We start from the raw sequence: 57,671 nt of genomic DNA on the forward strand, positions 1-57,671 counted from the left end.
CTTCACGAATACCCACGTACACCGGGTGGAAAAGCGGATCGTCGGCGTAAATAAGCAGCCGATCGACCAGTTTCTGTAGTCGTCGGTGTTACGGTATTTCTCCCTTACCGCTCCGTCCTTGCGCGGGGGCTTAACGTAAGTGGTTGCTTTCCAGTATGTTATAGAGTCGTCGCTATCCTATCCTATTTGCGCTACTCCCGGTCGACGCCCGGGCGGGGGCCAGTATCTTACATAAACCGACTGAATCATTGACGAGAACGGGTTATTTTTGCGGGACTTGAATTGATCCTTCGGGAATTGAAAGCTCGGCCTGCGTCATGCAGTAGCGGTCGAAGCGCCACTTGAATTGATCCTTCGGGAATTGAAAGTCCGCGTCATCGTTTGGTTGATGAAGGCGACACCTTCACTTGAATTGATCCTTCGGGAATTGAAAGGGTGCACAATAGAGGCGCGGCATACTCAGCGTGATACTTGAATTGATCCTTCGGGAATTGAAAGTAAGACAATTTACTACTTGTCCCCACCCCTTCACCTGCACTTGAATTGATCCTTCGGGAATTGAAAGGCATCCTGAACGGTTACACGGGCGGTGCGGACGGCTACTTGAATTGATCCTTCGGGAATTGAAAGCTTGCACGGCGTGGGCGATAAAGTCCTGACGCGCGACTTGAATTGATCCTTCGGGAATTGAAAGCCATGGTTACCATGTTGCGTCGCAGCCTCGGCAACACTTGAATTGATCCTTCGGGAATTGAAAGTTCGTGTAGCTTAATGGGGGGTAGTTCGAGCGTGTCAACTTGAATTGATCCTTCGGGAATTGAAAGTTGATTCGCCAATGCGGGCTAGCCCTTCGTTGGCAACTTGAATTGATCCTTCGGGAATTGAAAGCCACCAATTGTAGGTTCGTGGCGGACAGGTTCAAAAGACTTGAATTGATCCTTCGGGAATTGAAAGCTAGGCCCCCCGGGAGGGGACAAAGAAACGATTGTTACTTGAATTGATCCTTCGGGAATTGAAAGATGGAGGCCATTAACACCCTTGCGCACCGCAAAATTACTTGAATTGATCCTTCGGGAATTGAAAGTGCCTACATGGACGAATTGCACTCTATGCTTTGGGCGACTTGAATTGATCCTTCGGGAATTGAAAGCAGGTTGTTGACCTCCCCTTTTGAATAGAAGCCAACACTTGAATTGATCCTTCGGGAATTGAAAGTATTGGCTCCGTTATTCCACGAACCCTTGATATGATAACTTGAATTGATCCTTCGGGAATTGAAAGCTGACGCCGACGAGCCAAAGCAAACCATCACTACGGACTTGAATTGATCCTTCGGGAATTGAAAGCTTTCCGGATCGTCGTTTTCGCCAGCCATGTAGGCCGACTTGAATTGATCCTTCGGGAATTGAAAGTGAATTGTTCGAGGTCGAATTCTTCCCCATCGAAGACTTGAATTGATCCTTCGGGAATTGAAAGGTGGTTGTTGGTAATATTCATGAATGAGGCAAGATCACTTGAATTGATCCTTCGGGAATTGAAAGTTATTCACGTACGGGGTGGTTGCTTTATCCCAGCCTACTTGAATTGATCCTTCGGGAATTGAAAGTCATTAACTCGGTATTCCACCACGTCGCTCAGCACGACTTGAATTGATCCTTCGGGAATTGAAAGTCTATTTCGTTCAGGACAACCAGCAACGCGTCCTGTACTTGAATTGATCCTTCGGGAATTGAAAGATAAGATTATCGGACCACTCAAACAGTTCTCGGTGACTTGAATTGATCCTTCGGGAATTGAAAGTCGTGAAGCGTGGCGTGGTCAAGGGCGGTAAGTAAACTTGAATTGATCCTTCGGGAATTGAAAGCCGGCCAACATATACTCTTTGAGCGCCACGATGGCGACTTGAATTGATCCTTCGGGAATTGAAAGTTTATCGACCGCCAGGAGATCGAGGACGCGCGCGAGACTTGAATTGATCCTTCGGGAATTGAAAGAAAGGTCTATTTCATCCTCTAGCATAATCTTGTCAAACTTGAATTGATCCTTCGGGAATTGAAAGAAAGGGCCTTTGCAGATATGCCCCACACGCCCGTCAACTTGAATTGATCCTTCGGGAATTGAAAGAACGGTTAGCGCAGCCTTTTCTTTCTTAGCGGGTTTACTTGAATTGATCCTTCGGGAATTGAAAGGACGTTTTAATGCGCCCCAGCGCCAAGCCCACGAGCACTTGAATTGATCCTTCGGGAATTGAAAGTCGATGGCCGCTACCAGCCCTACTTGAGTAAGACCGACTTGAATTGATCCTTCGGGAATTGAAAGTCAAATCCAACTGGTTCCTTTTCGCCCTGGCCGCCGTACTTGAATTGATCCTTCGGGAATTGAAAGAAGATCGATTCGAGGAGCGCATGAGCTATTATCGCCAACTTGAATTGATCCTTCGGGAATTGAAAGGCGAGATTGATAAGAGCCTCGACAAAATCGACAAGCGACTTGAATTGATCCTTCGGGAATTGAAAGCGGATTCGGGGAGGTCGTAAGATGGTAGGTACTCTAAACTTGAATTGATCCTTCGGGAATTGAAAGTGACGGAGGCGTATTAGAACTCTTATTAAAGTGCGTACTTGAATTGATCCTTCGGGAATTGAAAGTCTTCGGTAAGTTTTCGTAGCCAATCGGTAAAGGCGGACTTGAATTGATCCTTCGGGAATTGAAAGCCGATATAGTTATAGTAGTAGTAGCTCGTATGCCAGACTTGAATTGATCCTTCGGGAATTGAAAGAGGCTATGGTATCAAGACGAACGCACGACTTTATTAGACTTGAATTGATCCTTCGGGAATTGAAAGCAGGGGCCGCTCCTCTTTTTGCTGCTGACGCGCTGGACTTGAATTGATCCTTCGGGAATTGAAAGTTGGCGAGCCTACCGAGTGCGTCACCGGTGTAAAAAACTTGAATTGATCCTTCGGGAATTGAAAGGTCCGCTTCTATCGACGAAGTCGACTACGCTAAGGAGACTTGAATTGATCCTTCGGGAATTGAAAGTAAGTATTAGACTGGGTATAGGCGTTCGTCCGGACGACTTGAATTGATCCTTCGGGAATTGAAAGTATTAAGGAGCTAACGGGTCAGATCGACAGTCTCGGACTTGAATTGATCCTTCGGGAATTGAAAGGCGGTAAACGTCGCGGAGATACGAAAGCCTCTCCCTACTTGAATTGATCCTTCGGGAATTGAAAGGTTCCATAATACTTACCCCACAAATCGCGCAGCCTAACTTGAATTGATCCTTCGGGAATTGAAAGCCTTCTACCAATCAGTAGAGCACCTAATCCCTGCCGCACTTGAATTGATCCTTCGGGAATTGAAAGGAAAACAGCGGGGCAGGCGTCCCTTATGTGCTTCCGACTTGAATTGATCCTTCGGGAATTGAAAGTACGCAGCACTGCTCAAAAACAGGAAAGCGATAAGGACTTGAATTGATCCTTCGGGAATTGAAAGATGATGACGGCACCGAGGACGACGAATAGCCAGTGGACTTGAATTGATCCTTCGGGAATTGAAAGTGCTGATGTTGATGTCGTCGGCGGTATCCTCGGCGGACTTGAATTGATCCTTCGGGAATTGAAAGCCTCTATCCTTTCAGTCTGGGCAGAGATCGCGAAGGACTTGAATTGATCCTTCGGGAATTGAAAGACGATACATAACGCTATGCCGACGGAGGTAAATAAGACTTGAATTGATCCTTCGGGAATTGAAAGTTCTGACCGATCTTAAGACCCAGGCCGGATCGGGAGACTTGAATTGATCCTTCGGGAATTGAAAGTAATGGTTAAGACTAAGGAGCGGTCGGAGGCTCTTAACTTGAATTGATCCTTCGGGAATTGAAAGTAAAATTGCCAACGATAATGGTTGCGTTTTTAGCGGACTTGAATTGATCCTTCGGGAATTGAAAGACGGGGTAGCCCTCGTAGAACTAACGACCTCTACCTACTTGAATTGATCCTTCGGGAATTGAAAGTTGGGTGGTATTCCCGGATTCCGTACGGCCGACAAGACTTGAATTGATCCTTCGGGAATTGAAAGTTTTGTAGCTCTGCGCTGGTCGTGTTGGGATCGTAACTTGAATTGATCCTTCGGGAATTGAAAGACCTCGATGCCATGGCTGCCTATGACACTTCGAACAACTTGAATTGATCCTTCGGGAATTGAAAGCCGCTATCCCCTGGCTCGATCATTCCTACGGTCGGACTTGAATTGATCCTTCGGGAATTGAAAGATGTACATCATCGAGATGGTCGAGCGATACAGAATGACTTGAATTGATCCTTCGGGAATTGAAAGTGCCCGACTTCGGGTACGGCGTTCTATATTTGACGCACTTGAATTGATCCTTCGGGAATTGAAAGGCTCCTTTATCGAGATTGACCCACCGAGCCCCGAGAAACTTGAATTGATCCTTCGGGAATTGAAAGGAGACTAAGAACTACTACGCCCAGCTAAAGGAGCGTACTTGAATTGATCCTTCGGGAATTGAAAGTCGATTGTTTCGGCGGTAAAGCCTACGAGGGATCCTACTTGAATTGATCCTTCGGGAATTGAAAGCTTATTAGCGAAGAGCCGGGTAGTCTCTACTGCGGACTTGAATTGATCCTTCGGGAATTGAAAGAGGTGACTAGTGAGGCAGTAACCGAGATAAGGCACAACTTGAATTGATCCTTCGGGAATTGAAAGGAAGAAAACGCGCAGGAACGGAGCCGCAAAGACCTAACTTGAATTGATCCTTCGGGAATTGAAAGTATCGAAAGGCTGGCGGCACCCCAGCTTCATCATTGACTTGAATTGATCCTTCGGGAATTGAAAGTGATCTTGACCCTGGCCCCGACGTCGTACTTGACGACTTGAATTGATCCTTCGGGAATTGAAAGACGGCTAAAAATGCGTTCATCCGGGTGGCTTATCGCCACTTGAATTGATCCTTCGGGAATTGAAAGCCGGCGTCGAGTTGTCTGACGGGAAGGCGTTGGGCAGACTTGAATTGATCCTTCGGGAATTGAAAGCGACCTGGGGCAGCTGCAATCCGTGGCCAGCCGGCAAACTTGAATTGATCCTTCGGGAATTGAAAGAAATGTTGAATAGTGTATCGCCCTTGACTCCACCTTACTTGAATTGATCCTTCGGGAATTGAAAGCTCACCGGCCCCGGCCACGACCAGGGCGGTATCCCCAACTTGAATTGATCCTTCGGGAATTGAAAGGGGCATTTCACCGGTGAAGCCGGTAATTTCTACCAGACTTGAATTGATCCTTCGGGAATTGAAAGAAAAAAAAGAAGTTGGAACTTTAAAAATCACTCCGAACTTGAATTGATCCTTCGGGAATTGAAAGAAGGCCCCGGGCCGGCTACTCGCCAAACTATCGAAACTTGAATTGATCCTTCGGGAATTGAAAGCTGACCATACCGATCACATCGTAAGCATAGCCATGGGACTTGAATTGATCCTTCGGGAATTGAAAGGCCTTTCCGGCGCTTACCTCGACTGGAGCCTCTCCACACTTGAATTGATCCTTCGGGAATTGAAAGGCTAAGCAAATCTATCGTTTCACAAGACCAAGGCAAACTTGAATTGATCCTTCGGGAATTGAAAGGGGGCTTTCGTGGACGGCGACGAGGAAGAGCTTAATACTTGAATTGATCCTTCGGGAATTGAAAGTCCACGCAATAGAGACAAGAGGGTGCTCCGTAATACAACTTGAATTGATCCTTCGGGAATTGAAAGTGTACACCTCAGTGCTTAACCACGTAAAAAACAGCGACTTGAATTGATCCTTCGGGAATTGAAAGTCGTTTCGTTGTAGGAGACACCGACCAGCCAACGCTACTTGAATTGATCCTTCGGGAATTGAAAGGGGGCGGCGGCAAGGCTTCCCATGTTGGCAAGACCGGACTTGAATTGACCCTTCGGGAATTGAAAGTAGGCGCTAATACTGGGCTCGTGCGTCATGTAAAGGACTTGAATTGATCCTTCGGGAATTGAAAGAAGCCTAAACCCACCCCATGACTACGTTCACGTTCGACTTGAATTGATCCTTCGGGAATTGAAAGTTCAAGAGGAGCAAGAAGCAGAGTACGAAATCATCACTTGAATTGATCCTTCGGGAATTGAAAGCCCTAAAAAGAGGCGCGGGGCTGTTGCGTGATATGGACTTGAATTGATCCTTCGGGAATTGAAAGGTGGTGGCATTAGCTACGCTTCCCTTATTCGTCCGGACTTGAATTGATCCTTCGGGAATTGAAAGCCTTCGATGGTCAGCGAATCGGTAATGAGGTAGTCACTTGAATTGATCCTTCGGGAATTGAAAGGCCTCCTTGCACAAGTCGAGCGTGTAAGTCTCCTTTACTTGAATTGATCCTTCGGGAATTGAAAGCTTTATGCTGATTGTAAGAAAGAAGAGACTCCGGCACTTGAATTGATCCTTCGGGAATTGAAAGATGTTTGGGCTCAGCAGCTGCGGGGCGGCGTACGACACTTGAATTGATCCTTCGGGAATTGAAAGTCGTCCTCCCTGACGTCAATGCGCAAACTCTTAAAGACTTGAATTGATCCTTCGGGAATTGAAAGGAACAGATTAACTACTTCGCCATCAAGGTCATTGTAAACTTGAATTGATCCTTCGGGAATTGAAAGACTGCAGAAAGCGATCGCCACCGGCGGCGAGGGCAGACTTGAATTGATCCTTCGGGAATTGAAAGCCCTTTCTCCCAGGCATTGGTGGCCAGCCAGCCGGACTTGAATTGATCCTTCGGGAATTGAAAGGGCGCGTAGTCGTTGCCGTTCCTCTTCCGCCTGGAACTTGAATTGATCCTTCGGGAATTGAAAGAACATTCCAATTCGCGCAATTGTAGCAGACAAAGCAGACTTGAATTGATCCTTCGGGAATTGAAAGTTGCTGACAGCAATGAAGCGTAAGTATATCTAGGCTAACTTGAATTGATCCTTCGGGAATTGAAAGTTTTCCCTTCTTTATGTGCCACAACTTGGCGCATTGACTTGAATTGATCCTTCGGGAATTGAAAGCTGGCACTGACACACTTCGCAACTCATTTTGCAACCGACTTGAATTGATCCTTCGGGAATTGAAAGCTACTGCGCTATGGGTGATGTTCCTGTGTCCATGCTACTTGAATTGATCCTTCGGGAATTGAAAGATGGCTACAGGGATGACTAATTTTCACGTTGGCCGTACTTGAATTGATCCTTCGGGAATTGAAAGTTCATCTTGTAGGTGGTTTCTTTCTGACTGGCGTTGACTTGAATTGATCCTTCTGGAATTGAAAGGAAAACCTGGATAAGAAACTGACGTGGGCAACGACTACTTGAATTGATCCTTCGGGAATTGAAAGAATGGTGGCTATTGCGGCAAATCGGTCTCAAATTCAACTTGAATTGATCCTTCGGGAATTGAAAGAAGATCAGAAAGAAGATTATGGAATCGGTAGTCATGACTTGAATTGATCCTTCGGGAATTGAAAGTCGCCTCGTCCTTCATCATCTCATCGATCATTGCGGACTTGAATTGATCCTTCGGGAATTGAAAGGCAATGAAGTTAGAAGGCTGGTAAATCTGTTTTTAGACTTGAATTGATCCTTCGGGAATTGAAAGAAAATCTCGCTCTGTTCGGTGTTATCATCGAAACTGACTTGAATTGATCCTTCGGGAATTGAAAGGGAAAAACTCAACAGTAGTTTCACCGGGAACAATGAACTTGAATTGATCCTTCGGGAATTGAAAGTAATTTGGTAGGTAGCAATATGTCTCAGGCCATTAAACTTGAATTGATCCTTCGGGAATTGAAAGAAGATATCATCAGCCGGGTTGAAATTGAGCACTTTAACTTGAATTGATCCTTCGGGAATTGAAAGCGGGCGAGGCCGGGGTGCTCGGTAGCAAGCGTGTTCACTTGAATTGATCCTTCGGGAATTGAAAGGTGGTGGCATTAGCTACGCTTCCCTTATTCGTCCGGACTTGAATTGATCCTTCGGGAATTGAAAGTCGTTGGGTACCTTTTTGTAGCGTAGGTCGCCACTAGACTTGAATTGATCCTTCGGGAATTGAAAGTCAAAGCGACCGACGCCATGGCCGGCGACATCACCAAACTTGAATTGATCCTTCGGGAATTGAAAGACGGACTTATCCGGGCGGGCGGCGGAGTTCTCGCGACTTGAATTGATCCTTCGGGAATTGAAAGTGGTGCGGATGCTTCGGAGTGCCATTTGCGCTTCGTACTTGAATTGATCCTTCGGGAATTGAAAGGGGGGTCTGGCACTCCGGGCCGGGATGGTATTGATGACTTGAATTGATCCTTCGGGAATTGAAAGTGGTGTCCAATCCTCCGGCTAACCTTACGATTTCCGACTTGAATTGATCCTTCGGGAATTGAAAGACGGGACGGTGACCTACTCGCCTAACGCCCCGCCTCACTTGAATTGATCCTTCGGGAATGAAAAGTAGCATTTACGCCCCGACGAGCATAATACTTTCAGTACCTAAACAGTATACTTGCCCCGCCCAAGAACACGGTGCCTAACCAATTCCCGGCACCTGCGTCCGCGCCAAATTATCAATAAAAAAAAGGGCCCGCCAACCGGCGAGCCCCAACTAGTCCTAATAATGAACGGATCACTAAACCTGCCCAGCATTAACCGTATCCCCCGGCGTAAGCGTCAAATCGTGCTGCCGACCACTAGCGCCACCGAAGTAGGCAGCCAAGGCACCGAGCAACAACCCGACAAAACCAAGCAGCGCGGCCGTGCTGAGTCCGTCGGCAACGTCGCCACCGACCACTTTAGCCGTTTCACCGGCTTGCTCCATGCCCTGCTCGACGGAGCTGGAAATCTTATTAGCCTGCGTCTCGATGCGACTACTCCAGCCATTGACGGCATCGCGGGCTTCGGCTTCGCTCATGTCGGAGCGGTTAACGAGCACGTTGATGAACGCGTCCTTGTCGGCGGCGTCGACGACTTTGCCGCCCTTGGCCTGAATACGGTCCAGCACACCGTTAATTTCTTTGCCGGCGGCGTAAGGGCTGTTGGCTACGTCGTCCGCGTTGCGTTGGGCGGCGTTACCGACCTGGTTGGCGTCCTGACGGAGATTGTCGGGGTCCAGCGAAGCTTTGTCCGTGTCTTCGAGGAGTTGGTAGGCTTCGTTGCGGATGTCGCTGAACGTGATGTTGGTGTTGGTATTCTGGTCGATCAGGTCACCGATCTTGGCGTCCAAATTATTCGGAACGGCGGCACCCACGGCGTTCGTCACGCCAGAGGTGACACTACTGATGGCTGACCCTACGCCGCTGACGACGCGGCCCACGGCGGTCGTAAAGAGGTAGAGCGATACGAGCGTGAATAACGCCCAGGATAGCAAACCGTGTAGCCCGGCGTTGCTCGCTTTTGGGAATCCGCTCATCTTACCGGCCACGAAGCCACCGGCGTACAACGCGATCAGACTGGCCACGACGTACCAAATGATGGCACCGATGCCGATGCCGGAGAAGGGATTCGCCTCCGTCGTTGGGTTGATGCTGGCAAAACCGATACCGAGGCCAAGTAGATTAAGGGCTACGGTAACGACGAGCGCAACCAGGGCGCCGGCAAGAATAGCTCCCCAGCGGACGCGGCTGAAGGCAGCGTATTCGGCGGGGGTGGACGTGGTGGTGCGGGGTGAGACTGGAATCATAAGGATTGATTTTTTTAAGTGGTTCCCCGGCATATGCCGGACGAGTTTGTCTTAAGAAATCGTTAATTCGGCACGTTGTGTTCGAGGTATTTTGAATCGGGACCGCATTTGCCAAGTGATTTCACGGCTCCTCTCCGGCACCACTCGGCACCCGCGAAGCCATAGCGAGTCCCGCACTTAGTCGGGGCGCCCGCGCATCATCACCTTTTGGCGCGGACGCGGGTGCCGGGTAAATTACATAAGCAAAGCGTTGGGGGCTGGTGATGAGCAAATGATCATCTCAACTAGTCGAGCGCTAGTTAGGGTGAAACTGGCCATAAAAAAACCGAGGACCGGGGGAACAACTGTTCCTCCCGATCCCCGGTCATTGGTTCGCCACGGATGGCGAGGGTAATCTGTTAACTAAGCTTACATGCCGCTTAACTTATCAGCACCAGCCTGCAGTGCACTAGCCAGCGTACCCAAACCGGCAGCCTTTGACTCCATGCTGCGCGTTGAGGTGGCGAGGGAGGATAACAGTCCGGAAACTCTGTCACCGTCGATGGCGCCAGCGGAAAGTTCCGTCTTGAGTGATTGCAGGTCGCGTACGATACCGTCGGTACCGTTCATGGCACCGAGCGTGCTAATCCAACCGTCGATGTTAGAAACGGCGGCGGCGGCGGGCAGGGCGGTGATGTCACCACCGGTGGATTGTACGGCATCGATGGTTGCCTTCACGTCGCCGGTGGGCTCGGCGTCAGTCATGTCGGTGCCTGGGTTATTGGCTGCGGTGCGCGTGGTGTCGCCGCAGGAAAAGGCCAAAAAGGCCAGAAGGAGGAGGGGAGCTAAAAATTTCATAAGTTGGTTGTTGTTGGTTTAGTTGTAGAACTACGGCGCGTACGTAAGGTTCGTAATAAATCGCCCTAAATTACTGAAAACCAATAAATTAACAGTCATTTGGCTGCGGCTTGTTAGGGGGCGGACTAGTGTTTGTTGTGCTAAGTATGAGTTGACTACCCATTGCACATCTTTATATTTAAGCGGGCCCTTGCCCGTCGGTCAGGTGTTTTTGGGTGCCTAAGCATCCAACGGAAAGACGTGCACTTATTTCGGCTTACCAGTTCTCATACTGCATCGAGTGTCGTGCTGGGATGATCAGATAACCCTTTGCCTTAAACCAGGTACCCACAACAAAAAAGACCGACGAAACCGGAGTTCCGTCGATCTTTTCAAGTCTGTTCGGGTAAAATCCGGAGCTGCGATTGATCGCCAACTCACGGGTCTTACATGCCACCGAGCTTATCCGCACCGGCCTGCAGGGCGCTGGCGATGGTACCGAGGCCGGGGGCCTTGGACTCCATGCTCCGCGTGCTGGTCGCGAGGGAAGACAGGATACCGGATACTTTCATACCGTCGATGTTGCCGGAGGTAAGTTCGGTCTTGAGGGACTGTAGTTCGTTAACGATGCCGTCGGTACCGTCCATCGAGCTCAGCTTGCTGATCCAGCCGTCGATGTTGGATACGGCCGCGCCGGCGGGGAGGGCAGTGATGTCGCCACCGGTAGACTGTACGGCGTCAATGGTGCCGCCGATCATGGGGTCGGGCTGGTTGTCCTCGACGATGGTGGTGGTCTCGACGTCCGCCATGGTGTCGTCAACCGTAGTGTCGGCGTTGTCTCCACAGGAGAACGCGAGGAAAGCCAGGAGCAGGAGGGGAGTGAATAGTTTCATAGTGTAGTTGGTTTAGGCAGTACAACTAGCGTTTAAGATAATTGTTGGGCCTCGTTACGAAAATCGTTTCAACCGGGGTTGGGGGGCGTTGTTCGCCCCCTCTTTACTAGAGTCGAACGTCTACCGACCTCCTTTTCTTACGGGAACGTCAAAATTCCGGACGCCGGGCACGATCCGGACGTGCACCAAGGCCCCGTCTGCTGGCCACCGCGCGATCAACAGCTTTTGCCGCCGCTCGTCCCAAACGTAATCCGCCGCGCTGACGGTGGCGGGGCTGCGGTGTACCTCCAGCCCCCCGCTACCGATGGGGTCGTGGTAGAGGACCAAATCGTCGCCGATCAGCACGGAAAACCCGTCCGGGTAGTGTCGGTTAGCGCCGATGAATAACGTAGAACCACCCTTGGCGTTATCGGAGATCAATTTCAGGTCGAGCGTCCGCGTCGCGTGGTTAAACATAAACGACTGGATGTCTCCGGCGATGGCCTGCGGGAAGGGCCGGGCAATCACGTCCGTGATGTACTTCCGCTCCGCCGTGCCTGCGTCCGACTCGTCGGTGAAAATCGCCCAGGTAGAAGGGCCGCCCGCCAGGAAATTCTGCATGTTGCGGCTGCCCAGGAACCAGGCCTTGATGGCACCGATGCCCATCCGGTCGAAGACCTCGGCGGTGCGGACGTAGAGCTCGCGGTAACTGAGTTGGCCGAGCCGCCCCTCGACGGTCGTGTCCGTCGACGCAAAGGTCGGGAAGCCCCACTCGCCAATGAAGATGGGGGCTTCGAGTAGGTCGGATTCTTCGTCGAAACGGTCCATCACCGGTGCGATGAAGTCGATGTCGTTCTGGTAGATGTGCGGGGCGAACAGGATATTTTTTCGGTTGATCGGGGCGGTGATCTCGGCGTACTGGTTGTTGTCGATTCCCTCCCCCTTGTTCATGAAAATCGACTGGAACAGTATCTTCTTGTCCGGATTGATCCGCTGGCTCTCGTCGATAATCCGTTGGTAAAGCGGGATTAAATACTGGCGCGTGAGTTCGTCGTAACTAATGTCCATCGTGAGCTTCCGGGGTTCGTTGACGATGTCGTAGCCAAGCACCGAAGGCTCGTCCGCGTACCGGTTCCAAATGATTTTCCAGGCCTCGATGTAGGTGGCGTATTCGTCCTTTTCGTTGAGCCAAAAGGTTTCCCACTCGAATTCCTCCACGCCGTAGACCGTCAGCTTAAACACGGTTTGCATCCCGGCGTGGCGGCCCAGGTCGACGAGCGAATCCAGTTTTGCGAGGTACGCCGGTTCCACGCTGCCGCCGGGGAAGGTGCTGATCCGGCCGAGCTCCAGCCGGATCGTCTGGGCGTTCGCACCGAGGCGCACCATGCGCAGGTAATCGTCCGAATTAAAAGAAATTTGCCGCTGCCCCTGGTTGGTGTTGACGACGAAACCGCGGGGGATCACGTGGCGCCCGGCGTCGTCGCGCAGGCCGTGCTTAATCTGGGCGGTGGCGGTGAGGGAGGTCAGGAGGAGGAGCCAAAAAATTAATCGTGGTTTCATTAAATTGATTTATGCTGGAAGGTTAACCGGAGGGGGCTGATGAATTTATGCACGCACCGGGGACTGGTGCGTGACGAGTTCTGGTATTAGTAATTGGGCGCGGTCGCGGGTGCCGGGTTTTTGGGAATTACCTGACTAGAGAGTTAATACCTCTTAGTTGAACTCATGGCGAAGCGAAGAAAAAGCTTCCGTGCTACCGCCGGAGTTGGCGTGGCGTAATGAGGCCCCAGGTTATTAACCGACCTTACGCAACCGGATTATGCCACATAAACTTGAGAGTTAGTAAACGGTGCTTCGGCATAGCCGTACACCGATTTTGTGCTTTTGTGTTTTGCTTCGCAGTACTTCGTGCTATGTGGCGAAATAATCTGCGTAGTATCAGTAATTAATACCCCGGGTTCTGCACCAGCTGCGAACTGATGTCCAGTTCCTGCTGGCCGATCGGGAACAACAGGTAGCGATCGTCCCACGGCTTTCCGGCCGCGATCAGGGAAGCTTTGAGCTGACCGGTACGTTTCAGGTCAAACCAGCGGTGTTGCTCCAGCGCAAGCTCCAAATGTCGTTCGTAAAGAACGGCGTCCTGAAACTGCTCCTTGCTCCCGCCCGCTTCCAGACCCGCCAAACCGGCCCGCGTCCTTACCTGGTTAATGGCGGCGTAAGCCTGGGGCGTCGGGCCGTTCACCTCGTTCAGCGCTTCGGCGTGGATGAGCAGAACGTCCGCAAAGCGGTAGACGATGAAGTTGTTCTCGTGGCCGTCGATGGAAACGCCCTGCGGGTCCCGCCATTTCCCGTAATAGTAAAACCCGTTGGTCGGGTGGGGGAGGAGGGAAGAAAAGGTCGTGGCCCGCCGGTCGTCCACTTCGAGGTATTTCTCGAACAACTGGGTCTCGGCAATTTGCAAGCCCCAGCCTCCCCGCCCGAAGGCGGTAAACGCGGTATTGTTTCCCGTGGACAACTGCGCCATGCGCGAGCCTTCCAGATTGACGCGCGCGTACTGGATGTCGAAAATTACCTCGGCGTTGTTTTCGTTGGTCACGTCGAAAACCGCGGCGAACGGGGTCACCAATTCGTAGGGCCCGTTGTCGATCACGTCCTGAGCGAAGGAGACCGCCGCGGGGAAGTCCCCCAGCGTCAGGTGAACCTTGGCCAGGTAAGCTTTCGCCGACCAACTACTCGGGCGGCCCGTCTCGGTCGGTGCTTCGGGTAGATTTGCCGCCGCAAACGTGAAGTCCGCCAGCACTTGCGCGTACACTTCCGCCTCGGTTGACCGGGGGATATCAAGCTCGGCGGTTGTTTTGGCCACGCTCGTACGCAGTGGCACCGCGCCCCACATCCTTACGTTATCAAAATGACCCACCGCCCGTAGAAAAGCGGCTTCCCCCAGGGCGGAATTGGCGAAGGTGCCGGCGGGGCCGTCCAGCGCCCGGATCTTGTCTTCGTTTTCCAGCACGAAATTAGCCGCGTTGATGCTCAGGTAGTTGCTGGCCCAGATGTTGTTGGGCTCCCCATTGCTGGTCGCCGTATAAATCAGCTTTTCGTAGTTGCCCCAGTTGCCCGCCAGCATGGTCCCCTCGTCAATGACCGTATTGAGCAAAAAGGAGCGCCCCTGCGAATAGCTGCCGCAACACTGCTGGATTGGATCGTACATGCCGTTCAGGGCCGTGCGTACGTCGCCCCGTGAATTAAAATAAGCGGTGGGGGAAGCCTGGGAGAATACTTCTTCCTCCAGGTCGGCACTACAGCTTACGGTAAGTCCCAAAAATAACAGCGCACCGAAAAAAGCTTTGATTGAATAGTTCATTACGGTATTGTTTAAAGGTTTACGTTAAGGCCGAAAGTGACGGTCTTAAAGGTAGGCAGCGTCGCTACGTCGATGCTGCGGTAAAGATTACTCTGGCCGAAGGAGTTGACCTCTGGGTCGAAGCCGGTGTAGTTCGTCCAGGTAAACATGTTAACCATGTTCACGTAGATGCGCAGGCCCTGAATGACCTTGAGGTCCCGGAAGTTATACCCGAGCGAAACGTTGCGCAACCGCACGAAACTGCCGTCCTCCACCCAGGAATCCTGGAAATTGTAGGCCCCGGAGATCTGCCCCGGCGCGGCGTACTGCCCGCCCGGGTTCGCAACCGGGTCGAAGTAGTCCAGCGTCGTGGCCAGCACGTTGTTGATCAGGTCCGGGTTTTCGGAGATCCCACGCTGGATGTCAAAAATATCACCACCAAACACACCCTGGAGCTGGATGGCCAAATCGAAGCCCCTGTAGCTGAAGTTGTTGCTCCAACCCAGCGTGAAGTCCGGGTTCGGGTCCCCGATGATGGTTTCGTCGGCCGCGGTAATCTGACCGTCCCCGTTCAAATCTCGGAAGCGTTGGGAACCAACCGTCGCGGTCGACAGGCTAGCGTTAGCGTCGATCTCTTCCTGCGACGTCCAGACGCCCTGCCGCCGGTAACCGTAGAAAACCCCGGGCGTTTCTCCTTCCACCAGCGCGACCCCACTGCCGTCGTACGCCGCCGTGATCCCCGGTGGCCGTAGCCGCAAGATATTTGCCTCCCCCTGGCCGAGGCTGATGAGCCGCGTCTCGTTCGTGGCGAAATTGCCGGACATGTCCCACTTCAGTGCCTTGTTGACGACAATGGCGGAAAATTCTACTTCGAATCCCTCGTTGGAAATTTCGCCCAGGTTGTCGAATTTCAAACCGAAGCCGGAATTGATCGGCACCGGTACTTGCTGCAGTAAGTCGTTGGTGCGCTTGTTGTAGTAGTCCAGGCTAAGCGTGTACCGCCCGGCCGCAAAACCCGCGTCGATACCCAGATTAAACTGATTTGTCGTCTCCCAGCGCAGGTCGGGGTTGCCGATGGAGCCGGGCCGCGCGCCGACCGCCACGCCACCGCCAATGGGGTAGTTGACCGTCGTTAGCAGCGGAATGGTTTGGAGCGAGCTGATGCTCTGGTTACCCGTCACGCCGTAGCTGGCCCGTAACTTCAGTTTGTCGAACACAGCGAGCTGTTGCACGAAATCCTCCTGGTCCAACTTCCAGGCAAATGCGGCGGAGGGGAAGTAGGCCCACCGATTGTTCCGGCCAAACTTCGACGAGCCGTCCGCCCGCCCCGAAAAGGTGAACAGGTACTTGTCGAGCAGCGTGTAGTTGATCCGCCCGAAGTACGAAGAGAGCAGGTCCCGCACCTTAAAGGTCTCGCTGGGAATGGAGGTGCCGGACTGAAAACTCTCGTTCGACAAATCGTCGTTCGGAAAGCCGAAAGCTCCCAGGCTGATCCGCTCCGAAGTCGTCGTCTGGTAAGAATACCCCACCACCGCGCTCACGCCGTGGATCCCGATTTTTTTGTTGTAGCTCGCAAATGTTTCGGTCAGGTAAGACTGTACCTGCGTACTGTTCTTGGCCGCCAAGCCTCCCGTCGAGAAGCCGGTGGAGGTAATCTGAGAATTGTAGTAGGCGTCCCGCAGCAATCGCTTGGAGAACACGGAGGCGCGCGTCTCCACCGACAGGCCTTCGAGTACGGTGGCCTTCAAGGAGATGTTATCCAGAAAGGTATTCGTCCTGAACTTGTTTTTAATACCCTGGGCGGTGGCGACCGGATTGTTGAGTTGAAATTCCAGCGGGCCGGAGTAGTCCACGTTGAGCTCGCCGTTTTCGTTGAAGACGGGTTCCACGGGGATGGTCATCAGCGCCCGTGCCCAGGGGCCGTTCTTGCCGGTGTTGCGGGAGTCTACCACGTTGTCGGAGTCCTCCAGGCTGAAGGTGAAGTTGTTGGTCAGCGTGAGCCAGCTCTTAAGTTTTCCGGTGACGTTGAGGCGCGTGTTAATTCGCTGCAGCCCGGAGTTAATGATGGCACCTTCCTGGTCGAGGTAGCCCACGCTGCCCGCGTAGGTCACGTCGTCCGAGCCGCCCGTGAAGCCGAGGGAGTGGTTCTGGGTGATGCCGGTTTGCAGGACGGCGTCGATCCAGTCCGTGCCTTCCCCCAGGTTCTCCGGTAAGGTGTGGCGGATGATGCGACCGTTAGGGCCTAGCTCGTCGGGCCGGCCGTTGAAGAGGGGTTCCTCGCCGTTGGCCTCGTCGCGTAGGTTCCGCAGCGTGGCGTACTGCGAGGCGTTCAGGTAATCCACGTTTCTGTTCGTCAGCGTGCTAAAGCCCGCGCTGGTACTAAAGGTTAGTTGGCCCTTGCGCTTTTTACCGGTTTTGGTGGTGATGATGATGACGCCGTTGGCCCCGCGCGATCCGTAGATGGCCGTTGCCGAGGCGTCCTTTAATACTTCGATGGAGGCGATGTCGGCGGGGTTAAGCCAGTTGAGCGCCCCGGGCGGGTTATCCTGCGACGAACCGAGCACCGTGTTGGGTTGGCCGAGTACGTCGGCCGCCCCGAACGCCCCGTCGTCGTTGATGATGGGGTAACCATCCACCACGTAAAGCGGTTCGTTGTTGCCGTTTAAGGAATTACCGCCCCGGATCCTGATCGATACGCCCGACCCGACCTGCCCCGACGACTGGGAGATGTTGACCCCCGCCACCCGGCCCGTCAGAATCTGGCCGACCGATACCTGGGGGATTTCGTCGATGCCTTCCGTTTTGACCGAAGCTACGCTGCCCGTCAGGTCGGATTTTCGCATCGTGCCGTAACCGACCACGACGACTTCCTCCAGATCGTTACCCGTGGTCAGGTTGACGTCTATTCTATCCTGATTAAGGACGGGTACTTCCAGGTTGTTGTAACCAATGTAGGAGAACTGTAGCGTGTCGGTGGGGAGGACGTCGATTAAGTAGTTGCCGTCAAAATCCGTCGTCGTGCCCCGGGTGGTGCCCACGACGAGTACGAAAGCCCCCGGTAGCGCACCGTCGTCGCTGTTTACGTTGCCGGCAACGGTGCGTTGCGACCAGAGTGGGGTGGTGGTGCAAAGTAAGGTCAGGGCGCAAACCCAGGCTAGTATGTTGGCGAGTCTCATCTAAGATGAATTTGTTGGGCGGTTTATTAAATGTATTGAAAGATGGTATTTTGACAGTATAATCATCTTTTAATCAATGACAAGTTAGTACAAAGTTGGGGTTACGCGGAAATTTTAGTAATAATGATTAATATTTTTGGGACAGTAGAAGTTCAGTGGTTCCGCACGACCGTTTTGCGCGGTCCCCCGATAGCTATCGGGGGGGCAGGGGCGAGTGGGGCAGAGAAAGATTATTGGCCCAAGCTATGCGCTGTGCAAACAATAATTCGACTAGGTTAATCTACCCCTCCTTTACGAAAGAAGTAAACCACCAGAATCTTGTCTCTCGGGGGGGGGGGGGACGTGCTGGCGATTTCCGGTGCTTATAGATACGGAGAATAATTGCGGAAAACAAGTTGAAACAATATTATCTCGAATACCAATCGATTGTAATGGAAATAAATAATTCAGCTAGCTCCGGTTAAGCGCGTCACCCGCTATATTACGGGCTGGAACTATGTTGCAGTTCCCTACTGATGTTACGCAGATTATTTCGCCACACAGCACGAAGTACTGCGCAGCAAAACACAAAAGCATAAAACCGGTGTACGGCTACGCCGAAGCACCGTTTACTTATTCTTGTGTGTTTTTGTGTTTATGTGGCATGATCCGGTTGCGTAGCGTCAGCTCCTTATTTCGTTCCGTCAATTTTAAAGAAAATCATCATGCGTTTATCGAATTTCGTTTTACTACTTATCCAGCTCACCTGGCTCCTACTCGGCGCTCCGCTTCCGCACCAACCCGGCACCCGCGTCAGCGCCCAGAACCCCCTCATCAGCCAGCGCTACACCGCCGACCCCAGCCCCATCGAGTTTGAGGGCCGGACGTACATCTACGCCTCCCACGATCTCGACGGCCAGCAAGGCTACAAAATGAACGACATCACGTGCATCTCCTCGGCCGACATGGTCAACTGGACGGACCACGGCGAAGTATTTAAAGTGCCGGAAGACCTCGACGGCGACTACGGAAAATTCGCGTGGGCACCGAGCGTGATCTACAGCGATAGTCTCAAGCAGTTCTTTATGTACTACGGCAACGGTAATGCCTGGACGGGTGTCGCAACCAGCGACAACCCCACCGGCCCCTTCACCGACCCGCGGGGCGAACCGATGATTACCAAACCCACGCTGGAGTATTCCACGCCGTGGGTATTCGACCCGACGGCCTTCATCGACGATGACGGCAAAGCATACATCTACCTCGGTGGTGGCCGCCTCAAAGAAGACGGCACCGACGCCGAAAAATTCCTCGGCCGCGCAATGCCCCTGAACGACGACCTGATCTCGGTGGAACCCAAGTCCGACCTGATCGTCGAAGCAAAAGGCCTGTTTGAAGGCGCGTGGATGCACACGCACGTCAACGCCGCCGGCGTGAAGAAATACTATTTTTCCTATTTCCACAACGCCCGCCTCGTTTCTCCGCGGATCGATTATTTGGTTAGTGACAACCCGCTCACCGGTTTCGAATTCAAGGGCACGGTGCTGCGCGATGGCGTCGAATTTAATTCCCGCTCCAACCAACACGCCGGCATCTTCACTTTTCAGGGGCAGGACTACATCGCCTACCACAACCGGGAAGTCGCCCAGCGGCGCGGCGTGGAAGAATGGGGCCGGCAACGGACCGTGAACCTGGCCGAACTTAATTACGCGGATAACGGCGACATCATCCAGGTCGTCCCCACCGGTGGCCCCGTGACGCAGCGGGCGGATCTGGGCCCCTTCGTGCGCGTCGAAGCCGAAACGATGTGGCGCCAGAACTATTTAGCTCCCGACGGCGGCATCGAAACCCTCGTTTCCACCGACGATTCCTCGGGCCGGATGGTCACTTCCGTCAGCGACAGCAATTGGATCGAACTGAGCGGCGTCAACTTCGGTGACTCCGCCAAGGAATTTACCGCCCGCGTGGAGGGCCTAGCCGGCGGCGGCATCGAAATTTATTTAGATAGCCTGAACACCACCGCCGTGGGTAGCGTGGACGTTGCCGCCAACGGCGGCTGGAGCGACGTGGTTGGCGAAGTCGCGAATGTTTCCGGCAAGCACAACGTAATCTTATTGTTCCGTGGCGGCGAAGGAGACTTATTTAATTTCGATTGGTGGCGTTTCACTAAGAATAGTACTTCTACGAATTCTCCTAATCGGACGGGACTAAAAGTGAGCCCTAATCCTTCCAGCAGCGGTGTGTTCTATCTGAGCGAGACCGTAGATTTCTCAGTATTCGACGCTGGTGGCCGCCTGGTGACGGAGGGCCGGGGCGACCGAGTCGATTTGTCTGCTTCCGTAAAGGGCACTTACGTGCTGAAGGCGGCGGATGCAACGTTTAAGTTGGTGCGGTAGTGAGTGATTAATCCTGTTGACCAGGTTGGCCTTTTTCTACCACAAAGTACACAAAGAGCACAGAGCAGTAACGCGCTTTGTGCTCTTCGTGTACTTTGTGGTAAAAAAGGTGCCGCGGGAGGTCAGTCAAGCAACAGGTTAGTAAAGCGTGTAAACCCTAGCGCCGCCACACCGTTCCTACCGGGCGTGGAAAAACCAATCATCAACATCGTCTGGCTCAAGCGGGATTTGCGGACGCGCGATCACGCGCCCCTGGCGGCGGCCGTCGCGGCGGGTTTGCCCTTCGTCATGCTGTATTGTTTCGAGCCGTCGATCATGGCCTCGCCGAAGCAATCGCCGCGGCACTGGCGCTTCGTGGCGCAGTCGCTGGAGGATTTGCGCGGTCGCGGCTGGCCGGTCGTTTCCTGGTGGGGGGAAGTCACGGAGGCACTGGAGGCAATTAATTTAAATAATAAAATAAATACTATTTATTGCCACCAGGAGACGGGGCACAAGCTGACGTTCGACCGCGATAAAATAGTATTTAATTATTGCCGGGACCGAAGTATTGATGTGATTGAATCCGTGCAGGACGCCGCCATTCGGGGCCGCAAACATCGTAATGGATTTGGCGAACACGTAGACGATTTTTTGGCGCGGCCGCCGGTGCCGGGCGTGGACGATAAGAGCCAGGTTTTTGGGAATGAAACCCTCATGTTACCGACCGCCGTGGTTAGTGATGGATTCACGACCGACTTTACTCAGGCACAAACGGAAATAGCCGTATCCCCAACCAAACCGGGCTACTACGAACCGATCTACGTTACGGACACCAACTTTCAACCCGGCGGGGAAACGAACGCCTGGCGCTACCTCCGATCCTTTACCGCCGAGCGGGGGAAATGGTACGCGTACAAACTGGGCAGCCCGACCCTGAGCCGGACGAGCTGTAGTCGGATGAGTACGTACCTGGCTTACGGGTGCGTGTCCGTCCGGCAAGTGTTCCAGTGGGCGAAGCGGGTCGCTACGGAGCACCCAGCGTGGGCCTACGACCTCAAGATGTTTCGCGAGCGGCTCTGGTGGCGGGCGCACTATTTCCAGAAACTCGAGGCGGAGTGGCAGATCGAGGGCCGGCCCATCAACCTTGCTTTCTTGGAGTTACACCGCACCAGCGACCACGCCCTCCTGGACGCCTTCAAGAACGCCCGCACCGGCTTCCCGATCATCGACGCGAACATTCGTTGCCTGAAGGCGACGGGCTGGATCAACTTCCGTTCGCGCGCCATGCTCGTTACCTTTGCGACCTTTGTTTGTTGGCTCGATTGGCGGCCGATCGCCACCTTCCTCGGTAGCCTTTTTCTGGATTACGAACCGGGCATCCATTATGGGCAATTTCAAATGCAGGCCGGCCTGACGGGTTACCACCCGCCGCGTAATTATAATCCTTATACGCAAGGCGATAAATACGATGCGGACGGCGCGTTCGTCCACCAATGGATACCGGAGCTGAGAACCATCCCCGCGCCTTTTTGTCATTACCCCTACCGCATGACGGCGATGGAGCAGTCGATGTACGGATTGAATGATTTAAATTATCCCGCTCCAGTAGTAGATTACTCGGCGAATTCGAAAGTCAATATGGATCGGTACTGGGAGATAAGGCACTCCGAGGCAGCGCAGGGGAATTTGGTGGGCATCTGGTTGAAGCACGTGCTGCCGGAAAGCCGGGCGGAATACATGCGCGGCGTGGACCCTAGCCCGCGGCGAGATGTTTGAGCGTGTATCTCACACTTTTGTGCTTTGCTTCGCTGAAGATCAATCGGTGCGGATGCTAAGGCACCGTTCGTTAACTTGACCGACAAAAAGAAATGATCGTCAAGAAAACACTGCTGTCGCTAGCGTCGATTTTCCTGATCTACCAGTCGTACCAAATGGCTACGGGGATCGACGGCAGCCTCGACGTGCCGTGGTGGTTGCACGTTTTGTTAGCGGTGATGATTAATCTGTTCGTCACCGGGGTGTTTGCTTTCGCGGGGTTTGCTTTCTCCACACAAAAGTTACTTCCGGAGGCCTATTACCGGGTGCGCAAGCCGAGGACGCTTAAGAAAGTTTATCGAGCCCTGTCCGTCGACAAATTCAGGAAAGCGCTGCTCGCCACGTTTTGGCGTAGTCCGCAACAGCGTGGCAAATATTTTGATGGGACTAAGGCAGGGGTGGAGAATTTAGACCGGCAATCGAGAAAGTCTGAATTTGGCCACTTGCTACCGCTGGCGTTTATTACCCTGATTAGTATTCGCCTAATTATCGTCGGCGCGTTTGCGGTTGGGATTTTTGCTTTATTAATTAATGTGGTGTTTAATCTGTACCCCATCATCCTACAGCGGCACCACCGGATGCGGATTCAGGTTTATCGGAGGCGGTATTTGGATGGGAAAACTTTTGATCTTTAAATAGCGAAGTCACCACGTGCTCTAGGTACTGGTGTTACGTATAATTTTTAGCCACAAAAGCACAAAAACACAGAAAGGCCTTTTTCGGCATACTACTGGACACTTTCCCCAGACGCTTGGAGGACCTCAATAATTACGCCTTCGGCTTCACGGCAGAGGACGCTCCAAGGTCCTCAAATAGGTTTTTGGAACCTTGGAGCGTCTCGAAACTAAAGCGTAGCGAAGGGTTTCGAGTCCTCCAAGCGTCCGATTTGAAAATGTCCAGTAGTGTGCTTTTTCGGATAAACTGAAACACTTTCTACTTACGCTATTGTCTTCCTGTAGCAAAAATATAGTTGCACAAGTCCGATTATTAAATCAATGCGTTAGTTATTTGGAATAATGACCGTCATGACCTATATTCCCTTATTGTAATTGTAGCGTAATTCGCTGCACCCAAATCTTTAAAACTAATTTTCATGAGTACCGCCACCACCAGCGCGCCAACCCTAACCAAACCTAAATTCAAAGCCCAGTACGAAAATTACATTGGCGGCGAATGGACCCCACCCGCTGACGGCGAATACTTCGACAACGTTTCCCCCGTCGACGGGAATTCTTTCACCCGCATCCCCCGCTCTAAGAAAGCGGACGTGGACAAAGCCGTTGCCGCCGCCTGGAAGGCCGCCGACCACTGGAACAACACCTCGGCCACCGAACGCAGCAATATGCTCCTCAAGATCGCGCAAGTGATGGAGGGCAACCTCGAAACCCTCGCCCGCGCCGAAACCTGGGATAACGGTAAGTCCATCCGCGAGAGCATGGCCGCCGATCTGCCACTGGCCGTAGACCACTTTCGCTACTTCGCCGGTTGCATCCGCGCAGAAGAAGGGGGCGTGAGCGAGCTCAACAGTAGCACCGTTTCGATGAACGTCTGGGAACCGCTCGGCGTCGTCGGGCAGATCATCCCCTGGAACTTCCCCATCCTGATGGCTACCTGGAAAATCGCCCCGGCCCTGGCCGCCGGTAACTGCATCGTGCTGAAGCCCGCCGAGCAAACCCCCGTCGGCATCTTGATCCTGATGGAAATGATCAGCGACATCCTGCCCGCCGGCGTACTCAACATCGTCAATGGCTTCGGCGTCGAGACCGGTAAACCGCTGGCCAGCCACCCGGACATCTGCAAAGTAGCTTTCACGGGCGAGACGACCACCGGTCAGCTCATCATGCAGTACGCGAGCAAAAACATCATCCCCGTCACGATGGAGCTCGGTGGCAAGAGCCCGAACATCTTCATGAAGTCCGTCATGGACGCCGACGATGATTTCTTCGACAAGTGCCTCGAAGGTGCCACTATGTTTGCCCTCAACCAGGGGGAGGTTTGCACGTGCCCGAGCCGCATTCTCGTTGACGAATCCATCTACGACAAGTTCGTCGAACGGTTTATCGAACGCGTCGAAGCCATCAAAATGGGTCACCCCCTCGATCCCGCAACCATGATGGGCGCGCAAGCCAGTAACGATCAGTACGAGAAGATTCTTAGGTACATCGAGATCGGTAAGGAAGAAGGTTGCGAAGTTCTCACCGGCGGCGAACCCGCTTACGTCGAAGAACTCAAAGGAGGCTACTACATCAAACCAACCGTGCTGAAGGGTAACAACAAAATGCGGGTGTTCCAGGAAGAGATCTTCGGCCCCGTCGTCTGCATCACCACCTTCAAGGACGAAGCCGAAGCGATTGAAATCGCCAACGACACCTTATACGGCCTCGGTGCCGGATTGTGGACGCGTGATATGCACGAAGCTTACGGCATCGCCCGCAAGGTGCAGGCCGGTCGCGTCTGGGTCAATTGCTACCACGACTACCCCGCCCACGCGCCCTTCGGCGGCTACAAGAAATCCGGATTCGGCCGCGAGAACCATAAGATGATGTTGGATCATTACCGGCAGACTAAGAATATGTTGATTTCTTATTCTAAGGAGAAGCTGGGATTCTTTTAGGGGAGGAAAGAAGATAGAGTGAAGACTATAGACCCCAGACCCCAGACCGCAGACCAATAATGTCCAAAGTAACCATTACCGATTCCGCCAGAAAAGTCATCGACACCCTCCGCACCGAGCACGGTCCACTAATGTTTCACCAGAGCGGCGGTTGCTGCGACGGCTCCGCGCCCATGTGTTTTCCGGACGGTGAGTTCTTCATCGACGATAATGATGAATTACTCGGTGAGGTGCATGGATGTAAATACTACATGTCGAAATTCCAGTACGAATATTGGAAGCACACGCACCTGACGCTGGACGTAACGACGGGGCGGGGGGCTGGGTTTTCGGCCGAAGCACCGCTGGGCGTCCGGTTCATCGTGGCCTCGCGCTTGCTGGTGGCGTCGGATTAATCTGCATAATCTTAATCGATATAAGGACTCGTTGCTCTGCGGCGGGTCCTTTCTTTTTTAGCTTCGCTGGTGCCTGCGGCGGTGGGCGCGGACGCGGGTGCCAGCATGTACGGAAAAAGCAGGGGAGCTCGGTCTTCAGTCGTGCGGATTACCCAATCGACTTTGCTCCTTTAGAATAATCCGGGCACCCGCGACCGCGCCCTCTCGCCCCCAATTATTACGCTTGGCCCGCAGAAAGGACTGGATCAGTTATTCAGCGAAAGGCAACTTACCTTTAGCTCGGTCCAAACCCTTCCGGCTCCGCCTGCGTAAGTGAGTTTTTCGGCCTCCCCCAACGTTTACCCATGAAAAAATTCATCTTCGGCCTCGTAGCCCTGGTCGCCCTTTCCAGCCACGACATGTTCCTCCGGCTGGACACCTATTTTCTGGCCCCGGACACCGCCGCCACCATTCTCCTCTACAACGGAACTTTCGACCGCAGCGACAACACCATCGATCGCAACCGGATGCAGGACGTGAGCCTCGTCGGCAACGGACAACGGATGCCCGTCGACACCGCCGCCTGGACCGAGCGCGACAGCACGACCGTGCTGCACATCACCACCGGCGTGGCGGGTACTTACGTGGCCGGCGTCTCTACCCGCCCGCGCAACATTGCCATGGCCGCTGAAGCATTCAACAATTACCTGGAGCACGACGGCGTCGTCGATATGCTCGCCACCCGCCGGCAAAACGGTGACCTGGGCAAGGATGCGGTGGAGCAATACAGCAAGCACGTAAAGACCATCTTTCAGGTCGGCGAGCGCCGCACCGACGACTGGGTGACGCCGCTCGATTACCCCATTGAATTCATCCCGCGCTCTAACCCTTACGACCTGCAATCGGGGGATTCCCTCGTGGTTCTGCTCCGATACCGGGGCGAACCCCTGGCCGACCAGCTCGTGCTCGTCGGTAGCGACCACGCGCACGCCCACGGTAACGATCATGATCACTCCCATAGCGAGGAAGGCGAAGACCACCAACACACCGGCACCGGAATGCGCACGGCCGACGACGGCACCCTCACCGTCCCGATCACCAGTGACGGCACCTGGCACCTGCGGACTATTTATATGACCGAAGCGGCTGAGGAGGACCTCACCCACGAATCTAACTGGGCAACGCTGACCTTCGCTGTCGACCACGGCCAATCCCACGACCACGCCGTCGGGGCCAATCACGATCACGATCACAGCCACGAAGAAGCGCACGATTCCGGGCTACCTACTTTCGTGTACGTGCTGGGGAGTCTGCTACTCGTCGGGACACTATTTTTCTTCTTCAACCGCAAGTCGTAAATCCGGATGGGTCGCTTTTTTACATTACTTGCTTTGCTGCTGCCCCTGAACTTGTTCGCCCACGGTGTTAGCGCCGGTGACCAGGCAACGCTGTCCGAAGGCGGGCTATTTGCCTACCTCTTCGTCGGGGCAAAACACATGGTGACCGGCTACGACCACCTGCTTTTCCTGGTGGGCGTAATCTTTTACCTGAGCGGGCTGCGGGACATCGTCCGTTTCGTCACGGTTTTCACCATCGGGCACAGCATCACGCTGATCGGGGCGACTTACCTGGGCGTGCGGGCGGACGAGCACCTGATTGATGCGGTCATTGCGCTGAGCGTGCTCTACAAGGGGTTCGAAAATTTGGGGGGCTTCAAAAAGCTATTCGGGGTGACGTCGCCGGACTTGCTCCTGATGGTTTTCTTGTTCGGTCTAATTCACGGTTTCGGCCTGTCGACGCGCTTGCAGTCGTTCGACCTCGGCGGTGGTGGCTTCCTGGCTAAGATCGTCAGCTTCAACGTCGGGGTGGAGTTGGGGCAGGTGGCGGCGTTGATCCCGATCGTGTTTTTGATCACTTATTTACGGGAGGATGAGCGGTACGCTGCTTTCTACAAGGCGGTGAATGTTTACTTGATTTTGGCGGGGGTGGGCTTGTTCGTTTACCAGTTAAATGGGTATTTCGGGGGCTAGTCGCCGGCCCCCCGCTAGATATTCCGTGCGGGCTCTGACTAATTCTGAGGGTGCCATTTCACTCAGCGTGTCGTTCCATTCTTTTCGTTTGGGGTGAGCGGTGATTGGCGCCCCGATGGCTATTGGGGCGGGTGCCAGATAGCTACGGGGAGTGAATCGTAAAGTGGACGTGCGCCGACCTGCCACCAAGCCGGTGGTCTGACGATTTACCTGGAACAGTTGACCGCGCTCCAGTATTCAAAATCCGGAAGTTTTAGCGATCTTTGTTCTAAGTTAGTCGTTTCTAACTTCGTCAATAAAGAACGCTAATGAAAGTCAGTACTCGAATCTTTGTTTCCCCGCTCCGGCTGCTGAGCGGCGTACTCCTGGCCTGCGGTCTCGTGCTGACGGTAGCCTGCGAAAACGGTGCGGCCGGCGCGGCGGACGGCAGACTAAAGATCGTCACCACCACCACCATGATCACCGATTTGGTCAAAAACATCGGTGGCGACTCGGTTAGCGTGCAGGGGCTCATGGGTAGCGGCGTCGACCCGCACCTCTACAAAGCAAGCGAGGGCGACGTAACGAAGCTCACGAGCGCGGACGTCGTCTTCTACAGCGGGCTTCACCTGGAAGGAAAGCTGGTCGATGTCTTCGAGAAAATGGGCCGTACTACGAACACTATTGCCCTGGCCGAAGCGCTGAATAAGGATGGCCTCATCGGCTCGGAGTACTTCGCCAGTAATTACGACCCCCACATCTGGTTCAACATCGAATACTGGAAGCAACTCACGGCTTACCTGACCGAGCAACTGAGTGAGCTCGATCCGCAGCACGCCGACTTTTTCCGCGCCAATGAAGTAGCCTACCTACGGAAGCTGGACGCGCTGGAAACGGACGTGCGCGCAACAATTACTACCCTGCCCGCGGAGAAGCGGGTTTTGGTCACCGCCCACGATGCCTTCAACTACTTCGGCCAGGAATACGGGTTCGAGGTCGTGGGCCTCCAGGGCCTCAGCACGGCCACCGAAGCCGGCGTGCAGGACGTGCAAAAACTGGCCCGGCTCATCATCGATAAGCAAGTAAAGGCCATTTTTGTGGAAACCAGCGTGCCCCGCCGAACCATTGAAGCGCTCCAGCAGGCGGTGAAAGCCGACGGGTTCGACGTAGCGATCGGCGGTACGCTCTACTCCGACGCGCTCGGCAGCGCCGGCACCGACGAGGGGACTTACCTCGGGATGTTCACCCACAACGTCAACACCATCGTCAACGCGCTCAAGTGAACAACCCCGCACCCAGTACCCGGCCCCCGGCCATCCAGATCGACGACCTCACCGTAGCCTACAACTACAAACCGGTACTGTGGGACATCGACCTTACCATCCCCGAAGGCGTCCTGATGGCCATCGTCGGCCCCAATGGCGCCGGTAAGTCGACGCTGATTAAGTCCATCCTCGGTATCATTAAGCCCATCGCGGGCAGCGTCCAGGTATTCGGTAAGCCGTACAAAAAGCAGGTCGATAAAGTCGCCTACGTGCCCCAGAAGGGTAGCGTGGACTGGGATTTTCCCACCGTAGCCCTCGACGTCGTGATGATGGGGACTTACGGCGGCCTCGGCTGGATCAAGCGACCCGGGCAGAAGGAAAAAAAGCGTGCCCTCGAGGCGCTCGAAAAGGTGGGGATGCTTTCGTTCCGCGACCGCCAGATCAGCCAACTCAGCGGGGGGCAGCAGCAACGCATTTTCCTGGCCCGTGCTCTCGTGCAGGACGCCGCTATCTACCTGATGGATGAACCCTTTCAGGGCGTCGACGCTACCACCGAGCGCGCCATCGTCAACATTCTGAAGGAGCTCCGCCAGTCCGGCAAGACGCTCGTCGTCGTGCACCACGATCTCCAGACCGTTCCGGAGTACTTCGACTGGGTCACCTTCCTCAACGTCAAAAGCATTGCTTCCGGGCCCATCAGGGATATTTTTAACGACGATAATCTCACCAAAACGTACGGCATCAACTACAAAGTAGCGACCAAGGGGTAGGTACCGAACACTAGGTGGTGATCAGATACCGATCATCGGTACTGAATACCCGCAGAACACCCCTCACTAAAAACCAGATTCTCAGTTCGCATGGAGCTCTCCGACTTTTTCACCAACTACACCCTCCGCACCATCACCCTGGGCACGGCCATCCTCGGGGCGATCTGTGGGATGTTGGGCAGCTTTGCGGTGCTGCGCAAGCAGAGTTTGCTGGGCGACGCGATCTCTCACGCGGCACTGCCGGGCATCGCTCTGGCCTTCCTCTTCACGGGAGTGAAGAAACAGGAAATACTGCTCCTGGGGGCACTCGTGAGCGGACTGGTGGGCGCGTTCTGGATACGGAGCATCGTGAAACATACCCGGCTGAAGAGTGATACGGCCCTCGGGCTAATTCTTTCGCTCTTCTTCGGGTTCGGGATGTTGCTGCTTACCTACATCCAAAAATTACCCAACGCTAACCAAGCGGGGCTGGATAAGTACCTGTTCGGCCAGGCCGCCACGCTGGTAGAATCCGACGTGTGGCTGATGGCCGGGGCGACGGGGGTGAGCCTGTTGGTGTTACTATTGTTTTGGAAAGAACTGAAGTTGCTGCTTTTCGACGCGGATTACACCCAGACGCTGGGGTTTAACACCCGCTTCCTCGATATCCTGATCACTAGTTTTATCGTGATCGCGATCGTGCTGGGGCTACAGACCGTCGGGGTCGTACTGATGAGCGCCATGCTGCTGGCCCCCGCCGCGGCCGCCCGTCAGTGGACCAACAAACTGAGCACGATGATTTTTCTCGCCTCCGTCTTCGGCGCGCTGGCCGGGGTGTTCGGGACGGCCATCAGTGCGAGCTACGATAACCTTTCCACCGGGCCGGTAATCGTGCTGGTAGCGGCGGTGATCGTGCTGGTGTCCTTCGTCTTCTCACCGGAGCGCGGGCTGCTCTTTCGGGAAATTCGCTTTCGCCGCAACCGCAAGGACCTGAACCGCAAGAAGACCCTCACTTTCATGTACCACATCGCGAGCGACCATGCGGACATTTCCCACCCCCACGCTATTCGCATCCTGAACAACTTCCAGGGGTACACGCGCAAGACCCTTAACCAGTTGGCGGAGCGGGAGCTGATCCGCATCGAAGGCGATCAGTGGGCCATGACGCCGAAGGGATATGAGGAGGCAGCTACTTTGTACGATCAAACCCCCGACCCGGTATGAGCGGTACCCAAATTGAAATTCAGCTAATCGCCGCCCTGGTGGCCGTGGCCTGTGCCATCCCCGGTACCTTCCTCGTGCTGCGTAAAATGGCCATGATCAGTGATGCCATTAGTCACTCGATCCTGCCGGGCATCGTGCTGGGATTCTTCCTTACCCAGGATCTTAATTCGCCGTTGCTCATCCTGCTGGCCGCACTGACCGGGGTGATCACCGTCATTCTGGTCGAGGCCATCCAGCGGACCGGCTTGGTGAAGGAAGATACCGCCATTGGCCTCGTTTTTCCGGCCCTGTTCAGCATCGGTGTGATCCTGATTGCCCGAAACGCCAACGACGTCCACCTCGACATCGACGCGGTGCTGCTGGGGGAACTGGCCTTTGCGCCCTTCGACCGACTGTTGGTGGGCGGTAGCGACTGGGGCCCGAAATCCTTGTGGGTAATCGGTACCATCCTGACGGTGACGCTGACGTTGCTGCTGCTGTTCTTTAAGGAGCTTAAACTGAGCACCTTCGACGCAGGGCTGGCGGCTACGCTGGGGTTCAGCCCACTCATCCTGCACTACGGCCTGATGACCGTCTCGTCGGTGACGGTGGTGGGTGCCTTCGACGCGGTGGGGGCCGTGCTAGTCGTTGCCCTCATCATTGCACCCGCGGCCACGGCTTACTTGCTGACCGACGACCTGCGGAAGATGCTCCTGCTGAGCTGCGGCTTCGGCGTGTTTGCGGCCATCGCGGGCTACTGGCTGGCCAATTTGCTGGATGCGTCCATCGCCGGTTCGATGTCTACGGTGCTGGGGCTGCTCTTTTTTGTAGTCTATTTATTCGCACCGGGGCAGGGAGTACTTTCTTCCTTGTTCCGGGAGCGGCGGCAGCGGCTGGAGGTAAGTCTGTTGGTGTTTTTGCTCCACTTACAGAACCACCAGGAAAAACGCGAACGCCACGTCAACCACCTGCGGGAGCACATCAACTGGCAGGAAGTGCGCTCGCGCCGGGTGCTGGACCTGGCCCGGAAGAACAACCTTATTACCATTGTCGACGACGTCGTCGACCTCACCCCCAAGGGGCAGCAGTTCACGGATGAGGCCCTGAGTTACATCACTACCAATAAGGAGACGGCGATTGAGGAGTTGAAGGAGCGGTTCTTTTTGTTTCGGGGTTGAGGAGGAATTAGTGCTGCTTCTCCTATCTAATTACGGGCGACGCGTTTTAAAAGCTGACGTTACGCAGATTTTTTTGGCCACAAAAACACAAAAGCACAGAAAAGCTGTGTTCGGCTACTCTAATACACCTCTTACTTTTTTTTGTGCTTTTGTGGAAAAATCCGATAGCGAGAGGTCAACTAAATATTAGGTGAGCTGCTAAATTCTGCCACTCCTTGACGCACGGGTTGGTGAATTTCAAAAAGCTCTAAATTACGTGAAGATTAGCTCTCTTTACGAAGCGACTACTTCGCTACCGATTAGGTTTTTGCCACTTCAAGGACGTAATGGCTCAAACAGAAATTTCAAAGCGATGAATTCAATTGTCGATTCACCTCGAAACAAACAGAAAAAATGGATAAGCTAACTGGTAAAGATTTGCAGCATTTACAACGCTGCGTAGAACTAGCAAAAGAAGCACTCTCCGCGGGTAATCAGCCTTTTGGCTCAGTGCTTGTTTCAGCTGACGGGCAGGTCTTGTTCGAAGGCCGGAATGAAGTGGTGACGGCCGACGACCAAACCCGACACCCCGAGTTTGAGATCACCCGCTGGGCGGCAGCGAACATGATACCCGAAGAACGTGAAGTAGCGACGGTCTATACCTCCGGCGAACACTGCGCCATGTGCGCCGCAGCGCACGGTTGGGTAGGATTGGGACGCATTATCTACGCGAGTTCTACGAAACAATTGACATCTTGGCTAACGAAATTAGGTGTTCCCAAGCCTCCGGTACGGCCGCTATCTATTCAGGAGGTGGTTCCCGGGATCGAGGTCATCGGTCCCGTTCCCGAACTCGCGGAGCAAGTGCGCGAGTTGCACGTTCGTTTTTATGCATCTTGAAATAAAGAATGTTGCGATTGATTAGCTGTAATCATGAATGGGCGCTACCTTTTCTTTTGTTGTATCTCCTTGTGCGCATTGGGTAGGATACTCACTATACCTACGACAGAAACCGTAACTCAGAATAACCATGAGCAAAGGAATAACCGGCAATGGAATAACCTACAATCACCTAAACTTACCTTCCCGCATTCCTTATGCGAATGGTAAGGTATTATCCATAATCTACGATGCCAATGGCCGTAAACTACAACAAACCACGAGTGGCGGAAATAGTGTTGGGAACCACACCAAAGACTACATCAACGGAATAGAATACCGAGACGGAAGTTTAGAAGCTATTTATCATGAAGGGGGTAGAATCACCCCTAAAGCGGGAAGTGGGTGGCAGTATGAGTATTCGATACGTGACCACCTAGGAAATACCCGACTGACTTTTGCGGACCTCAACAATAATGGTATTGTGGACGTTACTGCAAATGATGCTACTAATGAAATTCTTCAGGAGAATCATTATACGCCATTTGGGTTGGCGCAGGAGTATGATTGGATGAGTGGGGGGAAGGGAAATGATTACCGGTATAATGGGATGGAAAGAAATGAGGAGCTGGGGCTGGACTTGGCTTTCTATCGAGCTTACGATCCAACCATTGGAAGGTGGCTACAAGTAGACCCGAAAGCGGAATCTTTTGCGAATTTGTCGCCCTATAATGGGATGGGTAATAATCCCATTTCCATTATTGATCCGCTGGGCGATAGCTTGATAGTATTAAGTGCACCCGAACAGGTAATGGGTTTAGGTCACGCCGCCGTTTTAATTGGGGGTGGTGATAGATGGACACTGTACTCTGATAATGGAACTCTCGCTTCATCGGGTACCTCTGGTCCGTCGGATAAGCATCCCCAGAAAGGGGATGAATATGGCAGTTTAGAAGAATTTGCGAATGACCCAAGAAACCAAACTGAAGATGGCGAACAAATCTATACGGAAGGCTACCAATTAGCTGCCGACGAGAAAACAGATGATGTTATGCGGGAGGCTGCAAGCGAATCAGTAACGCAAGATTACGATGTGAGCGAAAATAGTTGTATTGATGTTTGCTCAGATGCCCTCAGGGCTGGCGGCTTTAATCCTGGAACTCCTAAACCCAGAAAAGTCATCAGTTCATAAATGGGAGTGTATTTACGAGCTTAATTAGAAAGGGAATGAGTTCTATTCCAAACAAACGTTACGAAGAAATAAAGAAGCAGAATCCTCAAGGAAAGGTTGTCCCCGCCAGTGCATTAGCTCCAAGATGATAGTTATGAAGAACGTAATACTCTTAGCTGTACTAATTTTTACTATATCATGTGGTCCTCGTGAAGGGTCTCCTGGATTAAGTAGCGATATGGAAGACGCGAAAGCTAAGGGAGTTTATATAGCAGAATATGAAGTCCTGGGAGGTGCTATAATTGTTGACAATCAAAAATATGATGTCCGAAAGACTTGGGTTGAGCATGCATGGAGATATAGCTCGAAGGGTGACCAAGGAATATCGATTATACCTGAATATTACAACCTACAAGTTGATTTTGTAGCATCTGAAATTTTAGACAGGTACAAGAAGGACTGGACGGTTGGAGTTGAAACCAGTCTATTATTTAATAAAAGCGGCCCACATTCTATATATGCTTTTATTCAGTCTCATGTACCGGACACCGTAGTAGTGCCCATTCAAGAAGGAATCGAACTCACTTCCGCTAATCAAACGATTATAGGAGAAGTAACTTTTGTGAGAACCCCGGCAAGTTCTACAAAATAAATACATGATTAGGCGACCACAAACTGCCCCCGAATATCATTTTTAAGCAGAAACGCATCGAGCAGCTCCTTAACGATCATCTTTTGATCGCTGGGGAGTTGTTCTACTTTATGGAACTGGTTGAGTAAATCGGCATTCTGCTAGAGAGAGTACGCGTGCCTGAACCTCGCATCCCGCACCAACGCATCAATCGTCCGTGTAATCAGATCCTTCTCGCTATCGGGTAATCCCTGAATCGACTGCACCCGCTTGACTTCTTCCTCACCAATATCGGCTTCGACATTATCGGAAAGGTAATCAAGCGAAACCCCCATGGCTTTGGCAATCTTGGCGGCTACGTCAATCGACGGTTTGGCCTGGTCGCATTCATAGCGGCCGAACAGAACTCATACAACATTAAGTGCAGCTAAAAGGCCAAGCTAATCTTTCAGGAAACACAGACCAATCAACTCACCAAAACTTCCATCCCGGCTTGGCGGAACTCCCATTCTGGCTGTGAACCCCGAGCGAAACAAACTCCCCCTCGTCCCCCAAAATCAACCCCTCCCCCCGCCGGCAACAAAGCCCACTAGCCCCCGGCGTCATGAACACACTCAACTGATATCGGTAATCTTCGTCGTCCATTCCGAAGGGCGCTAGTTGCTGATAGATCGTTTGCTGCGCACCGTAATCCCCCCGCGTCTCCGCGTCCACCCCCCGGCCCGTGCGGCTGATCATGATGTTCTCGCCCATACGCCCGTAGATGGGTTTGCGGACGTAACCTAAAGCCGGATTTGGCAAGTCTGCGGGATCGAAGGCAGTGGGTAAAAGCGCCGGGTGACCCGGGTTATCCTGCCAGGCGTAGGCGAGGAGCGCTTTGTTTTGCAGCAGCATCGTCCACGCGGGGTTGAGGACGCGGACAAGGTTCTTGGTGCAGAGTTTTTCGAGTAAGTCCCAGAGTTGGGGTTCTTCGGTGAGGGCCCAGTCCCAGGGAAAGAACTTGAGGAGGTAGTAATAGCGGGTGTATTTGTCCTCGCCTTTCTCCACGAGCAAACCACCCTCTTCCTCGAAAATAAGTTCGGGTAGTTCAACCTCGTCGGCCTGCCACTTGGCTTTGCGGGCGATCTTGAGCAAAGTCTCCAGGTTGAGCCGGTCGTCTTCGTGGCCGAGGTGGGCGCCGGCGGCGATGGCTTTGCCGCGCGCGGCTTTGATCTTGGTAAACTGCTCGGTGAGGGCTTTTTCTACGGTATTCTTGAGGGGTTTGAAACCGGCTTTGCGGACGACCTCCGGTTGGATGATCGTTGCTTCCGGTAGGAGGCTGGAGGTATCCGCATTCAGTTCCAGTAGTTGGAGGGGTAGACCATCCAGTCCGCCGGCGAAGTCGAAACGGCCGAAACAGTAGTCGTCCCACTCGTTTTCGAACGACCACTGCACCAGCGGCCGCGCCCGTTCCGGAATACCCATGCGATCCAAGCGCGACGGATCGATCAGACAGCGCTTGGCCGTCGAGCGTAAAATCTCGAATAATTCATCGGCCACGCGCAGGGCGTTGGCTTCTTCTTCGGCACTGACGAGAAGGATTTCGTCGGACAAATAATCGTGGTTCTCCCCCGTGGCGTAGTACTCCAGGCCGTGCTGGCGGAAGAACTTTTCGGGGAGTACGGGCGCGTCCCGCAGGCGCTTATCCACCAACGCTCCGGGTACTTCTGCCCGAGCCGAAGCCGGAATTGCGGGAAGAGCCGCCCGTGCGCCGCGCCGAACCGCGTACGCTGCTGCCCGCCGTGGAGTTGGCCCGGTTGTAGGCCGCGCCGTTGACGTAAGCGCCCCGGTTAATGCCGCCGCCCATCATTCGGCCCAGCATCATGTAGCCGAAAAAACCCATGCCGCCGCCACGCACGGCCCGGCTGCGGGTGCTCGTGGTGTCGCTGTTCTGGCTAACTAATTTGGCCTCTTCTAGGGTCAGCGTATCGACGTTGCCGTCGAGCGGCTGGATGATGATGCGACTGTCGGTGACCGTCGGGACGGGGTCCTCACTAGCAATCTTAAAGTTGCCCGCGTTCACTTCGCGGACAGTGGTGATGACGCCGGTCGTGGGCTCGTCCCAGCCGGTGTCGGCCGTGTCGGTGGTGCAGCTGAAAATGCTCAGTCCGAGCCCGCAGGCCAACAAAGCGCGTAGAAATGACTTTTGCATGTAGTATGGTTGGATCGGTACTATAAAGGATTGCCGGCCAACTATGTTTTGCCCTAGGTCGAGGGCCTCTGGCCCGAATGCGCGTGCGGTAGCGCTGCCGCCGTTGCATTCGGGCCAGAGGCCCTCGACCTAATAAATTGTAATCATTGCCGAAGTCTTCCGAGAAAATATTACTAATCGCCGCCGTCTTCCTCGCCGGCCTCTGCTCCATCATCTACGAGCTCGTCATTTCCACGACGAGCGCCTACTTTCTCGGCGACAGCGTCAAGCAATTTTCGCTCACGATCGGCGTGTACATGTTTGCGATGGGCGTCGGGAGCTTCCTGACGAAGTACGTAAAGGGTAATGAATTGGAGGCGTTCGTGCGCACGGAGATTGCCCTCGGACTGCTCGGCGGGGCGTCGGTGCCGTTGTTGTACTGGCTGTTTCAGTTTCAGACGAACCAGCAGTATCAGTGGACGATGCTGGCGTTGGTGTTCGGGATCGGCTCGCTGACCGGGCTGGAGATTCCGTTGCTGGCGCGGGTGATGAAGACTTACTATCCGTTGAAGGACAGCCTCGCCAACGTGCTGGGCTACGACTACATCGGGGCGCTCGGGGCGACCTTGTTGCTCCCGTTTTTGCTGCTGCCGTTCGTGGGTTTGTACAGTTCGAGCTTGCTTTTCGGGGCGGTGAATTTGTTGCTGGGGTTGGCGGTTACGCTGTTTTTTCGGGATCAACTTCCGCTGGCGCGCCGCCGTAGGATTTACGCCTGGACCATTGGTGGCTTGGTCCTTTTCTCGGTCTTGCTGTGGCGCGCCGAGCCGTTTTTGGAGGCCTGGGAGGCACGGGCCTATCCCCACCGGGTCATTTATAAAGAGCAGTCTTCCTACCAAAACATCGTCCTGACGCAGAATGATGATGATCTCCGTTTGTACCTCAATCGCGTCATCCAATTCTCTTCGCGCGATGAATACCGTTATCACGAGGCGCTGGCGCTGGTGCCGAGTGCCTGGGGGAAGAGCAAAGTTGAACGGGCGCTCGTCCTGGGTGGTGGCGAAGGACTATTGGCTCGGGAACTCCTCAAATTACCCGAATTGCGGGAGCTAGTGATCGTCGATCTCGACGACCGCATTTTCGATCTCGCCAACCGGCACGCAGGCTTGCGCCAACTAAATAATGCTTCCCTGGACGACCCCCGCACCCGCGTCCGCGCCCAGGACGCCGCCGTTTTCCTCCGCAACGACACCGCCCACTACGACCTCATCATCGCCGACCTGCCCGACCCGGCGAACGAAAGCGTGGCCCGCCTCTACAGCACCTGGTTCTTCAAAATGGCCCGCGCCCGCCTGACCCCCGACGGCGTGTTCGCCACCCAGGCCACCAGCCCCTACCACACGAAAGATACCTACTGGTGCATCTACGAAACACTACTCGCGAGCGGATACCAAACGGTGGCACCCTACCACGTTAACGTCCCCAGCTTTGGTGAATGGGGTTTCGTGATGGCCTCCGACAGCCCCGCCGTCACCGACGAAATAACTTACCGCCAGGACGTGCCAACCCGTTTCCTCGACCCCGAACTCGTCGCCGCCTTCGACTACTTCCCCCGCGACATGGTCAACCCCGGCGGCCTGCGCCCCAACCGCCTCGACAAGCCCGTGCTACTGGATTATTTCCTCGCCGAATGGTCGAGCTGGCAACGCGAAAAAACGATGTGATGAGTGAAACACCCGCCCCCCCAACCGCCCTCGGCCGCCACGTCCTCCTCGAACTGTACGACTGCGACGCCGATCTCCTTAAATTCCCGCCCGATAGCGAACGCATCTTATTGGGTGCCGCCGCCGCGATGGGTGCAACCGTGATGGGCAGCCATTTTCACGCCTTCCCGACCCACGGCGTGAGTGGGGTGGTGATTATTGCGGAATCCCACCTAACGGTTCACACCTGGCCGGAACACGGCTATGCGGCGGTCGACGTTTTTTCTTGCGGCGTGTTGGATTTGGAAGCGGGCATTAGTTACTTAACGAAGGCCTACGGTGCCAAACGGACGGACCAGAAAGTCGTGGAACGAGGCCTGCTGACACCTTCACTGAAGACGAGAGATCACTCCGCTTCTAGCACATAAAAAGGGATGTAGGTTGTGCGGAAGTTTTCCTCTGGTTTGTCTTCGTCAAGGGGGTAGTGGGTGACGACGCGGATGGTGTGGCGGCCCGGCGCGGGTAGGCGATCCGTCATTTCAAGGCGTACGCCGAATTGCTCCAAGCCCACGCTAGTGTGAAAATCACGCAGAAAATCCGGGTCGTCTATTTTCTCTTCGTCGAGATAAATCTCCACGTATTCTTTGGCGCAGCGCAGGCCATGTTGACGCCTGGCTAATCGCCGGGCCTCCCTTTCCAGGTCATCAGCCGGTTCGGGGTCGCTACAGTTATCTAACATAATCTTCCACTCCCGTTCGGGTAAGGGTACCCACACCCAGAGCGGCCCCGTAGATTCGACGTGCAAGGTATTTAGCATGGGTTCGTAGAAGAGGTCGGTCTTATCGGTATCGACGTAGTTTTTGGGGTCGATCACGGTGGGGTCGTTTCCCATGCGGTGGTAACGATCATCCATAAACTCCGGCTTAAGGATATCGGAGACCGCCAACAGAAAACCGAAACCGAAACTGATGAGCGTGAAGACTACGATGCCAGTAACGATCTTACCAACGGTAGCTTTTTCGGTACCCTTGTTCGTAGCGGAGTTGGAAGAGAGCAACATTAATCCGCTCGTCGTAAAGTGGTGATTGATGGGTATGATGAGCCTGTTCATCACCTTGACGAAGGGGAAGTGGTAGCGTTTCACCCATTGTTTTTCCCGTAAAGTCTTTAAATTGAAAACCCCGGAAATAAGGGAGAGCGCCAGCACCAAAGCCACGGGAACCAGGCCAATCCTGATGGCCCAAAATTCCGGCACGCCCAGTATGCCCATCCCGGTGATGGCGAAGAGAATAATCGAGAGAATAAGCCCGATGTTGAAGAATAGGCCCGCGAAAGTAAAGCCCGTGCCGAAAAGCCCGCTCGCCATTTCATCCAACCGAGTCAGTAAGCCATCGATGTTCCCGTATTCCGCGAAGGCCTTGTCCTGGTAATCCTGACTATTTATTTCCGACCTGACCATTCCCTCGGGGTAAATGCTTTGCAAGCCAACCAGCCCGATCCAGAGTGCCCGGACGATGAAATGGAAAATAAACAAGAAAACCAGCCCGTAGACAAAGGCCGCCCAGTAACCCGTAACGTAAGCCCAGAACCCGAGTAGGGAGCGATCGACGTTGAGTAGTAAGTAATGCTGTAGGCGCTCCAGTAAGACGGGTAGTTGCAGCGAACCGAAAATGGCCGCTCCGGAAATGATTAGTTCCGCCTGCCAGCTATCCCGGGCGAGGCGGCGCATCCACTTTGGCCGGGGCTTAGTATCGTTTTTCATGCCGGCTAATATAGGGCGGGCGTGGTGGCTCGCGAAGAGGTGTTTCGACGAAGCTTAGTCAGAATTCGATCAGTAGGAAAACGACCTGCCCCAGCGAAGTACTTAATATTGCGGTGGAATACACCCTACGCCATTTTGAGCCGCGGCTGGGAAAATAACCTAACCCCTAGCACCGAAAACAATACCGCCACTGCCAACGCCACGTAAAAAATAGTCGAATACGTCTCCGCATGTTTCACGCAAATCGCCACGAACGCCCAAACCACCACACCCGCGTAAGCCGCACTTCCGAACCGCCAGGCCGTGAACCCGGCAATGCCTGCGGCTACGAGCATCATTACTACCGTCCAGGTCACTGCGGAGAGCGGACCACCGTCCCAGCCCGTAAAGTCAAGATCACTCGCTACGTTGAGTACCGTCGCTAAGGTCACCCACGCGAAGTAGACGTAAAAGACGAACCGCTCCAGCCAGTAGTTGACCGGCGCGCCGGCGGCTTCGATGCGATTGAGCAGTACGTTGATCCGAAACAGCGAAACGAGCATAAAGACGATCACCGCCACCGTCGACCACACCTGATCGTAACTCGCCAGCGCCAGCCAGACGCCGTTGGCCACCACGTTGGCTGCGTACCAGAGGCGGAGTTCGATCCAGGCCGGGTGTTCCTCCCGTTTCTTGAAAAGTTGGTAAATCGGAAAAATTAACAATCCGATGTAAATAGGGCCCCAGATCGCGAAAGCGTAACCCGCCGGTACGATTAGCGGAGCCGTTGCGCGCGAGGTGCTGCCGATGGGGTTGGGGCCGAGATAGCCGAGGCTATTCATCGCGTAAAGAGCGGCTAGCGTAAGCAGGCCACCGAGGGCCACGAAGCGGGAAGTACGGTGCGTCATACCGTTTTAATCCCTCAACCCTCGCGCATGTTCGTCGCCAGTTCCAACCCGCGTTCGATGAGTTTTTCCACCACCTCACCGGGCCGCTCGTGAAAAGTTCCCAGCGCACGGTTCGCAATGAGCGCGGAAACGGAGACCGCCCGGTGGCCGAGCGCCGTTGCCAGCCCGTAGATGCCGGAGGTTTCCATCTCGATGTTGGTAAGGCGTAAGTCGCCCTCTTGCCAGTTGCGGAGGCGTTCGAGTAGACCTGCGTGCAGGCCCGCCCGTAAGCGCAAACTCCGCCCCTGCGGCCCGTAAAAGCCGGATGCCGTGAGGGTTACGCCGCGCGGTAGATCGCTTTCCGCAAAAATACTCGGCAGGGTGGGGCGGACGACCAAAATCGGAACCGGAAACTTTACCTCGCCCCGGTCCAGGTGCGCGTGCAGGCTGTAAGCCAGCGGATCGGGCACGCTCGCGTCAAGGTAAAAGGGTAGAAGACCGTCGGCGGCTAAAGCGGCTTCACTCATTAGGAAGCTGCCGAGCGGCAGGTCGGGCTGAAAGGAGCCGGAGGTGCCGAGGCGGATGAAGGTCAATTTAGCCAGGTCGTCCTTTACTTCTCGCTTGTCCAGGTCAATGTTGAACAGTGCGTCGAGCTCGTTGAGGACGATGTCAATGTTGTCCGTTCCGATGCCGGTAGAGACGACTGTCAGCGGAACGCCGTCCAGTTCACCCGTATGGGTCACGAACTCACGGGCCTCGACGCGGGTGGTGACCTTGTCAAATTTATCAGAAATCAGCTTTACCCGTTCGGGGTCGCCCACCGTGATGATGGTTTTGGCAACTTGCTCGGGGTGAAGGTTCAGGTGGTAGATGGCTCCGCTGGGGCGGAGGATTAGTTCGGAGGCTTGAATCATGTATGTATTGCTTTCAAAAGGTTGAGGGCATCCTGCCCGACCCCGATAGCTATCGGGGAACGGCGGTAGCGCTACCGCACGCGCGTTCGGGCAAGATGCCCTCAACCTTGGTGTTACGCTAAATCTTTAACTGCATTTTTCAAGACCCGCTCCTGAATATCCCCCCGCCATTGGCTACTAACGGCCTTGCCTTTATGAACGACAATCGTCTGCGGGCTCTTATGCTCCACGCCCAGCTTCTCGGCGATCTCCACTTTGAGTTCCGGCGTGTACTGGAGAGTAATACCGTAGATGTCGAGATCGTGCTTGGTGTTGGCGACCTCGATCTGCGCGGCGGCGGAAAACGGGCAAGTGGCGGAATGCTTGAAAATGACGATCGGCTTCTCCTGGCTGGCGTCGAGCGCGGCCTGGAAATCGGCGGAGGTTTTCATTACGTTGAACATGGTTGGGGGAGTTTATTGGACTAAGGTTGGGGAGGGGATAAGGTTCGCTGGGAGAGAGTAAGGCGGTAGGGAGAATTAGGCGGTAGACTGGTAGGCGGTATTAGGCGGTATTAGGCGGTAGGCTGGTAGGCGGTAGTACGTTATCCGTGAGAATAGCTGGAAACTTGAGGAGTTCGTTACCATAAACAGGTGTACGTTTTAGGGGAACCAAGACACAAGTAATACGTGCAGTCGATACGGTAAATATTTCTATATCCAAAAGCAGCTATCGAAGCGAATCTACCGCCTACCGCCTACCGCCTAAATCTTCCTACCACCTAAAACCCTACCGCCTACTCCCCCAACTCCTCCAAGTCATCAAGCCGGTCCAGCCAAATCTCCGTCGTACTATCCCGCTCCAGATACATCGGTTTGAACCGCGCGTTCCAGGCAATCTCGTCGAAAATGTAAGAGTTCTGGACGTGGATGGGTTGGGAGAACGTCTGGTCGTAGCCCTCGACGGTGATGAGAAGTTCGGCGCGCTGGCGGCAAAAGGTTTCGTAGTCCCACTTGATGATGGGGCTCTTTTCGTCGATGGGGTGGACGATCGTCCAGTTTAGCGGGAACAGCGGGACGGTATCGCGCTCCAGCACTAAGGGAGAGAAGCGGCGGTTGCCCTCCTCGATCCACGTAAGCATGACGCGGGCGGTGACGTTGATCAGGCTGGTATCCCGCACGTTGACGATGCGAAACTGAAGGCTGAACCCACCCGCATTGTAAGGCGCGACCAGTGCTTTTTTCGAAAAGGCAATCATCTTGCCGGGCTGTGCGAAACGGGCAAAAAAGACACCCGTCACGATGGCCAGGGCAACCCAGCCGAACAGCGCCAAGAGAGAGGCCAGCGTATTGGCGGCGATGCCAACGGGGGCAATGTCACCGTAGCCGACCGTCGTAAAGGTCTGGATACTGAAGAAAAAACAGGCCAGGGCGCGTCGCCACAGTTGCCAGTCCTGGTCGATGTTCGAAAGACTATTCGTGCCGATGATCAAAAAGCCGGCCGAGAAAACTAAATTGATCATTACGTAAGTAAAGATCGTCGTCGCGAGCAGTTTGAGCCACGACATATCCATCAATAGTTTGTATGAGTCGCGCTTCGTTTTTCCCCGGTGGACCACATTGAAAGAACCGTCGTTATTGATCAACCGCGTCCCGGGCTTGCGGCCGACGTTGCCGCCGAGGCCGAAGTCGTTGAACAAGGGTGCCCTGCGGTCTTCCGGGGCGGGGGCTGGTTTGTCTTTGAGCGATTCGAAGTCCACGGAAAATAATTAAGCGAAAGCCGGTGCGCGGTCGCGGGTGCCAGCAAAAGGGGGTTTAGGAGCAATGATTTGGGAACGCACGCTAAATGCAAAGGTTAGTTTTGAAAATGTTATGATCGAAGGTGTCATTGCGCACTAGCCCATTCTCCTTGCACCCGCGACCGCGCAAAACCTTGTTAGTAATTATGGTGGAAAACTTAAAAAACATCAAAAACTTTAGGAACATCGAAAGTTTCCGCCGTTCTTTGCGTCGTGAACGAGATGGAAAAACTTAAAGAGAAGCTAATTGAGACTGCCGATCAGCTATACATGCGCCTGGGCATCAAGAGCGTGAGTATGGATGACATTGCCCGGGAGATGGGCGTATCGAAAAAAACGATTTACCAGGTCGTTGGTAACAAGGAGCAACTCGTACAACTCGTTATGGAATGCGACACCGCCGAGGACATGGAAACGCTCAAACGCAACCAACTCCAGAGCAAAGACGCCATTGATGAGTTCCTAAAGAACAGCCGGTACTTCATTCGTAACATGCGAGAAATTTCACCGGCGACGATGCATGACCTGCAAAAATATTACCCCAGTATCTGGCACGTGAACATGCGGCAACACCAACAATATTTCCGCCAGCAAATCGAAGACAACATCGAACGCGGCATGGAAGAGGGCCTGTACCGGCCCGATCTCGTGCCGGACATCATCGCCACGCTGTACGTGTCCACAGTATCGACGGTCGTAGATACCTCCATTTTCCCCGCTAACGAGCGGTCGATCTCCGACATCATCTTCCACCACAGCCAGTACCACCTCAACGGTGTCGTCAATCAATTTGGCCGCGATCGGGTCGAAGCCTACCTGAAGCAAGAATCCCTTGACTAGTCCGAACTACCCGCCAACCCCGCAACGCAACCTTCGTATGAAACGATTCATCTATTTGCTGCTCACCGCCTGCCTGCTCGCCGGTGCCTCCACGCTCCGGGCGCAGGAGGACGCCGGGCCGGGCAACGTTTTCAGTCTGCAACGGGCCGTGACCTACGCGATGGACAACTCCAACACCATCCGCAACGCCCGCGTCGATATTTTGGACGCCGAGCAGAACGTCAAGGAACGGCTCAGTGCTGGCCTGCCGCAGTTCAACGGCACGGTTGACTTTACGCACTATTTCGCGGTGCCCGTGATATTTTTGCCGGAAAATTTCCCTGGCGGAGGCGGTGAGGCGAGCTTGCAGCTCAAAAATAATTTCGTGGCTGGTTTGAACGCCCGCGCGATGCTGTTCGACGGGTCCTTCTTCGTTGCCCTACGCGCCGCCCGGGCCAGCGGGGAGTATTTTAACCTCGAATTGGAAAACGCCCAACGGCGGGTGCGTAGCCAGGTGACGCAGACGTATTTCCCCGTGCTGCTGATCAAGACGAACATCGAGGTGCTGAACCGTAACATCACCAACCTCGAGAAACTGCTGGCCGAAACCCGCGCCCAGTTTGAAGCCGGCTTCGTAGAAAAGCTCGACGTCGACCGCCTTCGCCTCAGCGTTAGCAACTTGACCAGCCAGCGCGACCAACTCTTCGACCAGGGCGAGAACGCGCTCCGTGCCCTGAAATTTACCCTCAACTATCCGCTCGACGAATCGCTCGTCGTGGAGGACGATCTGGAGAAGATTGACCTGGAGATACAGGATGCCATGCTCACCGGTGCCATCCCTTACCTCAACCGCCCGGAAGTACGGCTGCTCGACAAGACGCTCGAACTGCAGGACCTCAACATCAAGCTGCAAAAAGCCGCTTACTTGCCCACCGTGTACGCAACCGTGGCCGGGCAGCAGCAGTACCAGGGAAATGATTTTAAAAACGGCTTCTGGGCCCCGACCGTGCTGGCCGGCCTGTCCGTTGGCGTACCGATTTATGACTTCGGTGCCCGCTCCGCCCGGGTACAGCGCGCCGTGCTCGCCAAGGAAAAAATTGTCAACCAGCGCAACGACGTTAACCGGACCATTCAACTGGAAGTACTCAACGCCCGGACCACCTTTACGGCGGCCAACAAACGCTACCAGACGACGAAAGACAACCTGGACCTAGCTAACGATATCTACGAGGTCACCCAAATTAAGTACAGCGAAGGCGTCGGTTCCAGCATCGAAGTGGTGCAGGCAGAACAACAGTTGTACGAAACGCAGGCTAACTACCTGCAAGCGCTCTACGATGCGCTAGTAGCTAAGGAAGATCTTTATTTGGCGCTGGGGCGGTAGTGATAAAATAGCTTTCAAGATAACAACGAAAACGTGGGGAAGCATGCGCTGCGCGGCTCCTTCGGGGTCCCACGCTACGATAGACGACCCTCCGGGCCTAACAGATAATAAGTATTTACTGAGATGAAAAATGTATACTACCTAATCATTGCCCTCCCCATTTTCCTGGCATCCTGCGGGGGCGCCGAAGAAGAAGCGATCCCCGCTACGGTGGAAGGCAAACAGGAATTACTGAAGGCCAAACGGGGGGAGTTGCGCGAACTTTCGAAAGAAGTCGAAGCGCTGGAACAAGCCATCTTTACGCAGAATCCGAAGTTGGCACCGAAGGGAACCCTGGTTGCCGCTCAGGCCATCAGTACCAGTTCGTTCGAAGATTTCGCCAACGTCCAGGCCACCGTCGTCGCTTCCGAAACCGCGATGGCTACCCCGGAAATTCCCGGGCGCATCGTCAGTATGCGTTTCGAGGAGGGCGACCCCATTCGCCGCGGCCAACTCGTCGCGACGATCGACGTAGAGAGCGTTTCCACCCAACGCGCCGAACTCGAAACGGCTGGTGAATTAGCTAAGACCGTCTACGAGCGCCAGCAACGCCTCTGGGACCAGAAGATCGGCTCCGAGCTCCAATTCCTTCAGGCTAAAAACAACTTCGATCGTATTCAGCAGCAGCTGAAAAGCATCGACGTACAGGCCGCCAAAAAGAATGTCTACGCGCCCATCAGCGGCACCGTCGATCGGATCATGATGCGCCAGGGTGAAGCCGCCATGCCCGGCGCACCGATCCTGTCGATCCTCAATACGAACGACCTCGACGTGGTCGCCGATGCTTCCGAAGACCTACTGACCAAGATTAAGCAAGGGCAAACGGTCCGCATCAAAGTCCCCAACGCCGCCGTCGAATTTGAAGCGCCCGTCACCCGCATCGGCAAAACCGTCGACCCGGCTAACCGCACCTTCGAAGTAGAAGTAAAAGTCCCCGCCAAATACCGCAACCAACTCAAAGCCAACCTCCTCGCCGAGGTGGAAATCCTCAACTTCGAAGCCGCCGACATCATCGTCGTCAGCCAGGATCGAATTCAGCAGGAAATCGACGGCCGACGCTACGTATTTGTCGTCAGTGAAGAAGACGGCGAGACGATTGCCCGCAAGAAATACATCGAAACGGGCGAGAGCTATAACAACAACGCCATTATTACCAGTGGCCTCATTGTTGGCGACCGGATCATCACGGACGGGTCGCGGGGGCTTACGGACGGTCAGAAGATCTCTTTAGGATAGTGGTTGCGGTTACACATCTGATGAACTTTTGCGGGTTGTCGCTGCGCGTCAATCCGCAAAAGATACATCCGATGAGAACCGCTTTAATTTCATCCGGAGCCCAGTCTGGTTTCTCATCGGATGCATCTTTTTAACTGCGCGCGTTAGCGCCCAGCTAAAAAGTTCATCAGATGTGTAAACCAGGACCACCTCGCAGCAAAAGAAAAAACAAAGTGGAACAAGAAAAAAGAACCTTCGGCCTAACCAACGCCGCCGTAGACAACGGGACAACTGTCTTCCTCCTCACCGTGATGATCCTCATCTTCGGCCTGTTCGCCTACGACCAGGTGCCGAAGGAGCAATTCCCGGAAGTAGAATTGCCACAGGTGTACATCAACACACCCTACTTCGGTAACTCCGCCGCCGACATCGAGAACCTCATCACGCGGCCCATCGAGAAAGAGCTGCAGAGTGTTGACGGACTGAAGGTCATCAAGTCCACCAGCGTCCAGGATTTCTCCGTCATCACGGTGGAATTCAACTCGGACGAAGACTTCGACGATGCCGTCCAACGCACGAAAGATGCCGTGGACAAGGCCAAGCCGGAACTCCCCAGTGACCTCGACACCGAGCCGACCGTGTTGGAAATCAATCTCTCCCAGCTACCCATCATCACGGTCAACATGAGTGGCGATTTCCCCCCGGACGAACTCCGCCGCTACGCCGAACTGATGGAAGATGAGCTGGAGAACGTCGATGGCGTTAGCGAGGTCAACCTCAAGGGCGTCCAGGAACGGGAGATAGAGATTGCCGTGGACGTGCGTAAGATGGAATCGCTGCAAATTAGTTTTCAGGACATCGAAAATGCCGTAGCCAGTGAGAACCTGACGCTTTCCGGTGGTGAGATCAAGAACAACGGCATGCGTCGCTCCATCCGCGTCGTCGGTGAATTTCTGGATGCGGAGGAATTGTCCAACACCATCATCAAGAACGAACGCCAGCGGCTGGTTTACCTGCGCGACGTGGCTACGGCCAAATTTGGCTACGAGGAACCCAAGAGCATCGCCCGGGCCAACACCTTGCCCGTAATTAGTCTGGACATCATCAAAAAGTCCGGTGAGAACCTGCTGACGACTTCGGACGGGGTCAAAGAAACCGTTACCGATGTCACCGCTAATCTGCCGGCGGATTTGGACGTGACTTTTTTCAATGACCAGTCAACGAACACCCGTGATCAGGTGGAGAACTTAGAGAACAGTATCATTTCCGGCGTCTTGCTAGTAGTGCTGGTTCTGCTTTTCTTCCTCGGCCTGCGGAACGCGCTTTTCGTCGGTATCGCCATTCCACTTTCGATGTTGATGGGTATTCTCTGGATCTGGCTGTCCGGTGTGACGCTGAACATCGTCGTGCTTTTCGCCCTGATTCTGGCCCTCGGCCTGCTCGTGGATAACGGAATTGTAATTGTAGAAAACGTCTATCGCTACCTACAAAATGGTCGTTCCTCGGATAACTCCGCCAAGTTCGGCGCGGGCGAAGTAGCCTGGCCGATTATCGCTTCTACGGCGACGACGCTTGCGGCGTTCAGTCCTTTGCTCGTTTGGCCGGGTATCATTGGCGAGTTTATGAAGTATTTTCCGATCACACTGATTCTGGTTTTGGCTTCTTCCCTCATCGTGGCCTTGGTCATTAACCCAGTCCTGGCTAGCTATTTTATGCGGGTCGATGAGCGAGCGAAAAACAAGGAGATGCACGGGCGGAAGCGCAAAAATATTTTGATAGGTGCAGCAGTACAAATGGCGCTTGGTGTAATTTTCGGATTGCTACTTGGTCTGACGTGGTTTTTCAACCTCATGGTTATTACTACGATCTTAAGTCTGGTCTATTTTTTCCTGCTTCGCCCAGCCTCCTTCGCCTTTCAGGATAGCTTTTTACCCTGGCTGGAACGCAAGTATGATCACTTAATCGGTTTCTCCCTCCGTTTCAGTAAAACGGTCATGATTGGTACTATCGGCTTGCTCATATTATCCTTCATCCTCACGGCCGTCAGCCCACCCCAGATAGAGTTCTTCCCGGCCGCCGATCCGCTCTACGTCAACGCTTTCGTAGAAATGCCCCTGGGCACCGACATCGCCGCCACGGATGCGACCGTCAAGGTCATCGAAGGCAACATCATCAAAACCCTCGAACCTTACGAAGAGATCGTCGAGGCCGTCCTGACCCAGATCGGCGAGAACACGGCAGATCCTAACGCTCCACCCGAACCCGGCTTTACGCCAAATAAGGCCCGAATCACCGTCACCTTCGTCCCCTTCCGCGAGCGCGGCGGATTGAGTACCAAGGACATCATGGAAGAACTGCGCAGCGCCGTCCGCGGCGTGCCCGGCGTGAAAGTCAGCGTAGCCCCGAACGCCTCCGGCCCTTCCACCGGTAAAGCCATTAACCTGGAAGTCATCGGCGAAGACATCGACAAACTCATCCCCCTCGGCGACCAAATTATTGCCTACCTGAACAGCCAGGGCATTCCCGGCATCGAAGAACTGCAAGCCGACATTAAACTCGGCGTCCCCGAGCTCGAAGTGAAGATCGACCGCGAAGCCGCCCGCCGTTACGGCCTGTCCACCTTCTCCATCGCCTCCGCCCTCCGGACGAGCGTCTACGGAAAGGAGATCAGTAAGTACAAGCAGGGCGAAGACGAATATCCCATCTTCCTCCGCCTCGCCCAGCGCGACCGCAACAGCGTCGACAACCTGCTCGACCAACGCATTACCTTCCGCGACCCGACGAACGGGCAGATCTCCCAGGTGCCCATCCGCACGGTCGCCAGTGTCGAGTACACGTCCACCTACTCCTCGATCAAACGTAAGGATCTCGACCGCGTCATTACCGTCAGCTCCAACACGCTCGAAGGTTACACCGGAAACGACGTCATCCCGCAGCTCGACATCGCCATGCAGGACTACGATCTGCCGCAAGGTTTTACCTACGAATTTACCGGCGAGCAGCAACAGCAACAGGAGGATATTGGTTTCCTCCTCGGCTCTTTCGTCTTCGCGCTTTTCCTGATCTTCGTGATCATCGTGGCGCAGTTCAACAGCCTTTCCGCTCCCTTCATCATCCTGACGTCGGTCATTCTCTCGTTAGGAGGTGTCTTACTCGGTTACTTCTTATTTGGCGACCTGTTCGACGTCGCTTTCTCGGTGGTCTTCACTGGGGTGGGCATCATCGCCCTGGCGGGGGTAGTCGTCAATAATGCCATTGTCCTGATTGACTACACCTTCTTGAAACTGACGGAACGGTCGGACGAACTCGGCCTGAAGAGCTTTAAGGAACTACCACTCGAAGATTTACGTGAGGGTATTATCTCCGGCGGCGCAACTCGTCTCCGACCAGTTTTGCTGACGGCGATCACCACCGTTCTCGGCTTGATCCCACTGGCGATCGGCCTCAACTTCGACTTCTTTAGCTTCATCGCCAGTTGGGACCCCCGCTACTTCCTCGGTGGCGACAACACCGCGCTGTGGGGCCCGATGGCCTGGACGATCATCTTCGGAATGGTTTTCGCCACTTTCCTCACGCTGGTCGTCGTTCCGGTGATGATCTGGTTACGCTACTCTACGCCAACCAAGATCCGCAATTGGCGGATGGAGCGGAAGTTACCCAAGGAGGATTTGCTGGATGATGGTTTGTCGGATGGAATAGTTACTACTTAGTATCTGCGTCACGCAGTTCGATAAATGCAACTTGCACAGAATAGAAATCCCCGCCACGTATGGTACGTAGCGGGGATTTTTTGTGTCTAGTGAGGCTATTTAAAGAAACATCTCACCTAGTGGAAAACGCACTTTGGCGTAGTTCTGCGCGTGGTCTTCTTCGGAACGGTAACCGACCGGAGCGATCACGCAAGCGGTCAATCCCTTATCAGCCAGGCCGAGGATTTCGTCGAACTTAGCCGGTTCGAAGCCCTCCATCGGGCAAGCGTCGAGGCGTTGCTCCGCGGCGGCGGCCAGAAGCGTGCCGAGAGCGATGTAAGCCTGACGTTTGTTCCAGTTGAGGATGAATTCATCGTCGTGGCTAGAGATGCTGCCCTTGATGTATTCACCGTAACCTTCTACCGATTCCAGCGGGATGGCGCGCTGCTGGGCGGTCATCTTGATGAAGTCGTCCACGTACTCGGCGCTCATCGTTTTCTTGGCGGCGAAGACGAAAATATGGCTGGCGTCGGCGACCTGGGTTTGGTCGTAGGCTGCTGCTTTTAGCTTGTCTTTAATCGCTTGGTCGGTGACGACCGCGACGCGGAAGGGTTGGAGACCGAAGCTGGTGGCCGCGAGGTTCACGGCTTGTTTGAGGACGCTAATGTCCGCTTCACCGGCTTGCTTGGTGGCGTCGAATTTTTTGGTGGCGTAGCGCCAGTTGAGGTTATCTAAGATGGTAGGCATGTGGATTAAAATTTTGGGGTAGCATGGTGACGTGGGCGCGGGCGCCGGTGCCGGGTAAATAATGAAAAGAGCAGGGTCAAGTGGGCTCAGCCCGGAAGCTCCATGGGTACTTCCATAAGCAGCACCCGGGCGTCCGTGTTCGCCGTGATGTCGATCCGGTTAACGTCCCAAACGCCGAACCCGTCCCGCCGGTCGAGGTGCTGGCCGGCTAGGTTGATGCTGCCTTCCAGTAGGAAAGCGTAAACACCGTTGCCGGCTTTCTTCAATTCGTAGTCTAGCTCGGTTCCCGCACTTAAATTGCCGAGGTGAAACCAAGCATCTTGATTGACGCTTACGCCCCGGTCGGTGGGGTGGGGGCTCACGATCTGGTCGAGATTGTTGTCTAAGGCACCATCCTCCAGCGTGATTTGGCTGTAGGTGGGTTCGACGTTACGAGACTTCGGGAAGACCCAAATCTGGAGAAATTCTACTGCTTCGTCCGCGCTGGCGTTCATTTCACTGTGGGCCACGCCGGTGCCGGCGCTCATCGCCTGCACGTCGCCCTGCTTGATGATGGTTTGGTTACCCATAGAATCTTCGTGTTTCAGGTCACCGGAAAGGGGAATGGATACGATCTCCATGTTTTCGTGGCGGTGCTTGCCGAAGCCGCGGCCAGGGGCTACGTAATCGTCATTGAGTACACGGAGGGTCCCGAAGTTCATCCGCTCCGCGTTGCGGTAGTTAGCGAAGCTGAACGTATGGTGAGATTTTAGCCAGCCGTGCTCCGCTAAGCCACGGGAATCTGCCGGGTGAAAGGTGGATTGCATAGTAGATTATTTAATGTACCTACATTAAATAATCGATCCGTACTTATGGTTCAATCCGTGATCACTATTCTTACGCCCCACCGCCTTTGCGCTTTGGTAAATTCGTGGCACCGGCGTCCGCGCAACCTATCTTGGCGACTGCTTGTATAATCAGACCTCAACCGGAACTTATGCGCTTACTTTTTTCCCTAGCTTTTGCGATTACTTTATTCGCCTGCGACACGCCGGCAACGACCGCCACCGAGACGGTCAACCCCGCGCCCGACCGCGCCGCCCTCGCCCGGGAAGCCAACATGGCCCTCAGCCCCGCCGCCATCAAGCCGAACGTGGTTTTCGCCTACGAAGACGTGCTGTGGTCCTTCCGCTTCCTGCCCGACAGCCGAATCATCGCGACGGACCGGGCCGGAAAATTGTTGTTAATCAGCGCGGACGGCAGCGAAAGCAAAGAAATTACCGGGGGCGTCCCGGAAGTACGGGCCAAGGGTCAGGGCGGACTCATGGAAGTCTTACTCGACCCCGATTTCGTGACAAACCGGACGATCTACCTCTCTTATTCCAAACCAGACGGGAAGGATAACGCCGGCACCGCCGTGGGCCGCGCTACTCTGAACATCGCAGAGACGGCCCTGGAAAACTTTACCGTCCTCTACGAGATCGAGCCCAAAACCGACGTAACCCGGCACTACGGTGGGAAAATGATTTGGGGCCCACAGGACGGTCACCTCTACTTCACCGTCGGCGACCGGGGCAACCGCGACGAGAACCCACAGGACTCGACGCGCGACGCCGGTAAAGTGTACCGAATCGCCAAAGACGGCTCGATTCCGGCCGATAACCCCTTCATCAAATACCCCGCCGCCAAGCAGGCTATCTACTCCTACGGCCACCGCAATCCGCAGAGCCTGACTGCCCATCCGGAAACCGGCGAAATCTGGGAAACGGAGCACGGCCCCCGCGGTGGCGACGAGATCAACATTATCCAACCCGGCCTGAACTACGGCTGGCCGGTCATCACCTACGGCATCAACTACGATGGTTCGCAGATAACCGAAGAAGTTGCCAGACCCGGGATGGAGCAACCCCTGCATTACTGGGTACCCAGCATTGCCCCCAGCGGTATGTGTTTCATTACGGGCGATAAGTACCCCGGCTGGGAAGGCGATCTCCTCGTCGGTAGCCTGAAGTTTATGCGCGTCCAGCACGTCCGCCTCGACGGAAAGGACGTGGTCGGCGAAGATAAATTACTCAACAACCTCGGCCGCGTACGCGATCTGCGGATGGGGCCGGACGGTTACGCTTACGCATCCGTGGAAGGGGAGGGGATTGTGCGGCTCGCGGTAGAATAGCCTTAGATCCGGTAATGCGGGGGGCCGGTTCTATTCCTTTAGTTCAGACCACAGACCACAGACTAACTCTCCCGCCCCAGCAAGCTCTCCGTCAGCAACCCCAAGACTTTTTTCCACTGCCCGGACCCCCCGATTGCGTTGAGGTGAACGTAAGCTTCCGCCTGGTACTTATCGCGTAACTCAGCTACCGCCGCCGGAATGCCCGCTTTCTCCATGATGGCTGTTACCCGCGCGATTTTATTGGCGGGGTTGATGGGGGAGGTCGTAAACAGTCGGGTAAGTTCGATCCGCTCATCCTGATCGATAAGGTCGAGTGCGTGCAGGAACAGGAAAGTTTTTTTGTTGCGAATGATGTCGTTGCCGGTCAGTTTTCCGGTTGCGGCGCTTTCGCCAAACGTGTCGAGTAGGTCATCCTGAAGTTGGAAGGCCAGACCAGTTAAACGCCCGAACGCGTAGAGGTGGTCCGCATCTTGCTGACTGGCGCCGGCGGCGAGGGCACCGATCTCCAGCGCACCACCGAGCAGGACGGCGGTTTTGAGCTCGATCATTTGTAGGTATTCTTCGATCGTCACGTCGTCGCGCGATTCGAAGTCCACGTCGTACTGCTGGCCCTCGCAGACGCCCGTAGCGACGCGGTTGAAGGCGGCAAGCATCGCGGGGAAGGCGGCTACGTTGGGGCAACTGGCAAGGTGTTGGTAGGCCTGGATGAGCATCAGGTCGCCGGAAAGAATGCCGGTGTTGACGTCCCACCGCTCGTGCACGGTCGGTTGGCCGCGGCGGATGGGGCTGTCGTCCATGATGTCGTCGTGCAGGAGCGTGAAGTTGTGGAAGACTTCTACGGCCAGGGCGACGGACATCGTTTGGCTTAAATCGTCGTCGCCAAATATTTTTCCACTGAGTAGCGCCAGTACGGGCCGTATTCTTTTCCCGCCAATTTGCAGGATGTAATTGATGGGGTCGTAGAGACCCAGCGGTTCCCGCTCCCGGAAGTGCGAGGATAACTGAGCCAAAAATTGTTCGCGGAGTTCCTGGATGGAATTGGTGCTGGGTGCTAGCATGGGGCAAAAGTACAATCTGCCTTGCGAGGATGATTAGTATTCGGTCTTGAGTGATGAGGTTAAACTTTCAAAGCGCTTACTTTGAAGCCACACAAGCACAAAAACACATAAAGAGAAAGACCTTTCCCTGCTTTCTATGTTTACGTGGAAGAACTATCTAGACTATGAATTACGACCTGATCATTATCGGTGGCGGCCCTTCCGGCATTAACGTAGCCATCAGCGCGAAGAAGGCCGGGTTGAATTATCTAGTCCTGGAAAAAGGTGCTTTGGCAAATAGCCTCTACAACTTCCCGGTCAACATGACTTTCTTCAGCACTTCCCTAAAGTTAGAGATTCAAAACACGCCTTTCATTAGCCACGGCGACAAGCCTACCCGTACCGAAGCGCTGGAGTATTACCGTCGGCTAATCGGTAGCAACGAAATCAATATACATCTCTACGAAAAGGTTGATTCAATGATCGCGGTGGAAGGAGGCTATACCATTACGACGAACAAGAATACTTACGACACGAGCAGCGTCTGCGTAGCTACCGGTTTCTACGATACGCCTCGCCAACTCGACGTTCCCGGTGAAGACCTCTCAAAGGTCCGTCACTACTACGACGATCCTCACGTTTACATTGGGCAAAACGTTGTCGTTATCGGCGCAGCCAACTCAGCTTGCGATGCCGCCCTCGAAACTTGGCGCAAAGGTGCGAAGGTCACGATGGTCCACCGGGGAAAGGAGATTTCCGACCGCGTCAAGTACTGGATCAAGCCAGATATAGAAAATCGAATTAAGGAAGGGAGCATCAACGTTCATTACGAGTCTGAAGTAACGGCTATTCGTGAGACGGAGGTAGACATCAACACCCCTAATGGCCCCACTACCCTGAAGAATGATTTCGTACTCGCCATGACCGGCTACCAGCCAAACTTTGCACTTTTTGAACGTCTTGGCCTCAAGTTTGACGTTGATGACGCCTGCAAACCCGTCCTCAACGCCGATACACTCGAAACCAACCTTCCCAACGTCTACATGGCGGGTGTGGCCTGCGCTGGCTTGAACACCAGTAAGCTATTCATCGAGAATACGCGGGACCACGGGGATATTATCGTGGAAGATATTTTGCGGCAGCAGCCTGAGCTGGTGGCTTAAAGCACAAATTTATTTTGCCACAAAAACACAGCAAACACAAAAGGCACGTGAGCAGATTTTGTGTTTTTGTGCTTTTGTGGCAAGAAAATACTTAACGCACGGCCAACGCAAAAAGCCTTCTCATCCAGCAGGACGAGAAGGCTTTTTACCCTTCAAAACCGAAGCCAACGTTTAGGCCAGCGTCTGAGCGAACTTACTCAGGCCAGACTTCAGGTTAGCGGCTTTGTTGGGGTGAAATAGGTGGCGCTTGGCCAGGCTATCGATCATGCTGAACAACTTCGGAAGTTGATTTTCAGCTTCGTCTTTCTTCTCGAGGCTCCGGAAACGACTGATGGCCGTACGAGCGGTTTTCTTGTAGTAACGGTTATGAAGACGCTTCTTTGCGTCTTGGCGAATGCGTTTTTTGGAGGATGCGTGGTTAGCCATGGGAACTATATTTTAGAGCTCGGTTTTGAATCGGAGGGCAAAGGTATGGTTTTCCGGGGGATTGGAAAAGAGAATTGTGGAATTCTTTCTGGTGGCATTGCGTTTCCGGAAACACCCTGCACTCCCGATGGCAATCGGGACAGCGCCCCGAAATACTAGCTCGCTTTGTAGGCTTTAACCGCTTCGGTCAATTTCGGTAATACTTCGAACAGGTCACCGACAACACCGTAATCAGCCGCCTTGAAGAAGGGGGCTTCTGGATCTTTGTTGATAACGACGATCGTCTTGGAGTTATTCACCCCCGCCAAATGCTGGATTGCGCCACTAATGCCGGCGGCAATGTACAGGTTAGGCCGAATGGCAACGCCCGTTTGCCCGACGTGCTCGTGGTGGGGGCGCCAGTCGACGTCCGCCACGGGGCGGCTACAGGCAGTGGTGGCACCCAGTGCTTCGGCGAGATCTTCGATGACGTTCCAATTCTCAGGACCCTTGAGGCCGCGACCGCCGGAAACAACCAGCTCCGCTTCGGGAAGGGGGATGCGGCCCGTAGCGCGCTGCGTCTCCAACACCTTGGTGCGGGAAGCGGGCAGGGCGAGGTCAAGCGATTCGACGGTAGCAGCAGCGCCTGTTTCCTCAACGGGGATGGAATTACCTGCCACGCTGATCACCTTGTACTCACTGGTAATTTCCACCTCGGCAAATGCTTTGCCGGAAAAAACCGACTTGCGGACCGTCAGGCCACCACCGGAAACGGTGGGGACGCTATTCACGCCCGGAGCGGAACCGGCGTCGAGCCGCGCGGCCACCCGGCCCATCACGCTTTTGCCCGTGCTGTCGTGGATCATGACGATCACTTTCGCACCCAACTGCTTGGCCGCTTCGGCGATGGCGGCGGCGTAGACACCACTATCAAAAGTAGCCGTTGCGTCGCTGTTGACGTTGTAGACTTTGGTTGCACCGAAGCGACCCAGGTCACCGGCATTTTCTACCTGGCCGATGGTTAGTGCGACGCACTCGGTACCCATCGCGGCGGCCGTTTTGGTGCCGTAGGTAATCGCTTCGTGGGCGGCTTTCTTAAATTTTCCGTTGGTGGCTTCTGCAAATACGAGGACCATGGGGGAGGGAATTGGGCCACGCTGGGCGCGGCTGATTTTGGAATAGTTGGGGGTAGGTTGGGCTAGGCAAAAGGTCAGATGACCTTTGCTTCTTCGTGTAGCAATCGCACGAGTTCGGTCATGTCGTCCGGCTCGATGAGCTTGACGGCGGACTTCTCCGGCGGCAAATCGTAATGCGTCACCTTTGTGGATACCGCCGCATCGACCGCGGGAACCACTTTGAGAGGCTTGCGCTTAGCCATCATGATGCCGCGCATGTTCGGGATACGCTGTTCGGCCATGCCCTTAGCGGCACTCACGACGAGGGGAAGTTCTACTTCGACGATTTCCACGCCACCTTCGATGTCGCGCGTGACGGTAGCCGTCGTGCCGGACACTTCCAGTTTACTAGCTTCGTGGACGTAGACGACGTCGAGTAATTCTGCCACCATGGCGCCTACTTCGGAGCCATTGTAGTCGATTGTCTCCTTGCCAAAAAAGAGAATGTCGTAGTTACCTTCCTTAGCCTGCGCGGCAATCTGCTTGGCGATAAAGAGGCTAC

Annotated in this window: 42 protein-coding genes and 1 CRISPR repeat array (2 of these 43 cut by a window edge); of the genes, 23 read left to right on the top strand and 19 right to left on the bottom strand. The window is 54.3% G+C overall.

Annotation, left to right across the window (positions count from 1 at the left end; genetic code table 11):
• Positions 1–79, top strand: the 3' end of a protein-coding gene (gene cas2, locus GGR27_RS05825; RefSeq protein ID WP_168036483.1) for a CRISPR-associated endonuclease Cas2. The gene continues 185 nt to the left of window position 1, outside the view; only the last 79 of its 264 coding nucleotides appear in the window; its start codon lies beyond the left edge, outside the window; its stop codon occupies positions 77–79.
• Between the two features lie 196 nt (positions 80–275).
• Positions 276–8,506: direct repeats of the CRISPR family, unit length 29 nt; unit sequence ACTTGAATTGATCCTTCGGGAATTGAAAG.
• Positions 8,507–8,680: 174 nt separating this feature from the next.
• On the opposite strand, the gene GGR27_RS05830 is transcribed toward cas2, so the two are convergent.
• The 6 genes from GGR27_RS05830 to GGR27_RS05855 all read right to left on the bottom strand — a co-directional run bounded on the left by GGR27_RS05830 (position 8,681) and on the right by GGR27_RS05855 (position 17,934).
• Positions 8,681–9,730, bottom strand: a complete 1,050-nt coding sequence (locus GGR27_RS05830) for a TIGR04086 family membrane protein (protein ID WP_168036484.1) — start codon at positions 9,728–9,730, stop codon at positions 8,681–8,683.
• A gap of 408 nt (positions 9,731–10,138) precedes the next feature.
• The gene (locus GGR27_RS05835) at positions 10,139–10,567 is read right to left on the bottom strand and encodes a hypothetical protein (protein WP_168036485.1); all 429 of its coding nucleotides are present in this window, start codon (positions 10,565–10,567) and stop codon (positions 10,139–10,141) included.
• Positions 10,568–10,992: 425 nt separating this feature from the next.
• Positions 10,993–11,439 (bottom strand): hypothetical protein, encoded by a 447-nt coding sequence (locus tag GGR27_RS05840; RefSeq protein ID WP_168036486.1) that lies wholly within the window; start codon positions 11,437–11,439, stop codon positions 10,993–10,995.
• 120 nt (positions 11,440–11,559) lie between these two features.
• Positions 11,560–12,978: a cellulase family glycosylhydrolase gene (locus tag GGR27_RS05845; RefSeq protein ID WP_168036487.1), complete on the bottom strand. Its 1,419-nt coding sequence runs from the start codon at positions 12,976–12,978 to the stop codon at positions 11,560–11,562.
• 385 nt (positions 12,979–13,363) lie between these two features.
• Positions 13,364–14,779, bottom strand: a complete 1,416-nt coding sequence (locus tag GGR27_RS05850; protein ID WP_168036488.1) for a RagB/SusD family nutrient uptake outer membrane protein — start codon at positions 14,777–14,779, stop codon at positions 13,364–13,366.
• Between the two features lie 11 nt (positions 14,780–14,790).
• The gene (locus GGR27_RS05855; RefSeq protein ID WP_168036489.1) at positions 14,791–17,934 is read right to left on the bottom strand and encodes a SusC/RagA family TonB-linked outer membrane protein; all 3,144 of its coding nucleotides are present in this window, start codon (positions 17,932–17,934) and stop codon (positions 14,791–14,793) included.
• A 704-nt stretch (positions 17,935–18,638) separates the two neighbouring features.
• Here GGR27_RS05855 and GGR27_RS05860 point away from each other — a divergent pair.
• The 14 genes from GGR27_RS05860 to GGR27_RS05925 all read left to right on the top strand — a co-directional run bounded on the left by GGR27_RS05860 (position 18,639) and on the right by GGR27_RS05925 (position 34,176).
• Positions 18,639–20,309: a family 43 glycosylhydrolase gene (locus GGR27_RS05860; RefSeq protein WP_168036490.1), complete on the top strand. Its 1,671-nt coding sequence runs from the start codon at positions 18,639–18,641 to the stop codon at positions 20,307–20,309.
• Positions 20,310–20,495: 186 nt separating this feature from the next.
• Complete coding sequence (locus tag GGR27_RS20390) at positions 20,496–22,064, top strand: cryptochrome/deoxyribodipyrimidine photo-lyase family protein (protein WP_168036491.1); 1,569 nt, start codon at positions 20,496–20,498, stop codon at positions 22,062–22,064.
• Positions 22,065–22,156: 92 nt separating this feature from the next.
• Entirely contained in the window at positions 22,157–22,738 is a 582-nt protein-coding gene (locus GGR27_RS05870; RefSeq protein ID WP_168036492.1) for a glycosyl-4,4'-diaponeurosporenoate acyltransferase CrtO family protein, read from the top strand.
• A gap of 458 nt (positions 22,739–23,196) precedes the next feature.
• Positions 23,197–24,717 carry an aldehyde dehydrogenase family protein gene (locus GGR27_RS05875; protein WP_168036493.1) on the top strand — a complete coding sequence of 507 codons (1,521 nt, stop codon included), beginning with the start codon at positions 23,197–23,199 and terminating at the stop codon, positions 24,715–24,717.
• A gap of 59 nt (positions 24,718–24,776) precedes the next feature.
• Entirely contained in the window at positions 24,777–25,112 is a 336-nt protein-coding gene (locus GGR27_RS05880; protein ID WP_168036494.1) for a DUF779 domain-containing protein, read from the top strand.
• 344 nt (positions 25,113–25,456) lie between these two features.
• A complete protein-coding gene (locus GGR27_RS05885) occupies positions 25,457–26,449 on the top strand; it encodes a DUF4198 domain-containing protein (protein WP_168036495.1) in 993 nt (330 codons plus the stop codon).
• A 33-nt stretch (positions 26,450–26,482) separates the two neighbouring features.
• Positions 26,483–27,121 (top strand): HupE/UreJ family protein, encoded by a 639-nt coding sequence (locus GGR27_RS05890; protein WP_245184465.1) that lies wholly within the window; start codon positions 26,483–26,485, stop codon positions 27,119–27,121.
• Positions 27,122–27,429: 308 nt separating this feature from the next.
• Entirely contained in the window at positions 27,430–28,383 is a 954-nt protein-coding gene (locus GGR27_RS05895) for a metal ABC transporter solute-binding protein, Zn/Mn family (protein WP_168036497.1), read from the top strand.
• The gene (locus GGR27_RS05900; protein ID WP_168036498.1) at positions 28,380–29,135 is read left to right on the top strand and encodes a metal ABC transporter ATP-binding protein; all 756 of its coding nucleotides are present in this window, start codon (positions 28,380–28,382) and stop codon (positions 29,133–29,135) included. Before GGR27_RS05895 ends, GGR27_RS05900 begins: the two co-directional genes overlap by 4 nt.
• 90 nt (positions 29,136–29,225) lie before the next feature.
• Positions 29,226–30,338 carry a metal ABC transporter permease gene (locus tag GGR27_RS05905; protein ID WP_168036499.1) on the top strand — a complete coding sequence of 371 codons (1,113 nt, stop codon included), beginning with the start codon at positions 29,226–29,228 and terminating at the stop codon, positions 30,336–30,338.
• Complete coding sequence (locus GGR27_RS05910) at positions 30,335–31,495, top strand: metal ABC transporter permease (protein ID WP_168036500.1); 1,161 nt, start codon at positions 30,335–30,337, stop codon at positions 31,493–31,495. Before GGR27_RS05905 ends, GGR27_RS05910 begins: the two co-directional genes overlap by 4 nt.
• A 393-nt stretch (positions 31,496–31,888) precedes the next feature.
• Entirely contained in the window at positions 31,889–32,374 is a 486-nt protein-coding gene (locus tag GGR27_RS05915; protein ID WP_209037891.1) for a nucleoside deaminase, read from the top strand.
• 130 nt (positions 32,375–32,504) lie between these two features.
• Complete coding sequence (locus GGR27_RS05920) at positions 32,505–33,545, top strand: RHS repeat-associated core domain-containing protein (protein ID WP_168036501.1); 1,041 nt, start codon at positions 32,505–32,507, stop codon at positions 33,543–33,545.
• A 217-nt stretch (positions 33,546–33,762) separates the two neighbouring features.
• Positions 33,763–34,176 carry a hypothetical protein gene (locus GGR27_RS05925; protein WP_168036502.1) on the top strand — a complete coding sequence of 138 codons (414 nt, stop codon included), beginning with the start codon at positions 33,763–33,765 and terminating at the stop codon, positions 34,174–34,176.
• 450 nt (positions 34,177–34,626) lie between these two features.
• Here the strand turns inward: GGR27_RS05925 and GGR27_RS05935 are convergent, their stop codons facing one another.
• Entirely contained in the window at positions 34,627–35,844 is a 1,218-nt protein-coding gene (locus GGR27_RS05935; RefSeq protein WP_168036503.1) for a glutathionylspermidine synthase family protein, read from the bottom strand.
• Positions 35,837–36,346 (bottom strand): hypothetical protein, encoded by a 510-nt coding sequence (locus GGR27_RS05940; RefSeq protein WP_168036504.1) that lies wholly within the window; start codon positions 36,344–36,346, stop codon positions 35,837–35,839. Before GGR27_RS05940 ends, GGR27_RS05935 begins: the two co-directional genes overlap by 8 nt.
• Positions 36,347–36,492: 146 nt before the next feature.
• Here GGR27_RS05940 and GGR27_RS05945 point away from each other — a divergent pair, with 146 nt between their 5' ends.
• Complete coding sequence (locus GGR27_RS05945) at positions 36,493–38,046, top strand: polyamine aminopropyltransferase (RefSeq protein ID WP_168036505.1); 1,554 nt, start codon at positions 36,493–36,495, stop codon at positions 38,044–38,046.
• Positions 38,046–38,453: an adenosylmethionine decarboxylase gene (gene speD / locus GGR27_RS05950; protein ID WP_168036506.1), complete on the top strand. Its 408-nt coding sequence runs from the start codon at positions 38,046–38,048 to the stop codon at positions 38,451–38,453. The genes GGR27_RS05945 and speD overlap by 1 nt, the downstream gene beginning before the upstream one ends.
• On the opposite strand, the gene GGR27_RS05955 is transcribed toward speD, so the two are convergent.
• From GGR27_RS05955 to GGR27_RS05975, 5 genes are all read right to left on the bottom strand, one after another.
• Entirely contained in the window at positions 38,432–39,787 is a 1,356-nt protein-coding gene (locus GGR27_RS05955) for a hypothetical protein (RefSeq protein WP_168036507.1), read from the bottom strand. The genes speD and GGR27_RS05955 overlap by 22 nt on opposite strands.
• Positions 39,788–39,912: 125 nt before the next feature.
• Positions 39,913–40,674 (bottom strand): hypothetical protein, encoded by a 762-nt coding sequence (locus GGR27_RS05960; protein WP_168036508.1) that lies wholly within the window; start codon positions 40,672–40,674, stop codon positions 39,913–39,915.
• A gap of 14 nt (positions 40,675–40,688) precedes the next feature.
• Entirely contained in the window at positions 40,689–41,567 is an 879-nt protein-coding gene (locus GGR27_RS05965) for a nucleoside phosphorylase (protein ID WP_168036509.1), read from the bottom strand.
• A 113-nt stretch (positions 41,568–41,680) separates the two neighbouring features.
• The gene (locus GGR27_RS05970; protein WP_168036510.1) at positions 41,681–42,010 is read right to left on the bottom strand and encodes a monothiol bacilliredoxin BrxC family protein; all 330 of its coding nucleotides are present in this window, start codon (positions 42,008–42,010) and stop codon (positions 41,681–41,683) included.
• Between the two features lie 332 nt (positions 42,011–42,342).
• The gene (locus tag GGR27_RS05975; protein ID WP_168036511.1) at positions 42,343–43,305 is read right to left on the bottom strand and encodes an ion channel; all 963 of its coding nucleotides are present in this window, start codon (positions 43,303–43,305) and stop codon (positions 42,343–42,345) included.
• 261 nt (positions 43,306–43,566) lie between these two features.
• Here GGR27_RS05975 and GGR27_RS05980 point away from each other — a divergent pair, with 261 nt between their 5' ends.
• The 4 genes from GGR27_RS05980 (at position 43,567) to GGR27_RS05995 (ending at position 50,511) form a co-directional block, all read left to right on the top strand.
• Entirely contained in the window at positions 43,567–44,184 is a 618-nt protein-coding gene (locus GGR27_RS05980; RefSeq protein ID WP_168036512.1) for a TetR/AcrR family transcriptional regulator, read from the top strand.
• Positions 44,185–44,221: 37 nt separating this feature from the next.
• Complete coding sequence (locus GGR27_RS05985; protein WP_168036513.1) at positions 44,222–45,547, top strand: TolC family protein; 1,326 nt, start codon at positions 44,222–44,224, stop codon at positions 45,545–45,547.
• A gap of 123 nt (positions 45,548–45,670) precedes the next feature.
• A complete protein-coding gene (locus tag GGR27_RS05990) occupies positions 45,671–46,822 on the top strand; it encodes an efflux RND transporter periplasmic adaptor subunit (protein ID WP_168036514.1) in 1,152 nt (383 codons plus the stop codon).
• 212 nt (positions 46,823–47,034) lie between these two features.
• Positions 47,035–50,511, top strand: a complete 3,477-nt coding sequence (locus GGR27_RS05995; protein WP_320060341.1) for an efflux RND transporter permease subunit — start codon at positions 47,035–47,037, stop codon at positions 50,509–50,511.
• Between the two features lie 99 nt (positions 50,512–50,610).
• On the opposite strand, the gene GGR27_RS06000 is transcribed toward GGR27_RS05995, so the two are convergent.
• Both GGR27_RS06000 and GGR27_RS06005 read right to left on the bottom strand, forming a co-directional pair.
• Complete coding sequence (locus GGR27_RS06000) at positions 50,611–51,237, bottom strand: NAD(P)H-dependent oxidoreductase (protein ID WP_168036516.1); 627 nt, start codon at positions 51,235–51,237, stop codon at positions 50,611–50,613.
• An 86-nt stretch (positions 51,238–51,323) separates the two neighbouring features.
• On the bottom strand, positions 51,324–52,043 hold the full coding sequence (locus GGR27_RS06005) for a pirin family protein (protein WP_168036517.1): 720 nt from the start codon (positions 52,041–52,043) through the stop codon (positions 51,324–51,326).
• Positions 52,044–52,213: 170 nt separating this feature from the next.
• On the opposite strand from GGR27_RS06005, the gene GGR27_RS06010 reads away from it, so the two are divergent.
• Complete coding sequence (locus tag GGR27_RS06010) at positions 52,214–53,389, top strand: PQQ-dependent sugar dehydrogenase (protein ID WP_168036518.1); 1,176 nt, start codon at positions 52,214–52,216, stop codon at positions 53,387–53,389.
• 62 nt (positions 53,390–53,451) lie between these two features.
• Here the strand turns inward: GGR27_RS06010 and GGR27_RS06015 are convergent, their stop codons facing one another.
• A complete protein-coding gene (locus tag GGR27_RS06015) occupies positions 53,452–54,447 on the bottom strand; it encodes a polyprenyl synthetase family protein (protein WP_168036519.1) in 996 nt (331 codons plus the stop codon).
• Between the two features lie 164 nt (positions 54,448–54,611).
• Between GGR27_RS06015 and GGR27_RS06020 the strand changes: the two genes are divergently transcribed.
• Entirely contained in the window at positions 54,612–55,589 is a 978-nt protein-coding gene (locus GGR27_RS06020) for a YpdA family putative bacillithiol disulfide reductase (RefSeq protein ID WP_168036520.1), read from the top strand.
• A gap of 171 nt (positions 55,590–55,760) precedes the next feature.
• On the opposite strand, the gene rpsT is transcribed toward GGR27_RS06020, so the two are convergent.
• The 3 genes from rpsT to GGR27_RS06035 form a co-directional block, all read right to left on the bottom strand.
• A complete protein-coding gene (gene rpsT / locus GGR27_RS06025) occupies positions 55,761–56,015 on the bottom strand; it encodes a 30S ribosomal protein S20 (RefSeq protein WP_168036521.1) in 255 nt (84 codons plus the stop codon).
• Between the two features lie 155 nt (positions 56,016–56,170).
• Complete coding sequence (locus tag GGR27_RS06030) at positions 56,171–57,130, bottom strand: electron transfer flavoprotein subunit alpha/FixB family protein (protein ID WP_168036522.1); 960 nt, start codon at positions 57,128–57,130, stop codon at positions 56,171–56,173.
• Between the two features lie 74 nt (positions 57,131–57,204).
• Positions 57,205–57,671: the 3' portion of an electron transfer flavoprotein subunit beta/FixA family protein gene (locus GGR27_RS06035; RefSeq protein WP_168036523.1), read on the bottom strand. The gene runs 277 nt beyond the window's last position; the window shows 467 of its 744 coding nt (coding positions 278–744); its start codon lies off the right edge, out of view — the gene reads right to left on this strand; its stop codon occupies positions 57,205–57,207.

Origin of the sequence: Neolewinella antarctica (assembly GCF_011927835.1) — a bacterium.
In the GTDB taxonomy this organism is placed as follows: domain Bacteria; phylum Bacteroidota; class Bacteroidia; order Chitinophagales; family Saprospiraceae; genus Neolewinella; species Neolewinella antarctica.

Bases quoted from the DNA above. Each gene is read 5' to 3' on its own strand.
- GGR27_RS05895 (WP_168036497.1), top strand. From the start codon at position 27,430: ATGAAAGTCAGTACTCGAATCTTTGTTTCCCCGCTCCGGCTGCTGAGC.
- GGR27_RS05910 (WP_168036500.1), top strand. From the start codon at position 30,335: ATGAGCGGTACCCAAATTGAAATTCAGCTAATCGCCGCCCTGGTGGCC.
- GGR27_RS05840 (WP_168036486.1), bottom strand. From the start codon at position 11,439: ATGAAACTATTCACTCCCCTCCTGCTCCTGGCTTTCCTCGCGTTCTCC.
- GGR27_RS06000 (WP_168036516.1), bottom strand. From the start codon at position 51,237: ATGCCTACCATCTTAGATAACCTCAACTGGCGCTACGCCACCAAAAAA.
- GGR27_RS05920 (WP_168036501.1), top strand. From the start codon at position 32,505: ATGAGCAAAGGAATAACCGGCAATGGAATAACCTACAATCACCTAAAC.
- GGR27_RS05905 (WP_168036499.1), top strand. From the start codon at position 29,226: ATGGAGCTCTCCGACTTTTTCACCAACTACACCCTCCGCACCATCACC.
- GGR27_RS06020 (WP_168036520.1), top strand. From the start codon at position 54,612: ATGAATTACGACCTGATCATTATCGGTGGCGGCCCTTCCGGCATTAAC.
- GGR27_RS06030 (WP_168036522.1), bottom strand. From the start codon at position 57,130: ATGGTCCTCGTATTTGCAGAAGCCACCAACGGAAAATTTAAGAAAGCC.
- GGR27_RS05880 (WP_168036494.1), top strand. From the start codon at position 24,777: ATGTCCAAAGTAACCATTACCGATTCCGCCAGAAAAGTCATCGACACC.
- GGR27_RS06005 (WP_168036517.1), bottom strand. From the start codon at position 52,043: ATGCAATCCACCTTTCACCCGGCAGATTCCCGTGGCTTAGCGGAGCAC.
- GGR27_RS05925 (WP_168036502.1), top strand. From the start codon at position 33,763: ATGGAAGACGCGAAAGCTAAGGGAGTTTATATAGCAGAATATGAAGTC.
- GGR27_RS05875 (WP_168036493.1), top strand. From the start codon at position 23,197: ATGAGTACCGCCACCACCAGCGCGCCAACCCTAACCAAACCTAAATTC.
- GGR27_RS05970 (WP_168036510.1), bottom strand. From the start codon at position 42,010: ATGTTCAACGTAATGAAAACCTCCGCCGATTTCCAGGCCGCGCTCGAC.
- GGR27_RS05985 (WP_168036513.1), top strand. From the start codon at position 44,222: ATGAAACGATTCATCTATTTGCTGCTCACCGCCTGCCTGCTCGCCGGT.
- GGR27_RS05940 (WP_168036504.1), bottom strand. From the start codon at position 36,346: ATGCAAAAGTCATTTCTACGCGCTTTGTTGGCCTGCGGGCTCGGACTG.
- GGR27_RS05855 (WP_168036489.1), bottom strand. From the start codon at position 17,934: ATGAGACTCGCCAACATACTAGCCTGGGTTTGCGCCCTGACCTTACTT.
- GGR27_RS05915 (WP_209037891.1), top strand. From the start codon at position 31,889: ATGGATAAGCTAACTGGTAAAGATTTGCAGCATTTACAACGCTGCGTA.
- GGR27_RS05830 (WP_168036484.1), bottom strand. From the start codon at position 9,730: ATGATTCCAGTCTCACCCCGCACCACCACGTCCACCCCCGCCGAATAC.
- GGR27_RS05955 (WP_168036507.1), bottom strand. From the start codon at position 39,787: ATGAAAAACGATACTAAGCCCCGGCCAAAGTGGATGCGCCGCCTCGCC.
- GGR27_RS05965 (WP_168036509.1), bottom strand. From the start codon at position 41,567: ATGATTCAAGCCTCCGAACTAATCCTCCGCCCCAGCGGAGCCATCTAC.
- GGR27_RS05860 (WP_168036490.1), top strand. From the start codon at position 18,639: ATGCGTTTATCGAATTTCGTTTTACTACTTATCCAGCTCACCTGGCTC.
- GGR27_RS05850 (WP_168036488.1), bottom strand. From the start codon at position 14,779: ATGAACTATTCAATCAAAGCTTTTTTCGGTGCGCTGTTATTTTTGGGA.
- GGR27_RS05885 (WP_168036495.1), top strand. From the start codon at position 25,457: ATGAAAAAATTCATCTTCGGCCTCGTAGCCCTGGTCGCCCTTTCCAGC.
- GGR27_RS06010 (WP_168036518.1), top strand. From the start codon at position 52,214: ATGCGCTTACTTTTTTCCCTAGCTTTTGCGATTACTTTATTCGCCTGC.
- GGR27_RS05960 (WP_168036508.1), bottom strand. From the start codon at position 40,674: ATGACGCACCGTACTTCCCGCTTCGTGGCCCTCGGTGGCCTGCTTACG.
- speD (WP_168036506.1), top strand. From the start codon at position 38,046: ATGAGTGAAACACCCGCCCCCCCAACCGCCCTCGGCCGCCACGTCCTC.
- GGR27_RS05845 (WP_168036487.1), bottom strand. From the start codon at position 12,978: ATGAAACCACGATTAATTTTTTGGCTCCTCCTCCTGACCTCCCTCACC.
- rpsT (WP_168036521.1), bottom strand. From the start codon at position 56,015: ATGGCTAACCACGCATCCTCCAAAAAACGCATTCGCCAAGACGCAAAG.
- GGR27_RS05990 (WP_168036514.1), top strand. From the start codon at position 45,671: ATGAAAAATGTATACTACCTAATCATTGCCCTCCCCATTTTCCTGGCA.
- GGR27_RS05835 (WP_168036485.1), bottom strand. From the start codon at position 10,567: ATGAAATTTTTAGCTCCCCTCCTCCTTCTGGCCTTTTTGGCCTTTTCC.
- GGR27_RS05980 (WP_168036512.1), top strand. From the start codon at position 43,567: ATGGAAAAACTTAAAGAGAAGCTAATTGAGACTGCCGATCAGCTATAC.
- GGR27_RS05870 (WP_168036492.1), top strand. From the start codon at position 22,157: ATGATCGTCAAGAAAACACTGCTGTCGCTAGCGTCGATTTTCCTGATC.
- GGR27_RS06015 (WP_168036519.1), bottom strand. From the start codon at position 54,447: ATGCTAGCACCCAGCACCAATTCCATCCAGGAACTCCGCGAACAATTT.